General features: G+C 73.3%; 52 protein-coding genes. 25 read left to right on the top strand and 27 right to left on the bottom strand.

Going from position 1 to position 52,257, the window contains the following annotated elements; all coding sequences use genetic code 11:
• Positions 1-703: serine hydroxymethyltransferase (locus PKC53_RS11360; RefSeq protein WP_324428600.1), on the bottom strand; the 703-nt coding region annotated here is incomplete at its 3' end.
• A gap of 243 nt (positions 704-946) precedes the next feature.
• The gene (locus tag PKC53_RS11365) at positions 947-1,798 is read right to left on the bottom strand and encodes a lytic transglycosylase domain-containing protein (RefSeq protein ID WP_324428602.1); all 852 of its coding nucleotides are present in this window, start codon (positions 1,796-1,798) and stop codon (positions 947-949) included.
• 252 nt (positions 1,799-2,050) lie between these two features.
• On the opposite strand from PKC53_RS11365, the gene PKC53_RS11370 reads away from it, so the two are divergent.
• The 8 genes from PKC53_RS11370 (at position 2,051) to PKC53_RS11405 (ending at position 13,319) form a co-directional block, all read left to right on the top strand.
• Entirely contained in the window at positions 2,051-3,613 is a 1,563-nt protein-coding gene (locus PKC53_RS11370) for a UbiD family decarboxylase (protein WP_324428604.1), read from the top strand.
• A gap of 267 nt (positions 3,614-3,880) precedes the next feature.
• Positions 3,881-7,645 (top strand): DUF748 domain-containing protein, encoded by a 3,765-nt coding sequence (locus tag PKC53_RS11375; protein WP_324428606.1) that lies wholly within the window; start codon positions 3,881-3,883, stop codon positions 7,643-7,645.
• Between the two features lie 33 nt (positions 7,646-7,678).
• Entirely contained in the window at positions 7,679-8,209 is a 531-nt protein-coding gene (gene msrA / locus PKC53_RS11380; RefSeq protein ID WP_324428609.1) for a peptide-methionine (S)-S-oxide reductase MsrA, read from the top strand.
• 10 nt (positions 8,210-8,219) lie between these two features.
• A complete protein-coding gene (locus PKC53_RS11385; protein ID WP_324428611.1) occupies positions 8,220-8,864 on the top strand; it encodes an ATP-binding cassette domain-containing protein in 645 nt (214 codons plus the stop codon).
• Positions 8,865-8,922: 58 nt separating this feature from the next.
• Positions 8,923-10,128 (top strand): ABC transporter permease, encoded by a 1,206-nt coding sequence (locus PKC53_RS11390; protein ID WP_324428613.1) that lies wholly within the window; start codon positions 8,923-8,925, stop codon positions 10,126-10,128.
• A gap of 110 nt (positions 10,129-10,238) precedes the next feature.
• Entirely contained in the window at positions 10,239-10,430 is a 192-nt protein-coding gene (locus PKC53_RS11395) for a hypothetical protein (protein ID WP_324428697.1), read from the top strand.
• The gene (locus PKC53_RS11400; protein ID WP_324428615.1) at positions 10,420-10,932 is read left to right on the top strand and encodes a DUF3299 domain-containing protein; all 513 of its coding nucleotides are present in this window, start codon (positions 10,420-10,422) and stop codon (positions 10,930-10,932) included. Before PKC53_RS11395 ends, PKC53_RS11400 begins: the two co-directional genes overlap by 11 nt.
• A gap of 47 nt (positions 10,933-10,979) precedes the next feature.
• A complete protein-coding gene (locus PKC53_RS11405) occupies positions 10,980-13,319 on the top strand; it encodes a PAS domain-containing protein (RefSeq protein ID WP_324428617.1) in 2,340 nt (779 codons plus the stop codon).
• A gap of 16 nt (positions 13,320-13,335) precedes the next feature.
• Here PKC53_RS11405 and pdxH read toward each other — a convergent pair whose 3' ends face one another.
• Positions 13,336-13,974 carry a pyridoxamine 5'-phosphate oxidase gene (gene pdxH, locus PKC53_RS11410; protein WP_324428619.1) on the bottom strand — a complete coding sequence of 213 codons (639 nt, stop codon included), beginning with the start codon at positions 13,972-13,974 and terminating at the stop codon, positions 13,336-13,338.
• A gap of 150 nt (positions 13,975-14,124) precedes the next feature.
• On the opposite strand from pdxH, the gene PKC53_RS11415 reads away from it, so the two are divergent.
• Entirely contained in the window at positions 14,125-14,754 is a 630-nt protein-coding gene (locus PKC53_RS11415) for a nucleotidyltransferase family protein (protein WP_324428621.1), read from the top strand.
• A 232-nt stretch (positions 14,755-14,986) separates the two neighbouring features.
• On the opposite strand, the gene PKC53_RS11420 is transcribed toward PKC53_RS11415, so the two are convergent.
• Together PKC53_RS11420 and asd are read right to left on the bottom strand one after the other, a co-directional pair.
• The gene (locus PKC53_RS11420; RefSeq protein ID WP_324428623.1) at positions 14,987-15,589 is read right to left on the bottom strand and encodes a gamma-glutamylcyclotransferase; all 603 of its coding nucleotides are present in this window, start codon (positions 15,587-15,589) and stop codon (positions 14,987-14,989) included.
• 19 nt (positions 15,590-15,608) lie between these two features.
• A complete protein-coding gene (gene asd / locus PKC53_RS11425) occupies positions 15,609-16,457 on the bottom strand; it encodes an archaetidylserine decarboxylase (RefSeq protein ID WP_324428625.1) in 849 nt (282 codons plus the stop codon).
• Positions 16,458-16,521: 64 nt separating this feature from the next.
• Between asd and PKC53_RS11430 the strand changes: the two genes are divergently transcribed.
• The 3 genes from PKC53_RS11430 to PKC53_RS11440 are packed head-to-tail and all read left to right on the top strand — an operon-like array spanning position 16,522 to position 18,980.
• Positions 16,522-17,319: an ABC transporter permease gene (locus PKC53_RS11430; RefSeq protein WP_324428627.1), complete on the top strand. Its 798-nt coding sequence runs from the start codon at positions 16,522-16,524 to the stop codon at positions 17,317-17,319.
• A gap of 21 nt (positions 17,320-17,340) precedes the next feature.
• Positions 17,341-18,330: an MlaD family protein gene (locus PKC53_RS11435; RefSeq protein WP_324428629.1), complete on the top strand. Its 990-nt coding sequence runs from the start codon at positions 17,341-17,343 to the stop codon at positions 18,328-18,330.
• Positions 18,327-18,980: a hypothetical protein gene (locus PKC53_RS11440; RefSeq protein ID WP_324428631.1), complete on the top strand. Its 654-nt coding sequence runs from the start codon at positions 18,327-18,329 to the stop codon at positions 18,978-18,980. Before PKC53_RS11435 ends, PKC53_RS11440 begins: the two co-directional genes overlap by 4 nt.
• A 67-nt stretch (positions 18,981-19,047) precedes the next feature.
• Here the strand turns inward: PKC53_RS11440 and gloA are convergent, their stop codons facing one another.
• The 9 genes from gloA to PKC53_RS11485 all read right to left on the bottom strand — a co-directional run bounded on the left by gloA (position 19,048) and on the right by PKC53_RS11485 (position 25,737).
• The gene (gloA, locus tag PKC53_RS11445) at positions 19,048-19,446 is read right to left on the bottom strand and encodes a lactoylglutathione lyase (RefSeq protein WP_324428633.1); all 399 of its coding nucleotides are present in this window, start codon (positions 19,444-19,446) and stop codon (positions 19,048-19,050) included.
• 30 nt (positions 19,447-19,476) lie between these two features.
• On the bottom strand, positions 19,477-20,043 hold the full coding sequence (locus PKC53_RS11450; RefSeq protein ID WP_324428699.1) for a TMEM165/GDT1 family protein: 567 nt from the start codon (positions 20,041-20,043) through the stop codon (positions 19,477-19,479).
• An 11-nt stretch (positions 20,044-20,054) separates the two neighbouring features.
• Complete coding sequence (locus tag PKC53_RS11455) at positions 20,055-20,852, bottom strand: SDR family NAD(P)-dependent oxidoreductase (RefSeq protein ID WP_324428635.1); 798 nt, start codon at positions 20,850-20,852, stop codon at positions 20,055-20,057.
• Complete coding sequence (locus tag PKC53_RS11460; protein ID WP_324428637.1) at positions 20,849-21,817, bottom strand: MBL fold metallo-hydrolase; 969 nt, start codon at positions 21,815-21,817, stop codon at positions 20,849-20,851. The genes PKC53_RS11455 and PKC53_RS11460 overlap by 4 nt, the downstream gene beginning before the upstream one ends.
• A gap of 55 nt (positions 21,818-21,872) precedes the next feature.
• Entirely contained in the window at positions 21,873-23,099 is a 1,227-nt protein-coding gene (locus tag PKC53_RS11465) for a hypothetical protein (protein ID WP_324428639.1), read from the bottom strand.
• An 88-nt stretch (positions 23,100-23,187) separates the two neighbouring features.
• Entirely contained in the window at positions 23,188-23,616 is a 429-nt protein-coding gene (locus tag PKC53_RS11470) for a biopolymer transporter ExbD (protein WP_324428641.1), read from the bottom strand.
• A 25-nt stretch (positions 23,617-23,641) separates the two neighbouring features.
• Complete coding sequence (locus PKC53_RS11475; RefSeq protein ID WP_324428643.1) at positions 23,642-24,079, bottom strand: biopolymer transporter ExbD; 438 nt, start codon at positions 24,077-24,079, stop codon at positions 23,642-23,644.
• A 47-nt stretch (positions 24,080-24,126) separates the two neighbouring features.
• Complete coding sequence (locus tag PKC53_RS11480) at positions 24,127-24,963, bottom strand: MotA/TolQ/ExbB proton channel family protein (RefSeq protein WP_324428645.1); 837 nt, start codon at positions 24,961-24,963, stop codon at positions 24,127-24,129.
• 81 nt (positions 24,964-25,044) lie between these two features.
• Positions 25,045-25,737 carry an energy transducer TonB gene (locus PKC53_RS11485; protein WP_324428647.1) on the bottom strand — a complete coding sequence of 231 codons (693 nt, stop codon included), beginning with the start codon at positions 25,735-25,737 and terminating at the stop codon, positions 25,045-25,047.
• Positions 25,738-26,002: 265 nt separating this feature from the next.
• Between PKC53_RS11485 and PKC53_RS11490 the strand changes: the two genes are divergently transcribed.
• A complete protein-coding gene (locus PKC53_RS11490; protein ID WP_324428649.1) occupies positions 26,003-26,662 on the top strand; it encodes an SOS response-associated peptidase in 660 nt (219 codons plus the stop codon).
• Between the two features lie 16 nt (positions 26,663-26,678).
• On the opposite strand, the gene rsgA is transcribed toward PKC53_RS11490, so the two are convergent.
• The 3 genes from rsgA to PKC53_RS11505 are packed head-to-tail and all read right to left on the bottom strand — an operon-like array spanning position 26,679 to position 29,223.
• A complete protein-coding gene (gene rsgA, locus PKC53_RS11495) occupies positions 26,679-27,584 on the bottom strand; it encodes a ribosome small subunit-dependent GTPase A (protein ID WP_324428650.1) in 906 nt (301 codons plus the stop codon).
• A 12-nt stretch (positions 27,585-27,596) separates the two neighbouring features.
• Positions 27,597-27,923 carry a 4a-hydroxytetrahydrobiopterin dehydratase gene (locus PKC53_RS11500; protein ID WP_324428651.1) on the bottom strand — a complete coding sequence of 109 codons (327 nt, stop codon included), beginning with the start codon at positions 27,921-27,923 and terminating at the stop codon, positions 27,597-27,599.
• A 22-nt stretch (positions 27,924-27,945) separates the two neighbouring features.
• On the bottom strand, positions 27,946-29,223 hold the full coding sequence (locus PKC53_RS11505; RefSeq protein ID WP_324428653.1) for a M48 family metallopeptidase: 1,278 nt from the start codon (positions 29,221-29,223) through the stop codon (positions 27,946-27,948).
• 71 nt (positions 29,224-29,294) lie between these two features.
• On the opposite strand from PKC53_RS11505, the gene orn reads away from it, so the two are divergent.
• On the top strand, positions 29,295-29,870 hold the full coding sequence (gene orn, locus PKC53_RS11510) for an oligoribonuclease (protein WP_324428655.1): 576 nt from the start codon (positions 29,295-29,297) through the stop codon (positions 29,868-29,870).
• A 311-nt stretch (positions 29,871-30,181) separates the two neighbouring features.
• On the top strand, positions 30,182-31,675 hold the full coding sequence (locus PKC53_RS11515; RefSeq protein WP_324428657.1) for a DEAD/DEAH box helicase: 1,494 nt from the start codon (positions 30,182-30,184) through the stop codon (positions 31,673-31,675).
• A 57-nt stretch (positions 31,676-31,732) separates the two neighbouring features.
• Here the strand turns inward: PKC53_RS11515 and PKC53_RS11520 are convergent, their stop codons facing one another.
• Both PKC53_RS11520 and PKC53_RS11525 read right to left on the bottom strand, forming a co-directional pair.
• Positions 31,733-32,080 carry an FKBP-type peptidyl-prolyl cis-trans isomerase gene (locus PKC53_RS11520; protein ID WP_324428659.1) on the bottom strand — a complete coding sequence of 116 codons (348 nt, stop codon included), beginning with the start codon at positions 32,078-32,080 and terminating at the stop codon, positions 31,733-31,735.
• 31 nt (positions 32,081-32,111) lie between these two features.
• Entirely contained in the window at positions 32,112-33,101 is a 990-nt protein-coding gene (locus PKC53_RS11525) for a DUF533 domain-containing protein (protein ID WP_324428661.1), read from the bottom strand.
• 439 nt (positions 33,102-33,540) lie between these two features.
• Here PKC53_RS11525 and PKC53_RS11530 point away from each other — a divergent pair, with 439 nt between their 5' ends.
• From PKC53_RS11530 to PKC53_RS11555, 6 genes are all read left to right on the top strand, one after another.
• A complete protein-coding gene (locus PKC53_RS11530) occupies positions 33,541-35,343 on the top strand; it encodes a hypothetical protein (protein WP_324428663.1) in 1,803 nt (600 codons plus the stop codon).
• Positions 35,344-35,413: 70 nt separating this feature from the next.
• The gene (locus PKC53_RS11535) at positions 35,414-35,815 is read left to right on the top strand and encodes a hypothetical protein (RefSeq protein ID WP_324428665.1); all 402 of its coding nucleotides are present in this window, start codon (positions 35,414-35,416) and stop codon (positions 35,813-35,815) included.
• Between the two features lie 8 nt (positions 35,816-35,823).
• A complete protein-coding gene (locus PKC53_RS11540; RefSeq protein WP_324428667.1) occupies positions 35,824-36,519 on the top strand; it encodes a C39 family peptidase in 696 nt (231 codons plus the stop codon).
• Between the two features lie 16 nt (positions 36,520-36,535).
• Entirely contained in the window at positions 36,536-38,962 is a 2,427-nt protein-coding gene (locus PKC53_RS11545; protein ID WP_324428669.1) for a hypothetical protein, read from the top strand.
• Between the two features lie 405 nt (positions 38,963-39,367).
• On the top strand, positions 39,368-40,804 hold the full coding sequence (locus PKC53_RS11550; protein WP_324428671.1) for a sigma-54 dependent transcriptional regulator: 1,437 nt from the start codon (positions 39,368-39,370) through the stop codon (positions 40,802-40,804).
• A gap of 143 nt (positions 40,805-40,947) precedes the next feature.
• On the top strand, positions 40,948-42,132 hold the full coding sequence (locus PKC53_RS11555; RefSeq protein WP_324428673.1) for an autotransporter outer membrane beta-barrel domain-containing protein: 1,185 nt from the start codon (positions 40,948-40,950) through the stop codon (positions 42,130-42,132).
• A gap of 30 nt (positions 42,133-42,162) precedes the next feature.
• Here PKC53_RS11555 and PKC53_RS11560 read toward each other — a convergent pair whose 3' ends face one another.
• From PKC53_RS11560 to PKC53_RS11575, 4 genes are all read right to left on the bottom strand, one after another.
• Positions 42,163-43,434: an AI-2E family transporter gene (locus PKC53_RS11560; protein WP_324428675.1), complete on the bottom strand. Its 1,272-nt coding sequence runs from the start codon at positions 43,432-43,434 to the stop codon at positions 42,163-42,165.
• 63 nt (positions 43,435-43,497) lie between these two features.
• Positions 43,498-43,815, bottom strand: coding sequence for a BON domain-containing protein (locus PKC53_RS11565; RefSeq protein WP_324428677.1), 318 nt, complete (start codon positions 43,813-43,815; stop codon positions 43,498-43,500).
• 51 nt (positions 43,816-43,866) lie between these two features.
• Positions 43,867-44,028, bottom strand: coding sequence for a DUF1328 domain-containing protein (locus PKC53_RS11570; RefSeq protein ID WP_324428679.1), 162 nt, complete (start codon positions 44,026-44,028; stop codon positions 43,867-43,869).
• A 297-nt stretch (positions 44,029-44,325) separates the two neighbouring features.
• Positions 44,326-45,705 (bottom strand): CHASE3 domain-containing protein, encoded by a 1,380-nt coding sequence (locus PKC53_RS11575; protein ID WP_324428681.1) that lies wholly within the window; start codon positions 45,703-45,705, stop codon positions 44,326-44,328.
• A 24-nt stretch (positions 45,706-45,729) separates the two neighbouring features.
• Here PKC53_RS11575 and PKC53_RS11580 point away from each other — a divergent pair, with 24 nt between their 5' ends.
• Positions 45,730-46,359 carry a response regulator transcription factor gene (locus PKC53_RS11580; protein WP_324428683.1) on the top strand — a complete coding sequence of 210 codons (630 nt, stop codon included), beginning with the start codon at positions 45,730-45,732 and terminating at the stop codon, positions 46,357-46,359.
• Positions 46,360-46,385: 26 nt separating this feature from the next.
• Here the strand turns inward: PKC53_RS11580 and PKC53_RS11585 are convergent, their stop codons facing one another.
• From PKC53_RS11585 to PKC53_RS11595, 3 genes are all read right to left on the bottom strand, one after another.
• Positions 46,386-46,796 carry a response regulator gene (locus PKC53_RS11585; protein WP_324428685.1) on the bottom strand — a complete coding sequence of 137 codons (411 nt, stop codon included), beginning with the start codon at positions 46,794-46,796 and terminating at the stop codon, positions 46,386-46,388.
• A gap of 73 nt (positions 46,797-46,869) precedes the next feature.
• Positions 46,870-47,769: a tRNA glutamyl-Q(34) synthetase GluQRS gene (gene gluQRS, locus PKC53_RS11590; RefSeq protein ID WP_324428687.1), complete on the bottom strand. Its 900-nt coding sequence runs from the start codon at positions 47,767-47,769 to the stop codon at positions 46,870-46,872.
• Between the two features lie 70 nt (positions 47,770-47,839).
• Entirely contained in the window at positions 47,840-48,868 is a 1,029-nt protein-coding gene (locus PKC53_RS11595) for a LysR family transcriptional regulator (protein WP_324428688.1), read from the bottom strand.
• 92 nt (positions 48,869-48,960) lie between these two features.
• On the opposite strand from PKC53_RS11595, the gene PKC53_RS11600 reads away from it, so the two are divergent.
• From PKC53_RS11600 to PKC53_RS11610, 3 genes are all read left to right on the top strand, one after another.
• A complete protein-coding gene (locus tag PKC53_RS11600; RefSeq protein WP_324428690.1) occupies positions 48,961-49,662 on the top strand; it encodes a pirin family protein in 702 nt (233 codons plus the stop codon).
• A 177-nt stretch (positions 49,663-49,839) separates the two neighbouring features.
• Complete coding sequence (locus tag PKC53_RS11605) at positions 49,840-50,403, top strand: flavodoxin family protein (protein WP_324428692.1); 564 nt, start codon at positions 49,840-49,842, stop codon at positions 50,401-50,403.
• 41 nt (positions 50,404-50,444) lie between these two features.
• Positions 50,445-51,152: a DUF599 domain-containing protein gene (locus PKC53_RS11610; protein WP_324428693.1), complete on the top strand. Its 708-nt coding sequence runs from the start codon at positions 50,445-50,447 to the stop codon at positions 51,150-51,152.
• A gap of 15 nt (positions 51,153-51,167) precedes the next feature.
• On the opposite strand, the gene PKC53_RS11615 is transcribed toward PKC53_RS11610, so the two are convergent.
• The gene (locus tag PKC53_RS11615) at positions 51,168-52,109 is read right to left on the bottom strand and encodes an alpha/beta hydrolase (RefSeq protein WP_324428695.1); all 942 of its coding nucleotides are present in this window, start codon (positions 52,107-52,109) and stop codon (positions 51,168-51,170) included.
• Between the last annotated feature and the right edge of the window lie 148 nt (positions 52,110-52,257).

Genomic DNA, 52,257 nt, shown 5'->3' on the forward strand with positions numbered 1-52,257 from the left:
GGCCGCGCAGGCTCTTGTGCGTGGTGCTGGTGACCACGTCGGCGTGCGGCACCGGGTTCGGGTAGACGCCGGCGGCGATCAGCCCGGCGTAGTGCGCCATGTCGACCATGAAGTAGGCGCCGACCGCCTTGGCGACCTTCGCGAAACGCTCGAAGTCGATGCGCAGGCTGTAGGCGCTCGCGCCGGCGATGATCAGCCTGGGCCGCTGCTCGTGCGCCAGGCGCTCCATCGCGTCGTAGTCGATGGCTTCGTTCGCGTCCAGGCCGTAGCTGACCACCTTGAACCACTTGCCGCTCATGTTCAGCGGCATGCCGTGCGTCAGGTGGCCGCCCTCGGCCAGGCTCATGCCCATGATCGTGTCGCCGGGCTGCAGCAGGCCGAAGAACACGGCCTGGTTGGCCTGCGAGCCCGAGTTGGGCTGCACGTTGGCGAAGTTCGCGCCGAACAGCTCGCGGCAGCGGTCGATGGCCAGCTGCTCGACGACGTCGACGTTCTCGCAGCCGCCGTAGTAGCGGCGGCCGGGGTAGCCCTCGGCGTACTTGTTGGTCAGCTGCGAGCCCTGCGCGGCCATCACCGCCGGCGAGGTGTAGTTCTCGCTGGCGATCAGCTCGATGTGCTCTTCCTGGCGGCGGTTCTCGGCCTCGATGGCGGCCCAGACGTCGGGGTCGACGTGGGCGAGGGTGTGGCGGGTGCGGTCGAACATGGCAGACCCCTTCGTGGGCAACTCCGGTGTGAAGGGCCTTCGAACGCCGCGCGCGGCATCGGCCGTGCACGGTCGAGGGCTGCCCAGGCGAACGGCGGGTGCCGGTCGGCCGCCGCGGCGGCGTCGACGGCCCGCGCTCCCCGGTGGTCGTCCACCTCGGCCCCGGCCGTCTCGGTGGGGCCTATCGCCAGTCGCGCGGCAGCCGCGAGTGTAGCGGAGCCCCCGTCGCGGCCCCGGTCACGTTCAGTTCATCGCCACCTTCTGCACCGCCGGCGCGGCCTCGGCCTCGACCGGCGCGGCGGTGGGCACGGCCAGCGGCAGCGGGCGCATCGGTGCGTGCGGCGACAGCGCCTTGCCCTGCGAGACCAGCTTCAGCCGCTGCTGCTCGCCGAGCACCTTGCCGACGTAGCCACCGTCGCTGTCGAGGTGCGCCGCGCCCACGTACCAGCGCAGGCCCATCTCGATGCTGCCGCTGCGCGAGACGTACTCGCGCAGCACCTGCACGCCCACGCGCAGGTTGGTCACCGGGTCGAAGGCGGCGTGGCTGCCGCCGAACGGCTCGTACTTCTCGTTGTGCACGCGGGTCATCACCTGCATCAGGCCCTGCGCGCCGACCGGGCTCTGCGCGAACGGGTTGAAGCGCGACTCGATGGCGATCACCGCGAGGATCAGCGTCGGGTCCAGCCCGGCGCGCTCGCCGACCTGCCAGGCCTCCTGCACCAGCCGGCTCACCGGCTCGGGGGCGACGCGGTAGCGCCGCGAGATCCAGGTGGCCACGGCCTTCTGCTGGCGGTCGAGCTCGGCCGGGTCGGCCGCGGTCGCGCGCGCCACCGCCTGCGGCTCGGCGAACAGGCCCAGCAGGTCGCCATCGGCTTCGAGGCGCGCTTCCTGGCGCGTCTGCAGCCAGTCGAGCGCGGCCACCTCGATGCGCTGGCGCAGGTCGGCATGGCCGAACGCGAACACCGCGGCGGCGACGACGACCAGGCCCAGCAGCGCCAGGCCGTTGTGGCTGATCTCGAGCAGCCCGTTGCCGACGTCGCGCAGGAACACCGACGTCGACTCGCGGGCTGTGCGTGCGAAGTCTCGTACGCTCATCACGGTCCTTTCTCGCGGCCACCTTCGTCGCGCCGGCCGAGATGGCGGCCGGTGCCCGGTGGCGATAATGCCCGGCTGCCGCTCGGCAACCCTCTGCGGACGCCCGGCGGGCCGGTCTGCAGCTTCCATCGACCGGCGACCCAACCTGCGGCGGCGACGGGTAAACCCTGAGTTCTTCAGGCTGGGCGGATTCTAGGAACGGTGAAAATAACCAGTCAAGCATAAGAAGTGCTTCTCTAATTCCGAAATTCGATGACATACCGGGACCTGCGCGACTTCATCGGCCAGCTCGAAACCGCCGGCGAACTGCGTCGCGTGGCCGATCCGGTGTCAACGCGCCTCGAAATGACGGCTTTGTGCGACCGCGTGCTGCGCGCCGGCGGCCCGGCGCTGCTCTTCGAGCGGCCCGCGGGACACCGCATCCCGGTGCTCGGCAACCTGTTCGGCACCCCCGAACGGGTGGCGCGCGCGATGGGCGCCGGCACGCTGGGCGACCTGCGCGACGTCGGCCGGGTGCTGGCTGCGCTGAAGGAGCCCGAGCCGCCGAAGGGCCTGAAGGACGCCGGCCGGCTGCTGCAGATGGCCAAGGCGCTGTGGGACATGAAGCCGGCGCACGTGCGTTCGCCGCCTTGCCAGCAGGAGGTGCTGGCCGGCGACGCGGTCGACCTGGGGCGCCTGCCGGTGCAGTGGTGCTGGGCCGGCGACGCCGGGCCGCTGATCACCTGGGGGCTGGTGATCACGCGCGGGCCGCAGTCGGTGGCGAACCCGCGCCGGCGCCAGAACCTGGGCATCTACCGCCAGCAGGTGATCGGTCCGCGCGAGGTGATCGTGCGCTGGCTGGCGCACCGCGGCGGCGCGCTCGACTTCCGCGACTTCGCGCGCGCGAACCCGGGGCGGCCGTTCCCGATCGCGGTGGCGCTGGGCGCCGACCCGGCGACGATCCTCGGCGCGGTCACGCCGGTGCCCGACACGCTGTCGGAGTACCAGTTCGCCGGGCTGCTGCGCGGCGCACGCACCGAGGTGGCGGCGTCGTCGGTGGGCGAGGGCGCGACGATGCTCGACGTGCCCGCCAGCGCCGAGTTCGTGCTCGAAGGCCACGTGCCGCCGGCCGAGCCGGGCGCCACCGCGACCAGCGAGCACGGCGTGGCGATGAAGGAGGTCGGCGGCTACTGGCACGCGCTCGAGGGCCCGTTCGGCGACCACACCGGCTACTACAACGAGCAGGACTGGTTCCCGGTGCTGCGCGTCGAGCGCCTGACGCACCGGCGAGACCCGATCTACCACAGCACCTACACCGGCAAGCCCCCCGACGAGCCCGCCGTGCTGGGCGTCGCGCTCAACGAGGTGTTCGTGCCGATCCTGCAGAGGCAGTTTCCGGAGATCGTCGACTTCTATCTGCCGCCCGAGGGCTGCAGCTACCGGCTCGCGGTGATCAGCATCCGCAAGAGCTACCCCGGCCACGCCAAGCGCGTGATGTTCGGGCTGTGGAGCTTCCTGCGCCAGTTCATGTACACGAAGTTCATCGTCGTCACCGACGACGACGTCGACATCCGCGACTGGAAGGACGTGATCTGGGCGATCACGACGCGCATGGACCCGGTGCGCGACACCACGCTGGTCGACTCGACGCCGATCGACTACCTCGACTTCGCGTCGCCGGTGTCGGGGCTGGGCGGCAAGATCGGCCTGGACGCGACGAACAAGTGGCCCGCCGAGACGTCGCGCGAGTGGGGACGGCCGATCACGATGGCGGCCGACGTCGAGGCCAGGGTGACCGGCCTGTTCGACGCGGTGATGGATTCGGCCAAGCGCTGACGCCACGGCGATAGACACAAGTTCGCCTCGACCTTGATGCGGCGGCTTGCGGCGTGGCGGCGACGGCGTTATGGTGCGCTTGCCTGCCGAGGGCAGGTCACATGAATGGGCACAGTCTCTGTGCCCCAGGGGCCCCGGACCCCATCCCTCCGGAGCCCCGAATCGGCGACGTCAGTCGCCCGCCCCTCCAAGCTTCGGCGCGGAGGGGTTTCGTTTTTTCGGCCGTGCGCAGGGCATCATGCGCAGCGATGACCGCAGATGCATGCCATGGCTGACGCTGCGCGCTGGGGGCGCCGCGCGATCGCGGTGGGGCTGGTGCTCGGCGCGGCGTGGGCGGCGCTGGCCTGGGCGCTGCCGCCGTTGCTGAAGTCGCAGATCGAGGCACGCGGCGGCGAGTGGCTGGGGCGTCGCGTGGGCGTCGAGCGCGTGGAAGTCTCGCTGGCGGCGCTGAAACTGACGCTGCACGGGCTGCGCGTCGAGAAGGAGGTGCCCGGCGCCGAGCCGCAGCTCGCGCTGCGACGGCTGTTCGTCGACGCGGAGTGGCGGTCGCTGTGGAAGCTCGCACCGGTGCTGCGCGCGGTCGAACTCGACGCGCCACGGTTGCAGTTGCAGCGCCGAGCCGACGGCACCGACGTCGACGACGTGCTCGCGCGCCTGTCGCGTCCCGCCGACGCCGTGCCCGAACCGGACACCGTGCCGCCGCGCTTCGCGCTGTACAACCTGCGCGTCACCGACGGCGCGCTGCGCCTCGACGATCGCGCCGCCGCCGCGGTGCACGAACTCGGCGGACTGCGCGTCGGGCTGCCGTTTCTGTCGAACCTGCCGGCCGACGTCGAGGTCGAGGTCGAACCCGAACTCGCCTTCGATCTCAACGGTGCGGCGTTTGCCAGCACCGCGGTGTCGACGCCTTTCGCCGACGACCGCAAGACGCGGCTCGAACTGCGCTTCGAGGCGGTGGACGTCGCGCCGTACCAGCCGTATCTGCAATCGCTGCTCGAGGGCTTGCCGGTGCGGCTGCGCCGGGCCCGGTTGGGCGCCGATCTGGCGGTCGACTTCGAGGTCGACGCCGACAGGGTGCCCGTGGTGCGCGTCAGCGGCCGCACGACGGCGGTCGACGTCGCGATCGACGACACCGCCGGTGCTCGGCTGCTCGACGTGCCGCGCCTCGAGGCGGCGCTGACCGACGTGCAGCCACTGGCGCGCCGCGCGATGCTGCAGCGGCTGTCGATCGACGGTGCGACGCTGCACGCGCATCGCGACGCCGCCGGAAGGCTGAACCTGCTCGCGCTGGCGCGCCGCGACGCGCCCGTGTCGCCCGGCATCGCCGCCAGCGCGGCGGGCGCGGGGGGTGCAGCGAGTGCGGCCGGCGCGACCAGCGCGGCGGGCACGGCGAAGGCCGCGCCGGGCGGCTGGGCCTTCGGCCTGCAGCGCTTCGAACTCGTCGACGCGACGCTGCGCTGGCGCGACGACGCGGTGCGGCCCGCGGTCGACTGGCGTGTCGCGCCGGTGTCGGCGACGACGGGGGCGATCGCGTGGCCGGCGACCGCACCGGTGCCGGTGGCGTTCGAGGCGCAATGGGCCGCCGACACGCGCGCGCCGACCGCTGAGGCGACCCGGCTGCGGGTCGAAGGCGAGGCCGGCGTCGACGCGGCGGCGCTGCGCGCCGAGGTGCAGCGTCTGCGGCTGTCGCGGTTGGCGCCGTACCTCGCCAACGTGCTCGCGGCCCGGCTCGACGGCCGCGCCGACGTGCAGGCCGCGCTCGACTGGGCAGCTGTCCGCGGCGACGCGCCGGGCCGGCTCGTGCTGAGCGCCCCCGCCGTGCGCGTCGGTGACCTGACGCTGGGCGGCACGGGCCGCACGGCGGCCGCACGCTGGCAGCACTTGCAGGTGAGCGGCGTGAGGCTCGACGCGCCGCAGCGTCACGTCGAGGTCGGCGACGTGACGCTGCGGCGGCCCGAGGCGTCGCTGCACCGCGACGCGGCCGGGCAGTGGAACGTGGCACGGCTGTTCGCCGGGCCGAGCGACACGACGCCACCGCCGAGCAGCCCGGCGTCGCCCGGGTGGAGCGCGCGGCTCGGCCGGCTGCGGATCGACGGCGCGCGCCTGCGCTTCGTCGACGAACGGCCGACGGGTGCCGAGACCGACACGCCGGTGCGGCTCGAACTGCACGACGTCGCGCTGGACCTGCGGCAGCTCGCCTGGCCGGCACGGCGCGGCACGCCGCCGGCGTCGCTGCGCGTCGACGCGCGGCTGCGCGACCCGGGCGCTGCGCAGGACGCCGCCGACGCGACGATCGCCTGGCGCGGCCGCGTGCAACCCTGGCCGCTGCGCGCCGACGGCACGCTGGACGCGGTGCGGTTGCCGCTGCACGCCGTCGTACCGTACCTCGGCGACGCGATCGACGTCGACGTCGCGCACGCCGAAGCCGACTGGCGCGGCGCGCTGCAGGTCGAGGCCGACGGCGCGCGCTGGACGCTGCGCGCCGACGGTGACGCCGTGCTCGCCGACGTGCACGTGCACGAGCCATTGACGGCCACCGGCGGCGGCGCCGAACTGATCGGTTGGGAGCGCCTGGCGCTGCAGAAGATCGCGCTGCACGCCGCGGCCGGCGAACGGCCCGATCTGCGCATCGACGCGGTCGAGCTGTCGGACTTCTTCTCGAAGCTGGTGATCGACGAGCGCGGACGCTTCAACCTGCAGGACGTCGCCGCGCGCGACGACGCCGAGCCCGACGCCGGACCCAAGACGCGCACCGAGGCGGCCTTTGCGCCAGCGACCGAGACCCCCTGGCCGATCGATCTGGCCGTCGGCGGCGTGAGTTTCGTCAACGGCCACGTCGACTTCACCGACCGCTACATCCGCCCGAACTACAGCGCCGACCTGAGCCGGCTGCAGGGCCGCCTGGGGGCTTTCAGCAGCAGCGGCCGCGAGATGGCCGTGCTCGAGCTGAACGGGCGCGCCGCCGGCAGCGCCGAGCTGGAGATCCGCGGCGCGCTGAACCCTGCCGTGCGGCCCCCGGTGCTCGACCTGCAGGCGCGCGCCACCGGGCTCGAACTCGCGCCGCTGTCGCCGTACGCCGGCAAGTACGCCGGTTACGCGATCGAGCGCGGCAAGCTCAGCGTCGACGTGGCCTACCGCATCGACGCCGACGGCCGACTCGACGCGAAGAACCAGGTCGTCCTCGACCAGCTGACCTTTGGCGAGAAGGTCGACTCGCCTTCGGCGACCAAGCTGCCGATCCGCCTGGCGCTGGCGCTGCTGGCCGACCGCCACGGCGTGATCGACGTGAACCTGCCGATCAGCGGCAGCATCAACGACCCGAAGTTCAGCGTCTGGGGCCTGGTGTGGCGCATGATCGGCAACCTGATCGTCAAGGTGGTCACCGCGCCGTTCGCGGCGCTCGCCGGCGGCGGCGGGCCCGACTCGAGCCAGGTCGGTTTCGTCGCCGGCACGTCGGCGCTGGCGGCCGACGCCGCGGCCGGGCTCGACCGCGTCGCGCAGGCGCTGACCGACCGTCCCGCGCTGCGGCTGACGGTGACCGGCGTCGTCGACCCGGCGGCCGAACGCGACGCGATGCAGCTCGCGGCGCTGGAGGCGCGCATCGTCGCCGAACACCGCAGGCAGGCGGTGCGCGCCGGCGCGGCGGCCGACGCGCCGCTGCCTGCGCCGACGCCCGAGCAGCGCGAACGCATCGTGCAGCGGCTGTACCGCGACACGCCGCTGCCCGACCGGCCGCGCAACCTGCTCGGCCTGCTGCAGTCGCTGCCGCTGGCGCAGATGCAGGCGCGCCTGGCCGCGGCGGTGCCCGCAGGCGACGATGCGGCGCGTGAACTCGCGTTGCAGCGCGCGCTGGCGGTGCGCGACGCGCTGGTCGCACGCGGTCTGCCCGCCGAGCGGCTGTTCGTCGGCGCGCCGCGCGTGCGCGGCGCCGACGCCCCGGCCGCGGCGTCCGCCTCCGCCTCCGCGGCCGGTGCCCAGGCCGCGGCCGGCGGCTGGAGCCCGCGCGCGGAACTTTCTCTCGCACTGCGCTGACCGAGACAGTGCCCATCACGACGACCGACGACGATGAAACCCGAGACCATCACCCTGGCCGGCGGCTGCTTCTGGTGCCTGGAGGCCGTCTACGAGCACGTCGACGGCGTGCTCGGCGTCGAGTCGGGGTACAGCAACGGCCACGCCGAGCGCCCGAGTTACGAGCAGGTGTGCCGCGGCGACACCGGCCACGCCGAAGTGGTGCGCGTGCGCTTCGACGCCGCGCGCATCACGCTGCGCGAGGTGCTCGAGATCTTCTTCGCGATCCACGACCCGACCACGCGCGACCGCCAGGGCCACGACATCGGGCCGCAGTACCGCTCGGGCATCTACTGGCACGACGCGGCGCACGAGGCGGTGGCGCGCGAGGTGTGGGCCGAGGCGAACGCGGCGCACGGCGGACGCGTGGTCACCGAGCTCGAGCCCGAGCGCAACTACTGGCGCGCCGAGGACTACCACCAGCACTACTTCGCGAACCACCCGCAGCAGGGCTACTGCGCGGCGGTCGTCGCGCCGAAGGTCGAGAAGTTCCGCCGCACCTTCCGTTCGCGGTGGCGCGGCTGAACGTCGGCCGATGTTCGTGCTGCAGGGGCTGCGCCACGCGTACGCGCACGGGCCGACGCTGGCCTTCGCCGACCTCGAGGTCGCGCCGGGCACGCAGGTGCTGGTGCGCGGGCCGTCGGGCAGCGGCAAGTCGACGCTGCTGGCGATCGTCGCCGGGCTGCTGACGCCGTCGGCCGGGCGTGTCGTGGTCGACGGCGTCGACGTGACCGCGCTGGCGCCGCGCCAGCGCGACGCCTGGCGCGGCGCGCACCTGGGCTTCGTGCCGCAGCGGCTGCACCTGAGCGCGAGCCTGAGCGTCGCGCACAACCTCGCGCTGCCGTACGTGGCGGTCGGCGAGCCGGTCGACGCGGCGCGCATCGACGCGGTGACGCGCCGCCTCGGGCTGCAGGGGCTGCTGGCGAGGCACACGCACGAGCTCAGCGTCGGGCAGGCACAGCGCGTCGCGCTGGCGCGCGCGCTGCTGCGCGCACCGGCGCTGCTGCTGGCCGACGAGCCCAGCGCCAGCCTCGACGACGCGCACGCACGCGGCGCGGTGGCGCTGCTCGCCGAGGTGGCGGCCGAGCAGCGCGCGACGCTGCTCGTGGCCACGCACGACGCTCGCGTCGCCGCGGTGTTGCCGGCGGCCGTCGAGATGCGGCTCGGCGTCGCCGCGTGAGCGCCGGCGCCGTGCCCCGGTCGCGGGCTTCGCTCGGGACGAGTCGCGGAGCGCGGTCGTGAGCCTGGCCGCGCTGGCCTGGCGCTACCTGTGGGCGCGCCCGCTGGTGGCGGCGCTCAACCTGGCGCTGCTCGCGCTCGGCCTGGGGGCCATCGTGTTCGTGCGCCGGGTCGGCGAGCAGGTCGAGCACGCGGTGCAGCGCGACCTGGCCGGGATCGACCTGGTGGTCGGTGCCAAGGGCAGCCCGCTGCAGCTGATCCTCGCCGGCGTCTTTCACCTCGACGTGCCCGGCGGCAGCATTCCGCTGCAGACGCTGGCCACGCTGCGCGGGCACGCGCTGGTCGAGCGTGTCGTGCCGTTGTCGCTGGGCGACAGCGTGCGCGGTTTCCGCATCGTCGGCACCACCGCCGACTACCCGGCGCTGTACGGCGCGACCCTGGCCGGCGGGCGCTGGTGGCAGGCGGAACTCGAGGCGGTGGTCGGCGCCGACGTCGCGGCGGCCACCGGGCTGCGCGAGGGCGGGCGTTTCGTCGGCGTGCACGGGCTCGGCGCCGACGGGCACGCGCACGGCGACACGCCGTACACCGTCACCGGGCGGCTGGCGCGCTGCGGTTGCGTGCTCGACCGCCTGGTGCTCACCAGCCTGGAGTCGGTGTGGCGCGTGCACGAGGACGACGTCGCGCTCGATGACGCCGACCGCGCCGCGCTCGAGGCCGAACGCGAGGTCACGCTGCTGCTGGTGGGCTACCGCTCGCCGCTGGCGGCGGCGATGCTGCCGCGCTGGGTCAACGCGCAGGCCGGCCTGCAGGCCGCGGCGCCGGCGCTCGAGTCGGCGCGGCTGCTGCGCATCGTCGGCGCCGGCACCGAGGTGCTGCGCGGCTTCGGCGCGCTGATGATGGCCGTCGCCGCGCTGTCGGTGTTCGTCGCGCTGATGCACGCGGTGCGCGAGCGCCAGGGCGACCTCGCGATGCTGCGCATGCTCGGCGCGCCGCCGGTTCGCGTGGCCGCGCTGATGGTCGCCGAGGCGCTGTGGCTGATGCTGCTGGGCGTCGCGCTCGGCCTGGCGATCGGCCACGGCTTGACGCATTTGTTAGGCTGGTACCTGGCGGCGCAGCGCTCTCTGGCCGTCACCGGGGCGTGGTGGTCGCCGGGGGTGCTCGGCATCGCGGCGGCGGCGTTCGCGCTGGCGCTGCTGGCCGCGGCGGTGCCGGCGTGGCGCGCGCTGCGGCTCGACGTGACGGCGCTGCTGCAGTCGCCGCGCTAGCCGCGGTGGTGTCGACGTGACAGGAGATCGGGACGATGCAAGCTGGAAGATGGCTTCGGGGCCTTACGGCCTCGGTGGCGGTGGCGCTGCTGGCCCTGGTGACCGGCGCGATGGCGCAGGCCAAGCTGCCCGAGCACGCGCGCAAGGACATCGAACGCCACCGCGCGATGGCCGCGGCGCACGAGAACGCCGCGCGCTGCCTCGAGTCGGGCCGCCCCGAGCAGGAGTGCCAGGAGCGCCTGCGTACCGAGTGCAAGGGGCTGGCGATCGGCCGCTACTGCGGCATGCGCCATGAGCACTGAGCGCCTCGGCGCGCGCACGCTCGTCGCGCTGTGGCTGGCCGCCGGGGTGGCAACGTCGCCCGCGCAGCCGCTGTCGCCGCCGCTCGCCGGCCAGGGCCCCGGCTTCCACGACCCGCGCAGCACGTTCAAGCCGATCGAGGAGCGCGAGGGCGTCGTGCCGTGGCGGCTGCTGGCGATGGTGACGACGCGCGTGCGCAACAACCGCGTCGTGCCCACCTTCCCCGACCCGGTCAAGGCGCTCGACGGCCAGACGGTGCGGCTGCAGGGCTTCATGCTGCCGCTCGAGCCGGGCGAACGCCAGCGCCACTTCCTGCTGTCGGCGGTGCCGACGACCTGCGCGTTCTGCGTGCCGGCCGGGCCCGAGGGCCTGGTGGAGGTGCGCACCCGCGAGCCGGTGCGCTACAGCGTCGACGCGGTCACGCTCGAGGGGCGCATGGCGGTGCTCGCCGACGACCGCTACGGCCTGTTCTACCGCCTGAGCGACGCCACGCCGGCGCGCTGAGCGGCGCCGGCGCCTCGCTACACTGGCGCCGCACTCAGCGCCGGCTCATGCACGACGACCGCCCCCCCGCGCCGCTGCCGGACCTGCCGGCGGTGGTGCGCCGCTCGGGGCGCATCGGGGTCTACGAGCGCGACCTGCGCACCGGCGCCGGCCGCTGGGACGAAGGCATGTTCGAGCTGTGCGGGCTCGACCCGGTGGCGGGCACACCGGGCTTCGAGCAGGTGCTGGCGGTGGTGCACGAGGACGACCGCGAGCGCCTCGCCGCCTTCCACGCCGAGATGGGCGCCGGCGCGCGCGCCCACGGCGAACTGCGCTACCGGCTGCGGCGGCCCGACGGCAGCGTGCGCCACGTGCACTCGTTCGTCGACCTGCTGCGCGACGCCAGCGGCGCGCCGGCGCTGGCGCGCGGCGTGGTCATCGACGAGACCGATGCGCGCACCGAGGCGCTGGCGGCACGCGAGCGCAGCGCGCAGCTCGAGCGCTCGATCGAGCTGGCCGACATCTCGGTGTGGCGCATCGACCTGACCACGCAGCGCATCCACTTCAACCCGACGGGGTTCCGCCTGTCGGCGGTGCCGCCGGTGCCCGAGGGGCTGCCGCTGCAGGCAGTGCGCGACACGATCCACCCCGACGATGTCGGCGCGGTGGTCGCCGCCGCCGAGCAGGCGATGCGCACGCGCGCCGCGGTCGACGTCATCGCGCGTTTCGTCAACCCCGACGGCAGCCGCCGCACGCTGCTGACGCGGCGCGTCGCGGTGCGCGACGCGCACGACCGGCCCACGGAACTGCACGGCATCTCGATCGACCTGACCGAACTGATGGCCGAGCGCGAGAAGGCGCAGCGCCTGGGCGAGCTGGTGCGCCACATCACCGACGCCGCCGGCGTCGGGCTGTGGAGCCGCGACATCGACACCGGCGAGACCGAGTGGAACGCGCCGATGCTGGCGCTGTACGGACTGCCGCCGGACGCGCCGTCGCCGGCGTGGGACGAGTTCCTCGAGCGCTACGTGCACCCCGACGACCGTGCGCGCTTTCTCGCCGACGTCAAGCAGGCCGACCGCGACGGCCGCCCGGTCAAGCACATCGACTTTCGCGTGCGCACCGCCGACGGGCGCGAGCGCTGGATCTACAGCTGGGCGCGGCGCGAGGTGCGCGACGGACGCCTGGTGGCGTTCGGCATCAACGTCGACGTCACCGACCGCCACCAGGCCGAGGCCGAGCGGCGCGAGCGCGAGCGGCTCGAGCAGGCGGCGCGCGCGCAGTCGGCGCTGCTGGCGCGCGTCAGCCACGAGCTGCGCACGCCGATGAACGCGGTGCTCGGCTTCGCCGAGCTGCTCCAGGCCGACCGCGAGCACCCGCTCGACGCGCGGCAGGCCGAGCGCGTCGCGCGCATCCGCGACGCGGGACGCCACCTGCTGTCGCTGATCGACGACCTGCTCGAGCTCGCGGCGATCGACGCCGCCGACCGCCAGCCGCAGTGGCAGGCGCTGCCGCTGGACGACGTGCTGGCGCGCGTGCTGCCGTGGGTCGCGCCGATGGCCGACCAGCACGGCGTGCGCATCGAACGCGACGAGCCGCTGGCCGGCACGGTGCGCGCCGACGCACGCTGGCTGGTGCAGGTGGCGAGCAACCTGCTCACCAACGCGATCAAGTACAACCGGCGCGGCGGCTGGGTGCGCCTGGCCACGCGTCGGCGCGAACGCGGCGGCGTCGCGCAGTGGGCGCTGGTGGTGGCCGACAGCGGCCGCGGGCTCAGCGCCGAGCAGCAGCGTCGGCTGTTCGAGCCGTTCGAGCGCCTGGGCGCCGAGCACGAGGGCATCGCCGGCAGCGGCATCGGACTGACCATCGTGCGCCGCGCGGTCGAGGCCATGGACGGCGAGATCGAGGTCGACAGCGCCCCCGACGCCGGCGCCGAGTTCCGCGTGTGGTTGCCGGCGGTCGACGCCGCACTCGCCGCGGGCGACACCTCGCCTGCCACCCCACCGCCGGCGCCGGGCCGCCTGCGCGTGCTGTGCATCGAGGACAACGAGGTCAACCGCACGCTGATCGAGGGGCTGTTCCGGCTGCGCCCCGACGTCGAACTGCGCATCGCGGTCGACGGGCGCAGCGGCATCGCCGCGGCGCTGGCCGGGCCGCCCGACGTGGTCCTGCTCGACATGCAGCTGCCCGACATGCACGGCGCCGAGGTGCTGGCGCGGCTGCGCGCCGAGCCTCGGCTGGCGGGCTGCACGGTGATCGGCCTGTCGGCCAACGCGATGCCCGACGACGTCCGCGCCGCGCTCGACGCGGGCTTCGACGACTACTGGACCAAGCCGATCGACCTGCGGCGCTTCCTCGCCGGCATCGACGCGCTGATCGAGCGGCGCGCCGCGGCCGCCGCGCCCTGACCCGAGGCGCGCCGGGTCACGGCGCGAGTCGCTCGCGTGCCCAGGCGCCGCCTTCGAGCCGGTAGCGCAGCCGGTCGTGCAGCCGGCTCTTGCGCCCCTGCCAGAACTCCCAGCGGTCGGGCACCAAGCGGTAGCCGCCCCAGTGCGGCGGGCGCGGCGGGTGCAGCGCGAAGCGCGCCGCGTACTTCGCCGCGTTGGCCACCAGCACTGCGCGCGAGGCGATGACCTCGCTCTGCGGCGACGCCCAGGCGCCGATGCGCGAGTCGAGCGGGCGGCTGGCGAAGTAGGCGTCGGACTCGTCGGCGGCGGTCTTCTCGACGCGGCCCTCGATGCGCACCACGCGTTCGAGCTCGACCCAGTGGAACTGCAGCGCCGCCATCGGGTTGCCGTCGAGCTCGCGGCCCTTGCGGCTGGCGTAGTTCGAGTACCAGACGACGCCGCGTTCGTCGTAGCCCTTGACCAGCACGACGCGCGTCGACGGCCGGCCGTCGGCGCCGACGGTGGCCAGCGTCATCGCGGTGGGCTCGGGCAGCTCGCCGTCGATGGCCTGCGTCAGCCACAGGTGGAACTGCTGCAGCGGGTCGGCGGCGGCGCTGCCCTCGTCGAGTTCGGCCTTCTCGTAGCTCTTGCGCAGTTCGGCGATGCGGGGGTTCATGCGACGAGCATACCGGGACGCCGGCCGCATCCCTGCGATGGATTACGCCATTGCGCTTACGGGCAAGGCCTTAGGTACACGTCCCAGTTCCTGCCTGCCGGTGGCGCCGTCATTCTCGACCCTGACGCGCCCGTCGCCTCGGACCTTGCCATGCTGCGCCACCGCCCCTCGCTGATCGTGCTCGCCGCCGGCCGCGGCAGCCGCTTTGCCGGCGGCGTGCACAAGCTGGCGCAGCCGCTGGGCACGTCGACGGTGCTGGCGACGACGCTGGTGCACGCGATCGCGAGCGCGCTGCCGGTGCTGGTGGTGACCACCGAGGCGCTGGCGCCGATCGCGCGGCAGCACGTCGCGGCGCGCGACATCGTCGTGCTGCCCGAGGTCGGCAGCGAGCCCGGGCTGGGCATGGGCCGCTCGATCGCCACCGGCGTGGCCGCGCGCGCCGACGCGCCGGGGTGGTTGATCCTGCCGGCCGACATGCCGCTGGTGCAGCCGGCGACGATGGTCGCGGTGGCGCAGGCGCTGGAGCAGCACCCGGTGGCGTACGCGCAGTTCGAGGGCCGGCGCGGGCACCCGGTGGGTTTTGCCGCCGAGCTGTTTTCGGAGCTGGTGCGCCTCGACGGCGACGAGGGCGCGCGCCGGCTGGTGGCGCGTTACCCGTCGCTGGGCGTCGACGTCGACGACCCCGGCACGCAGGTCGACCTGGACACCGTCGACGACCTGTCGCTGCTGCGCGCCGCGGCGGGCGGCCTGTCCGAGCCGCTGGTCGTCGAGCGCGGGTGAACCGACCCACCCCCGACGCGCTTTCGGCACCTCCTTCGAGCGGGCACCGCCAGCGGACCGGCACGCCCGGATCCACTGCGGCGGCGGAATGGCTACGCGCGCGCACGCGGCGGGCGGCGCGATGCGTGGCAAAGCGCCGGACGAGGCCCCAACGTTCGCTGCGGTCGACGCGCTCCGAGAGGGCGCCTGGGACCTGCGCAACGGGTGGTCGGCGCCTTGTCGTGCCGCGCGCTCAGCACAGCCCGTGGCGGCGCGCCAGCGCGACCAGGCGTTCGATCTCGCGGTCGGCGATGCCGTGGTGGCGCAGCGCGTGCGCGGTGCGCACCAGGTAGTCGAGCGTGGTGCCGTAGCGACCGCAGGCCTGGCGCAGGACGCCCAGCAGTTCGTCGTCGTGCAGCCGGCCGGTGTAGTTCGGGCTGCGTCGGCTGAGCGTGAACGCCAGCGCGCGCACCGGCCCCTGCGGCGTGTGGCAGGCAAGCCAGCGCGGGTCGTAGACGCCGGTGGGCATCTCGCGCGCCCACAGCCGCTCGAGCTCGCCGGGCGCATCGCGCGCCGCGATGCGGTACACCAGCCCGCGGCACGCGCCGCCGCTGAGCAGCGCGAACACCAGCCCCGGGCACTCGGGCGTGCCGCGGTTGACGCGCGAGCGCATGCGCAGCGCGCGGTGATAGCCGTGCACGAATGCCGGGCGCTGCTCGGCGGCGTCGAAGTCGGGGCGCCAGATCAGCGATGCATAGCCGAACACCCACAGGTCGCCGCGCCCGCCCCACTGTGCGCGCACGTGGTGCAGCAGGTGCTGCGGGTCGCGGTGCGGCGCGGGGGTGGTCACGGCCATGGCGTGGCAAGGCAAGGCGTCAGGCGTCGTCGGCCATCGCCTCGCCGAAGCGCACCGCGCGCCCCGGCGCCCACTGCGGGTTGAAGCGCAGCGGCACCGCCGGCCACAACAGCACGACGGTCGAGCCGAGCAGGAAGCGGCCCATCTCGTCGCCCTGGCGCAGCACCGGCGCGTCGGCGCCGTCGTAGCGCCAGCTGCGCACCCGGCCCGGGCGCGGCGGGTTGACCACGCCGTGCCAGGCGGTGGCCATGCTGCCGACGATGGTCGCACCGACCAGCACCATCGCGAACGGCCCGCGCTCGCCGTCGAACAGGCAGACGACGCGCTCGTTGCGCGCGAACAGCCCCGGCAGCGCCCGCGCGGTGGCCGGGTTGACCGAGTAGAGCGCGCCGGGCACGTGCACCATCGAGGCGAGCCGGCCGGCGGCGGGCATGTGGATGCGGTGGTAGTCCTTCGGGCTGAGGTACAGCGTCGCGAAGTGGCCGCCGTCGAAACGACGCGCCAGCGCCGTGTCGCCGCCGAGCAGTTCGACCGCGCGGTAGGTGCTGCCCTTGGCCTGCAGCAGGCGGTCGCCGTCGAGTGCGCCGAACTGGCTGATCGCGCCGTCGACCGGGCACACCCACGCCGCGTCGGCCAGCGGTCGCGCGCCGGCACGCAGCGCGCGCGTGAAGAACGCGTTGAACGTGCGGTACGCGGCCGGGTCGGGTTCGGCCGCTTCGGCGAGGTCGACGCCGTAGCGGCGGGCGAACCAGCGGATCGCCGCGGTGGTCAGCGCGCCGGCCTCGGTCGACGCGAAACGCCCGGCCAGCGTGGTCAGCGCCTGCTTGGGCAGCAGGTGTTGCAGCAGCACGGCGAGGCGGTCGGACATGGGGGCGACAGTGTATCGACGCCGGCTGCGGCGGCCGGCGGCTGCGGCGGCCTATGATCGCCGCATGACCACCGACCGGTACCCTGCCGCCAGCGGCGCCTGGTCGCCGGCGCTCGACTGGCTGCGAGGCTGGTGGCACATCGTGCACCTCGGCGCGCTGCTGCTGGTGCTGGCGCTGGCGCCGTCGAGCTACGCGCGCACGCAGCGCCCGGCCCTGGCGCGCCACCTGTACCTGGCCACCGCACCGTCGCTGCCGTGGTTCACCGTGTTGTCGGCGCTGGCCGGGCTGGTGCTGATCCGCATCGTCACCGTCACCGCGATCAGCTACGGGCTGACGCAGTACGCGATCGAGATGGTGGTGCGCGTGCTGGTGCTCGAGCTGATCCCGCTGTCGGCGGCGCTGTTCGTCGCGCTGCGCTACACGCTGCCGCAGCGCGAGGCGGTGGCCGCGCTGCGCGGCACGGCGACGCCGGAACTCGGCCGCGCCGCGGGCCAGGCGGTGCTGCAGCGCGAGTTGCTGCCGCGCGTGCTGGCCGGCGTGTTCGCGGTGCTGGCGGTGGCGGCGGTGAGCTGCGTCGTGGCGCTGGTCATCGCCTATCTGCAGGTCTACGGCTTCACGCCGTGGGCCTTCGACGGCTACACGCGCACCGTCGGCCAGATCTTCAGCCCGCCGGTGGCGCTGATCTTCGCGCTGAAGACGCTGGGCTTCGGGCTGGCGGTGGCGCTGATCCCGCTGGCGTCGGCGGTGTACGACGCGCCGCGCACGCGCAGCGCGGCCAGCGCCGAGTTGCGTGCGCTGATGCGCACCTTCGCGCTGCTGCTGCTCATCGAGGCCGCGTCGCTGATGGGCAACTACTACTGACCCGCGCCGCCACCGGTCACGATGAACCAACCGCCGCGCGACCCCCGGGCCTCCGCCGACCCCCCGGCGCCGGTGGCGCACCTCGAGCTGAAGGCCGCGCTGCTGGTGCTCGCGATGCTGCTGCTGCTCGCCGGCGCCGTGCTGTACCTGCTGTACGCGCGCGGCGCGTTCGAGCGCACGCAGGAGCTGGTGCTGATCGCCGACGACTCCGAAGGCGTCAGCGTCGGCATGGACATGACCTTCTCGGGGTTCCCGATCGGCCGCGTGCGGCGCATCGAACTGGCCGCCGACGGCAGCGTGCGCATCGTCGTCGACGTGCCGGTCAAGGACGCCGGCTGGCTGCGCAGCTCGAGCGTGTTCGTGCTCTCGCGCGGCCTGGTCGGCGGCACCAGCCTGCGCGCCTACAGCGGCGTGCTCGACGACCCGCCGCTGCCCGCCGGCGCCGAGCGCCGCGTGATCGCAGGCGACGCGACCGCGGAGATCCCGCAACTGCTGGCCGGGGTGCGCGAGCTGGTCGGCCGGCTCGGCGCGCTGGTGGCCCCCGACGCCGCGCTGGCCGCCAGCCTGGGCGACGTGCGCCGGCTCACCGAGCGGCTCAACGGCCCGGGCGGCGCGCTCGGCGTGGCGCTCGGCGACGCGCAGCAGGCGCAGCGGCTGGTGGCGCGCCTCGAGGGCGCCGCGGCGCGCGCCGACGCGCTGCTCGCGCGAATCGACGGCGTCGTCGCCCGCGCCGACGAGCGCGTGCTCGGCCCCGACGGCATGCTGCGCGAGCTGCAGGGCAGCGCCGCCGAGCTGCGTGCGCTGCTCGCCGACACCCGCGCCAGCCTGGGCAAGGTCGACGCCGTGCTCGAGCAGGCGCGCGGCATCGCCGGGGACGTGCGCGGCGCGACCACCGACCTCGACGTGCTGCGCGCCGACGTCGAGGCCAGCCTGCGCCGCGTCGACCGGCTGATCGGCGAGATCAACCGCCGCTGGCCGTTCGCGCGCGACACCGAGCTGAGGCTGCCGTGAGCCGACGCGCGCTGCACCTCGCGGCGGCGGCGATCGCGTCCGTCGCCGGTTGCGCCGGCTCCCCGCCGCCGCAATGGGCGGCCGACGCGCACGCGGCAATGCAGCAGACGGTGGCGGCGGCGCTCGACGGAAGGCCCCGCGTCGAGCAGGCCGAGTTCGCGCGGGCGCGCGAGCAGCTGTCGCGCACCGGGCGCATCGACCTGCTCGCGCGCGCCGAGCTGCTGCGCTGCGCTGCGCACGCCGCGCGGCTCGACGACGCCGGCTGCCCCGGCTTCGAAGGCCATCGCGCCGACGCCGACCCTGCCGACCGCGCCTACGCCGACTACCTGACCGGGCGACTCGACGCGGCGGACCTGTCGCTGCTGCCGGCGGCGCAGCAGGCCGCCGCGCGCGGCGACGCGCAGTCGCTGGCGCGCGTCGACGACCCGCTGGCCAGGCTGGTCGCCGCGTCGACGCTGCTGCGCGCCGGCCGCGCAGGCCCCGAGGCCGTCGCGCTGGCGGTCGATGCCGCGTCGGCGCGGGGCTGGCGGGCGGCGCTGCTCGCGTGGCTGCAGGTGCAGAAGAACTTCGCGCTGCGCGACGGCGACGCCGCGCTGGCGCAGCGCGTGCAGCGGCGCATCGACGCGGCCGCGGGCGGCGCGCAGCGCTGAGCTGAGGCGGTGCCGCGGTCGACCGGCGTGCGATGCGGGTGGCAGCGGTGCGCCGGCGGTGCGCGCGTCAGCCGTCGCGCTGGATCAGCTCGATCTTGTAGCCGTCGGGGTCGGTGATGAAGGCGATCACCGTGCTGCCGCCCTTGACCGGGCCGGGTTCGCGCGTGATCGCGCCGCCGTGGCGCGAGGCCTTGTCGCGCAGCGCCGTGCAGGTGGCGGCGACGTCGGCGACGCCGATCGCGATGTGGCCGTAGGCGGTGCCGAGTTCGTAGCGGTCGACGCCGTGGTTGTAGGTCAGCTCGATCTCGGCCTGCTCGGGGTTGGCGGCGTAGCCGACGAAGGCCAGGTCGTAGTGCTGGTCGGGGCGGCGCGTGGTGCGCAGCAGCTGCATGCCGAGCACCTCGGTGTAGAACTCGATCGAACGCTGCAGGTCGCCGACGCGCAGCATGGTGTGGAGCAGTCTCATGGCGTGGGGCAGTGGCGCGGGGCCGCCACGCTACCACGACGCGCCGGCCAGCACCGCGACGCCGAGCAGCGCGAACACCGCGGCGGCGATGCGGTGCACCCAGTGCACCGGCACCCGCTTGACCACCTTGTCGCCCAGCAGCACCGCCGGCACGTTGGCGATCATCATGCCCAGCGTCGTACCGGCAGTGACGGTGACGAGGTCGTCGAAGCGCGCGGCGAGCATCACGGTGGCGATCTGCGTCTTGTCGCCCATCTCGGCGAGGAAGAACGCGACGACCGTCAGCCCGAACACGCCGAGCCGCCCGCTGCCGCGCCCCTCGACCTCGTCGGCCTCGTCGGGGATCAGCATCCACACGGCGACCGCGACGAACGACAGTGCGAGCACCCAGCGCATCCACTGGGGGTCGACGACGCGCGTGATCCAGGTGCCCAGCGCCGCCGCGGCCGCGTGGTTGAGCAGCGTGGCCACCAGGATGCCGGCGATGATCGGCACGGGCCGGCGAAAACGCGCCGCCAGCAGCAACGCGAGCAGCTGCGTCTTGTCGCCGATCTCGCCGAGCGCGACGACACCGGTCGAGACCGCGAACGCCTCGATCATCGCGGCGTTCAGACCGGCATCGTGTAGTTCAGCGTCATGCGCCCGCCGTCGACGAGCACGGTCTCTCCGGTGACGTAGCTCGCCGCGTCGCTGAGCAGGAAGGCGACCACGTCGGCGACCTCGCGCGGCTCGCCCAGGCGCTTCATCGGCGTGCGGCCCATGATGCCCGCCTTCGCCTCGTCGCTGGTGAGCACCGCGCTCTTCGCCAGCTCGGTGGCGATGGTGCCCGGCGCGACGCCGTTGACGCGGATGCCGTGGTCGACCAGGGCCAGCGCCATCACGCGCGTGAGCTGGTCGATGCCGCCCTTGCTCGCGTTGTAGCTGGCGATCGAGGCGATCGTCAGGCGCGCGTTGACCGAACTCATGTTGACGATCGCCCCGCCGCCGCCTTGCGCCACCATCTGTCGCGCCACGGCCTGTCCGACCAGGAACGAGCCCTTCAGGTTGACCGCGATCACCGCGTCCCAGTCGGCCTCGTCGATGTCGAGGAAGCCGGCGGCCCTGAAGATGCCGGCGTTGTTGACCAGCGCGTCGACGCGGCCGAACGCGGCCAGCGTCGCCGCCAGCGCGGCGTCGACCTCGGCCTTGCGCGAGACGTCACAGTGCAGGTACGCGACGCGCGCGCCCTGCGCCGTCAGCGACTGCGCGAGCGCGGTGCCCGCGGCGTCGGCGACGTCCCACAGCGCGACCGCGGCGCCCTCGTCGACCAGCCGGCGCACGCAGGCCTCGCCGATGCCCTGCGCGGCGCCGGTGACCACGGCCACGCGGCCGGCGAGCCCGAAGCGGATGCGTTGGTCGGCGCTCACGCGGCGTCCTGGCGGCGCTCGCGGTCGAGCCACACGCCGATGCCCTGCGCGTTGAGTTCGACGTCGAGCGCTAGCAGTTCGGCGATGCGTGCCTCGTCCATCGTGCAGCCGTGCGCGCGCAGGCTGTCGCGGTACAGCGCGGCGAGGTCGCTCGTCAGGCGCGCGTGGCGGTCGGCGGCGTCGCGGTGGCGACGCCCGACGGCGACCGTCTCGCGCAGCAGCGCCAGGCCCTGCGCGGCGCGCGCCGGCACCTCGTCGAGCCGCCCGTAGTGCGTCAGGTACACGCAGGCGGGGTCGGCGTCGAGCAGGCGCTGCACCGAGCGTTCGAGCAGGTCGGGCTCGAACTGCACCGGGGTCGACGTGGGCAGCACCCAGGGGCGGGCCTCGACGTCGAACTCGCGGTAGCTCAGCCCGAAGGTGTCGCCGGTGAACCAGCCGCGGGTGGCCTCGTCCCAGACGCAGTGGTGGTGGCGCGCGTGGCCGGGCGTGTCGGCGAAGCGCAGCGGCCGCCCGGCGAGCTCGACGGCGAAGCCGTCGTCGCTGCTGCGCACGCGCTCGGCCGGCACCGGCACCAGCCGGCCGTACGAGCGGTCCATCTCGGCCTGCCCGTAGACCGCCAGCGCGCCGGCGTACAGCGCCGACGGGTCGATCATGTGGCGCGCGCCGCGCGGGTGCACGACCATCGTCGCGCGCGGCAGCTCGCGCATCAGCGCGCCGGCGCCGCCGGCGTGGTCGAGGTGCACGTGGGTCGGGATCACCCAGTCGACCGCGTCGCGCGTCAGCCCCAGCGCGTCGAGCGCGCCGAGCAGGCGCGGCAGCGCGGCGTTGGTGCCGGTGTCGACGAACGCGGCGCGGCCGCGCTCGACGATCAGGTAGGCGGCGTCGAAGCGATCGCGGTGGAAGCCGGTGTCGACCGCGTGGACGCCGTGGCCCAGAGGCTCGAGGTAGGGGGGCAGCGCGCTCATGTGGCGGTCATTCTAGGCAGCGCCGCCTCGCGCGCGCCGCGTGCGCGGCGACGCCTCAGCCCTGCTGCGACGCCTGGATCGCGAACAGCCGCGCGATGTCGGCGGTGCCGTCCTTGCCCTGCACGGCGCGCAGCACCTGCTGCGCCTTCGTGCGCTGCTTGGCCGACAGCAGCATCGCCTGCCCCAGGCGCAGCCTGGCGTCGTCGGGGCGCTTGAGCCCGCCCTTGGCGATGCCCTGTTCGATCAGCTGCACGCCCTTGTCGACCTGGCCCAGCGTGGCGTAGACCGTGCCCAGTTGCACCAGCGCGTTGCCGTCCTTCGCCGCTGCGGCGTCGGCGGCCGCCTTGTCGAGTCCGGCGGCCTGCTCGGCCTCCTGCTTGAGCGCCAGGTCGAGCAGGCGCTGGTGGCGCGCCGCCTCGGGGCCGGTGCCCAGCACGCCGGCAGCCTTGCCGCGCTCGACGATGGTGCGACCCTCGGTGGGCAGGCCGGCCTGCAGCGCGAGCTGCGCCATCTCCATGTACTCGTCGGCGCTCGTCAGGTTGCCGGTGGCCAGCTTCAGGCGCATCACGTCCAGGCCCAGGCGGTCGGCGAAGCCGGGCTTGCGCATCACGCGCGCCAGGCACGCGTTCCAGTACTCCTTCTTCGGGTAGTGCGTCAGCAGCTTCTCGAACGTGCCGAGGTAGCCGGCGGTGTTGTTGCCGCGCTGCTGCGCGTCGGCCAGGCGCAGCAGGTCTTCCTCGGCGGGGCGGCGCCCGGCCTGCTCGGCCGCGGCGATCGCGGCCTGCGCGTCGCGCGCGATCGCCGCGTAGTCGCCGGTCTGCGACTGCACGTAGGCGATCAGCTGCCTGAGCTGGGCGCTGTTGCTGCCGAGCTGCTGCGCGCGGTTGGCCCACTCGGTGGTCTTGGCCCAGTTGCGCTGCTGCGAGTACGAATACGCCAGCGACTCGGCCACCTGCGCCGCCTCGGCGCCCTGCACCCTGCCGCCGGCCATCACCGCCTCGAAGGCGCGGATCGCGGTGGCGTGGTCGCCGGCGCGCTGCGCCGCGGCGCCGCGCATGCGTTCGATCATCAGCTGCTCTTGCGGGGTCTTGTTCGCTGCCTTGTCGGCGTCGGCCACCTTGGCCAAAGCATCGCGCGCCTTGCCGGCGCGCAGCAACTCGCCGGCCTGCTGCAGCGGGCGGCCGACCTCGGGGCGCAGCGCCTGCTGCGCGAGCGCGCCGCCGTGCACCGCGAGCGCGAGCAGCGCGCCGGCCAGGAGGTGGGGCAGTGGGCGCAGGGTCATGGCCGGTGGTCCTCCGGGGGTGGTTTCGCGAAATGGCACGCCGGCTTCGACCCCGGCGCGCGCCACGGGTTCGGTGCGTGGCGCCGGTTCAGTCGAGGAACTGCTCGTTGCCGACCAGCCCGATCTTGGTCACGCCCAGGCGCTGCGCGCTGGCCATCACCGCGGCGACGTGTTTGTAGGTCACCAGCTTGTTCGGCCGCACGTGCACCTCCTGCTGGTCGGCTTCGGCGGCGACCTGCGACAGCCGCGCCTCGAGCTCGTCGCGGTCGGCGACGAGCTCGCCGTTCCAGCCGATCGTGCCGTCGAAGTCGATGTCGATGCGCACCGGCAGCCGCGGCTCCTGCGGCGGCTGCTGCTGGTTCGGGATCGGCATGTTCATCTTCACCGCGTGCGTCTGGATCGGGATCGTGATGATGAACATGATCAGCAGCACCAGCATCACGTCGATCAGCGGCGTGGTGTTGATGTCGACCATCGGTTCGTCGTCGCCGCCGCCCGAGCCTACTTGCATGGCCATCGTCGTGCTCCTGTCGCGCGCCCGGTCAGCGCGTCACCGCGCCGGCGGGCGGCTCGGTGATGAATCCCACCTTGTAGATGCCCGCGCGCTGGCATGCCACCACCACGCGCCCGACGGTCTCGTAGCGGGCCTCGGAGTCGCCGCGGATGTGCACCTCGGGCTGCGGTTCCTTCACCGACTCGACCTTCAGCCGGTTGACCAGCGTCTCGACGTCGGGGATGTACTCCATGCCCCAGAAGATCTCGCCGTCCTTGTTCACCGCGATGACGATGTTCTCCGGCTTGGTCTGCGTCGGCACGTTGCGTTCCTTCGGCAGCTCGAGCGGGATCGACGCGGTGACCACCGGGATCGTGATCAGGAAGATGATCAGCAGCACTAGCATCACGTCGACCAGCGGCGTGGTGTTGATGGTGGTGTTCAGCGGATCCTCGTCGCCGTCGGCGGCACCGACCTGCATCGCCATGGTGTGGATCTCCGTTCAGCGCGGATGGATGGGTGCGCGCGCGCCGCTCAGGTCCTGCCGGCGAGCAGCACGTTGTGCAGGTCGCCGCTGAAGGAGCGCACCTTCTCCATCGACACCTTGTTGCGACGCACCAGCCAGTTGTAGCCCATCACCGCCGGCACCGCGACCGCCAGGCCGATCGCGGTCATGATCAGCGCCTCGCCCACCGGCCCGGCGACCTTGTCGATCGACGCCTGGCCCGACACGCCGATGGCCACCAGCGCGTGGTAGATGCCCCAGACCGTGCCGAACAGGCCGACGAACGGGGCCGTCGAGCCGACGGTGGCCAGGAAGGCCAGGCCGTCCTGCATGCGCATGTTCACGTTGTCGACCGCGCGCTGGATGCTCATACTGATCCAGGTGTGCAGGTCGATGTTCTCGACCAGCGTGCCCTCGTGGTGCTCGCTGGCCTTGAGACCCTGTTCTGCGATGAAGCGGAACGCGCTGCCCTCGTCGAGCGCCTTCGCGCCCTCCTTGACCGACCCGGCGCCCCAGAAGGTCTTTGCCGCCGCCTCGGCGCTCTTGAGCAGCTTGCGCTGTTCGAACACCTTCACGAAGATGATGTACCAGCTGCCCATCGACATGATCAGCAGGATGATCAGCGTGGCCTTGGCGACCATGTCGCCCTGCTCCCACAGTGCCTGCAGCCCGTAGGGGTTGTCGACGACCTCGGTGACGGTCTCCGGCAGCAGCGGCGGCGGCGGCGTCTCGGCCGCGGGCGCGGCCGCCGCGGCCGGCTCGGAGGCGGCCGGGGCCTGCGCCAGCGCCGGCAGCGCCGCGCCGAACGCGAACAGGGCGAGCAACGCCGCCGTCAGCGGGGCGCGCAGGGTTCTCATCAGGGACATGGTTCCTCCAGGGGACAAGGGGCGCGTCTTGCAGGCCGGCGCCACGCGGTGCTGCAGCGCGCGCCGGCACTTCGGGTGATCTCAGTCGACCAGCTTCCAGACGTACTCGACGGTGGCGAAGGCGCCGACGGCGTTGCCGCTCTCGTCGGTGCCCGGCTGGAACCTGCAGCCGCTCAGCGCGTCGACCGCGGTGCGGTCGAGCAGGCGGTGTTCGCGCGACGAGCCCGAGGCGCGCTCGACCTCGGCCTTCGAGACGCGGCCGCCGGCATCGACGCTGAAGCGGATGCGGCTGACGCCCTCGGCCTGCGCCCGGCGGGCGGCCACCGGGTACTCCGGCTTGGCGCAGCTGCTGAAGTCGATGCGCGCCGGCGCGGCGGCACGACGCACGGGCGGGGCCGGCGGTGCCGGCGGCGCCACCGGTGCGGCGACGACCGGCGGCGGCGCGATGGTCACCGGCGCCGGCGGCGGGGCGACGGTGGTGGTGGTGATCGTCGGTGCCGGCGTCGGCGGCGGCGCCACGACGACCTCGGGCGGCGGCACGAACGACGGCGGCGGCGGCGCGAACTTCGGCGGCGGCGGCAGGTTCTCGGGCGGCGGCGGGGGCGGCTTGACCTCCTCGACGATCTTCGTCTCGATCGGCGCGATCACCACCTCGACGACCTTGCGCGCCAGCCCGCTGACCAGCGCCCAGCCCAGCAGCACGTGCATCAGGACGACAACCCCGATGCCGATCATGTGCCGGCCGGGGTTGCGTTGCTGCTCGGCGAAGTTCACTTGCGGTTCCTCCGGGCGCCGCACCGGACGTGTCGTCGGTGCACGCTGCGAAACGTCTCGACTGGCCTCGTGGGCCATGCACAGCCTGGTCAGCTGCAAAGCCCGCGACTATAACCAACTCGGTCGGCGGCATTGCCGAGGGCTCACCCTAGTGCCGCGGCGTGCGTGGCCGCGGTAGCCGGCGCGGCGGGGCTGCGTCCTCGCGGGGCCGCTACATTGCGGGCTCGCGGCGCGCACCCCGCGCCGACTTGTTGCAGACGTATCGATGTGTGCCAACTACCAGCCCGTGACCGCGCAGGACCGGTTGCTGCGGCACTTCGGCGTGCAGCGCCCGCGCGACGACGTGCCGCCCGAGATCTATCCCGGTGGCCTGGCGCCGTTCGTCGTGCGTGCGGCCGACCGCGTCGCGCTCGAGCGCGACGCGCGCATCGGTCTGTTCGGCCTGCTGCCGACCTGGGCCAAGGACCTCGCGTTCGGGCGACGCACCTACAACGCGCGCAGCGAGACGGTGCACGACAAGCCGAGCTTCCGCGATGCGTGGCGACGCGCGCGGCGCTGCATCGTGCCGGTCGAGGCGGTGTACGAGCCGAACTGGGAGAGCGGGCGCGCGGTGCGCTGGCGCATCGCGCGCCGCGACGGGCTGCCGATGGGCGTCGCCGGGCTGTGGGGCTGGTGGCGCGGCCCCGACGGTCGCGAGTGGCTGAGCTTCACGATGCTCACCGTCAACGCCGACGGCCACGCGGTGTTCGGCCGCATGCACCGGCCGGGCGAGGAGAAGCGCATGGTCGCGATCCTCGACGAGGCCGAGTACGACCGCTGGCTCGAGGCCGATGCGGACGAGGCACGCGCGCTGCTGCGCGCCTACCCCGCCGATGGCCTGCACGCCGAGCCTGCACCGCGGCCGCCCGCGCCGACACGGCGCTGAGCCGCGCCGGCGGGCTTCACCAGCGCGGCCGCGTCAACCCGTCGAGGATCTCGAGGTAGATGCGGTAGCGCGACGGCGCGATCTCGCCGCGCTCGGCCGCCGCGCGCACGCCGCAGCCGGGTTCCTGGCGGTGCGTGCAGTTGTAGAAGCGGCACGCCGCCGCGTGCGCGCTCAGGTCGGGCATCAGCAGCGGCAGTTGCTGCGCGTCGACGTGGTGCAGACCGAACTCCTGGAACCCGGGCGAGTCGATCAGCGCGCCGCGGCGCTGCGCGTCGAGCCAGTACCACGTGGTCGCGGTCGTCGTGTGGCGGCCGCTGCCCAGCGCGGTCGAGATCTCGCCGACCTGCGCCTTCGCGTGCCGCACCAGCAGGTTGATCAGCGTGCTCTTGCCGCTGCCGCTGGGGCCGAGCACCAGCGTCGCGCCTTCGGCCAGCAGCGGCGCCAGGCGCTCGCGCGCCTCGTCGGGGTGCGCCTTCAGCGCCGCCTCGTGCACCGCGACGCCGATGCCCCGGTACGGCTGCAGCCGTTCGCGCGCGGCGTCGGCGCTGGGCAGGTCGGTCTTGTTGAGCAGCACGATCGCCGGGATGCCGGCGCTGTCGGCGGCGATCAGCGCGCGCGCCAGCTGCGACTCGCTGAACATCGGTTCGCCGGCGACGAGGACCAGGATGCGGTCGATGTTGGCGGCGAACGACTTGCTGCGCCACTCGTCCTGCCGAAACAGCAGGTTGCGCCGCGGCTCGATGTGCTCGACGACACCCTCGTCGCCGCTGGCGCGCCAGCGCACGAGGTCGCCGACCACGCATTCGCTCTTCTTGCCGCGCGGGTGGCCGATCAGCCGACGGCCCTCGGGGGTCTCGAGCACGACGTGGCGGCCGTGGCCGGCGACGACGCGCGCGATGTCGAGTTCGACGGTGGCGACCAAGCGGCGTGGGCGTCAGTCGCTGATCAGCGCATCGGCGCGCGCCGCGCAGATGAAGTCGTTGACCGAGATCCCGCCCACCGCGTGCGTGCGGTAGCGCACCGTGCACCGGTTGTAGCCGACGTCCAGGTCGGGGTGGTGGTCCTCGCGGTGCGCGATCCAGGCCAGCGCGTTGACGAAGGCCATCGTGCGGTGGTAGTCGTCGAAGCGGAACGTCTTCTGGATCGCGCCGTCGACCAGCGCCCAGCCCGGCACGCGCGCCAGGTGCGCGCTGATCTGCACCTCGTTCATCGGCGCCTGGCCCTCCATCGGCTGGCAGTGCATCGTCTTCAGCACGTTCATGTGGTCTCCTGCGGCGACGTGCTCAGCGCGCCTGCGCGGCGAGCGCGGCCAGGCGCTCCGACGCCGGCGGGTGCGAGTAGTAGAAACGCACGTACACCGGGTCGGGCGTCAGCGTCGATGCGTTGTCCTGGTGCAGCTTGAGCAGCGCGTTGGCGAGGTCGCGCCCGTCGGCCTGCGCGCACGCGTAGGCGTCGGCCTCGAACTCGTGGCGGCGCGACAGCGTGGCCACCAACGGCGCGAGCAGGAAAGTCGCCGGCGGCAGCGCCAGCGCGAACAGCAGCAGCGCGAGTGCGTCGTTCGGTGCGCCCAGGTTGGGCTCGACGCCGAGGCCGACGTAGAACCACGGCTGCGCCGCGAGCCAGCCGAGCAGTGCCAGCGCGGCCAGGCTGACGGCGAACACCAGCACCATGCGCTGCAGCACGTGGCGGCGCTTGTAGTGGCCCAGCTCGTGCGCCAGCACCGCCTCGACCTCGCCGGGCGTCAGCTTGGCCAGCAGCGTGTCGAAGAACACCACGCGCTTGGCCGCGCCGAGCCCGGTGAAGTAGGCGTTGCCGTGCGCCGAGCGGCGGCTGCCGTCCATCACGAACAGGCCCTTGGCGGCGAAGCCGCAGCGCGTCATCAGCGCCTGTACGCGCGCCTTCAGCGTCTCGTCGGCGAGCGGCTCGAAGCGGTTGAACAGCGGCGCGATCAGCGTCGGGTACAGCACCAGGACCAGCAGCTGGAACCCGACCCACACCACCCAGGCCCACAGCCACCACAGGCCGCCCGAGGCGCCCATGATCCACAGCACCAGTGCCGCCAGCGGCAGGCCGATCAGCGCCGACAGCAGCAGGCTCTTCGCGGCGTCGGCCAGGTACAGGCGCCAGGTCATGCGGTTGAAGCCGAAGCGCTGCTCGAGCACGAAGGTGTGGTACAGGTCGAACGGCAGGTCGAGCAGCGAAGCGATCAGAGTGAACGCGGCCAGCAGCGCGAGCTGGTAGCCGAGGTCGCCCCAGGCCGGCTGCAGCGCGTCGCGCACCGCGACGTTGAGCGCGTCGAGCCCGCCGAGCAGCGTCCAGCCCAGCAGCACCGCGGTGCCGAACGCGGTGCCGAGCACGCCCAGCCGCGCGCGCGCCAGCGTGTAGTCGGCCGCCTTGCGGTGCGCCGCGAGCGGGACGACGTCGGCGAACGCCGCGGGCACGGTGTCGCGGTGCTGCGCGACATGGCGCACCTGGCGCGACGCCAGCCACAGCTTGACGGCGAACGACAGCGCGACGACGGCGGCGAACAGCAGCGACAGCTGCGAGGCGGGATCGGACATGGCGCGAGTTTAGGGCTGCGACAATGCCCGCGCTGCCGCTGCGCCGCGGCCTCCCCGACGCAAGGACGACGATGACCGATGACCCGCAGGCCGGCCCCGCGCTGGCGATGAACGAGCACAACCTGGTGTGGATCGACCTCGAGATGACCGGGCTCGACACCGAGCGCGACCGCATCATCGAGGTGGCCGTCGTCGTCACCGACGCGCAGGTCACGCAGCGCGTCGAGGGGCCGGTGCTGGCGATCCACCAGAGCGACGCGGTGCTCGACGCGATGGACAACTGGAACAAGGGCACGCACGGCAAGAGCGGGCTGACCGACCGCGTCAAGGCGTCGACCGTCGACGAAGCGGCTGCCGAGGCGCAGGTGCTGGTCTGGCTCGCGCAGTACGTGCCGGCGGGCAAGAGCCCGATGTGCGGCAACTCGATCTGCCAGGACCGGCGCTTCCTCGCGCGTGCTATGCCCAGGCTCGAGGCCTTCTTCCACTACCGCAACCTCGACGTCAGCACGCTGAAGGAACTGGCGCGGCGCTGGCAGCCGGCGCTGATGGACGGGTTCAAGAAGGCGCAGTCGCACACCGCGCTGGCCGACATCCACGAGTCGATCGACGAACTGCTGTACTACCGGCAGCACTTCCTCAAGGGCTGAGCGCGCGGCGCGCCGGCACGAATCGCCGCCAGCGCCTACAATGCGGCCCGTGCCGTCGAGTCCGACGGCGTTCGTTCATCCCCACTGACCTGCGCCGGTGAACCTGCCGGCGTGCAGCGCCTGCTCCCCGTGAGCGGCACCGGTCGGCGGCGATGCCGTCGCTCGAGCCGGTGTGTTCCGGGTTGCCGCGTCCGTCCGCTCAGACGTGCGGCCGTCCTGCCTGCCTCGTTCTTCTCGCGACTCGACCCCGCGGTGCGCGCGCGCCGCCGGCGTGGCCGTGGCTGCGTCGTGACGACTCTGGAAGGCAGACCATGACGTTCGAATCCCTGGGCCTCGCGCCCGCCCTGGCCCGCGCCGTCGCCGACGCCGGCTACGAGCAACCCACCGACGTGCAGCAGCGCGCCATCCCGCCCGCGCTCGAGGGCCGTGACCTGCGCGTGTCGTCGAGCACCGGCAGCGGCAAGACGGCGAGCTTCGTGCTGCCGGCGCTGCAGCGCGTGCTCAGCGCGCGCGCCGACCCGGCGCAGCAGCCCGTCAGGGGCCGGGTCACCGGCCCGCGCGTGCTGGTGCTGGCGCCCACGCGCGAACTCGCGCAGCAGGTGGCCAAGGCCACGGCGACCTACGGCCGCCACGTGCCCGCGCTGCGCGTGGCCACGGTGCTCGGCGGCGTGCCGTACGCGGCGCAGCTCAAGGCGCTGCGCGGCCCGCTGGACGTGCTCATCGCCACGCCGGGGCGCCTGATCGACCATGTGCAAAGCGGCAAGTGCGTGCTCGACCACGTCGAGATCCTCGTGCTCGACGAGGCCGACCGCATGCTCGACATGGGCTTCATCGACGACATCCGCTTCATCGCCGAGTGCACGCCGAAGACGCGCCAGACGGTGATGTTCAGCGCCACCTTCGCCGGCCACGTCGGCCACCTGGCGGGCGAACTGCTGCGCAACCCGCTGGCCATCGAGGTGGCGTCGCACACCGACACGCACGCGAACATCGAGCAGCGCCTGCACTGGGCCGACCACGGCGTGCACAAGGACGCGCTGCTCGACCACCTGCTGGCCGATCGCGACGTCGAGCAGGCGCTGGTGTTCACCAGCACGCAGCGCGACGCCGACGAGCTCGCCGACCGGCTGGCCGACTTCGGCCACCGCGTCGCGTCGCTGCACGGCGGGATGCCGCAGGGGCGGCGCAACCGCGTGCTCGACGGCCTGCGCCGCGGGCAGCTGCGCGTGCTGGTGGCCACCGACGTGGCGGCGCGCGGCATCGACGTGCCGAGCATCAGCCACGTCATCAACTACGGCCTGCCGATGAAGGCCGAGGACTACGTGCACCGCATCGGCCGCACCGGCCGCGCCGGGCGCTCGGGGCTGGCGGTGACGCTGGCCGAGGCGCGTGACGTGGGCATGGTGCACCGCATCCAGCGTTTCACGACTCAGCCGATCCCGGTGGCGACGATCACCGGCCTCGAGCCGAAGCGCGCGATGCCGTCGCTGCGCCGGGCCCACCCCGGCCGGCGCGTCGCCCACGACGGCGCCGGTCGGCGCGACGCGGCGCGCCGTGGCCCGGGGCGCGGTGACATGCGCCTCGAGCCGGTCCGCCACGATGCGCCACGGCACGACGGATGGCACGACGCGCGACACGACGGCGCGCGGCGCCCCCACGGCGCGCCGGCGGCGCCGGGCAGGCCGGGGGGGCACGGCGCCCACGGGCGGCCCGGCGCGGGGGCGCACGCGGCGCGCGGGCCCGCCGGTCGAGGCGACCGCCGCGCGCCCGCCGGTCGCGGCGACCGCGCGCCGCGTCGCGGCTGACGACGGGCGGTCGGGGCCGCCGCGCCGACGGCGCGGCCCGCCGGCTTCGCGCCGGGCTCAGGCCGCGAGCAGCTCGACCTCGAACATCAGCGTCGCGTTCGGGGGGATCACGCCGCCGGCGCCGCGCGCGCCATAGCCGAGCTGCGGCGGGATGATCAGCACCCGCGTGCCGCCCACCCGCATGCCCTGCACGCCCTCGTCCCAACCGCCGATCACGTGGCCGGCGCCGAGCGGGAAGCTGAACGGCTCGCCGCGGTCCTTGCTGCTGTCGAACTTGCGGCCCTTCTGGCCGTCGGCATACAGCCAGCCGGTGTAGTGCACCGACACCTGCCGTCCGGCGGTGGCGGTGGCGCCGCCGCCGGCGACGGCGTCCTCGTACTGCAGGCCGGACGCGGTGGTGATCATCGAAGGTCCTCGGTCGGTGGAAAGCCGCGCATCATGCCAGCGGCTGGCGCACCAGGTTCATCACCTGCGTCGCGTCGAGCGTGCGCGCGCGCTGCTCGATCTGCGGCAGGTACTGCTGCTGCAACTGCTTGGCCGGGCCCAGCAGCTGCTGGAAGGTGTCCTTCAGCACCGCGGTGCTCATCTGGCGGCCGCCGCCGTAGTAGCGCCTGGCCAGCTGACCCAGCGCGTAGGTGGTGGCGAAGCTGAAAGCCATGCCGGTGGCCGCGCGCCCCAGTCCGCGGCCCAGCCCGCCGGCGACCTTGCCGAGCAAGCCTCCGACGAGCTTGCGCCCGAACTGCTCGAGGTACTGCGACGCCAGCCCGACGCCGGCGGTGGCGAGGAACTCCTTGACGTGCCCCTGGTCGAGCTGCACGCCGTGGCGCTGGCCGATCGTGTAGACCATGCGCACCTGCAGCGGGATGATCGCCATCGACGCCCAGCTCTGCGGCAGCAGCTCGAGCGCGCCGCAAAGGATCGCGCGGTGGAGGATCGCGCGGTCGAGCTCGGCGGCCTCGGCCTCGCCGAGCAGGGTCGTCGGCGGCGCGGCCGGCACCGGCGGCGCCTTGGCGGCGGCAGCGGGCCTCGCGACGGTCGCCGGATGGTCGATGACGTCGGCCAGCGCGTCGGCCTGGGCCTCGATCGCGGCGGCGCCGTCGCCCAGCGCGAGTGCGCGCTTGAGCGAGACCAGGAACGCCGCTTCGGCGGCGCTCTTCTCGCCGTCGGCGTCGCACACGCACACCGCCACCTCGTAGGCCAGCTGGCGCTGCTCGACGCTGGACAGGTCGGCCACGGCCTGCGCCAGCGACAGGCGCTTGAGCAGCACGTCCTGCACCAGCGTGCCGACGTGCAGCCCGGCGGCGCTCGCGCCGAGCGACTCGGCCAGGCGCCTGATCTCGTCGCGCTCGGTATCGGCCTTCGCGCCGTCGGCAAACGCGGCCATCAGCGCGATCGCGAGCAGCGCACGTTGTTCGGTCGGTGTCACGACGCAGTCCTTCCGGGGTGGGGCGATGAGGAATACCGATTGTGTCGCGGGCGCTATGGCCGTGCTGCCGACGGGTTCCGCTGGCCGGCACCGCGACACGTCAGGGGTGGTGTCACATCGTCGTGACGGCTGGGATCGCCGCTGTGCGACGAATGCCCGCGCCGACACGCGTAACCGATTGAAACACCGACGTTTGCGACCTCGTCACTGCGGATGGCAGCCCTCACGGGACGTCGGTGTCACGCGGTTGTGACGACTGGCGCGGGCATCCGGATCACGCCAAGCGGCGTTGCCGCGAGTGTCTTTGCCGTTGGGGAGAAAACCCATTTGAAAACAATAGGTTGTCCGCGTCGTTCTGGCTGGCGCCGATCTTGCTTCACAGGGTTCGGATCGGCTCGATCAACGCCTGTCCGCCTTCAATCATCAGGAGGAATCGACCATGAAGCACACGCAAGTTGCTTTGGGTATCGCCTTGGCGTTCGGCCTTCCCGCCGTCGCTCTGGCCAACCCCACGAACAACAACGACCTCAGACGTGGCGACGTCACCCAGACCGCGACGGCCACGTCGGACCAATCGGGGTCCAACGGCGCATCCGCCAACGAGTACTCGCAGGCTGCGCAGGGGTCGTTCAACCCGACCGACAACAGCAACCGCTCGAAGACGGACAACAGCGTCCGCAACTGGACCAAGTCGCAGACCGACAACTCCAACAACTCAGACAACAGCGTTCGCACGTTTAGCATCTCCGACTCCTTCAACACCAGCAAGGCCATTGCGGTGAGCAAGCTCTCCGGGCACGTGTCCGGGGTGAAGGTTTGGGGTCTGGGCAACCTGGGGGGTCATCAAAACGGTGACGCCAACGGGGCCGTCGGCGCCAACGGCGGCAAGGCGATGGCCAACGGCGAAGGTGGCCACGGTGGCAAGGGTGGCACCGGCGTCGGTGGCGACGGCGGCGCCGGCTACGGTGGCACCGGCAACGGCGGCCACGGCGGCAGCGGCGGTAACGGCGGCAACGGCGGCAACGGCGGTAGCGGCGGCGCCGGTGGCCACGGCGGTGAGGCCAGCGCCAGCAACGGCAGCGCCACTTCGGGATCCGCCGAGAACGGTAGCGCCAGCAATGGCAGCGCCAGCAACGGCAGCGCGAAGGCGGGCCACGCCGGTGACGGCGGCAACGCGGTGGGCGCGATGGGCGGCAAGGGGGGGAGCGCGAGCGCCGACGGCGCGAACTCGATGGCCAAGAACGACTCGTCCAGCGGCAGGGCGGGTGGCTACTCCGGCGCCGACGGCGGCGGCAGCATGGCCATGGACAAGGTCGAAGGCGGGGGCGCTCACGGCAAGGCCGGTGCCGACGGTGGCGCGGCGGCGTCGGGCCAGATGGCCAAGGCAGGCCCGTCGAACACCAGCAGCAGTGCATCAGGCGGTCAGGCCGGCTCGTCGAGCGACGCGAATGGCACGTCCAGGGGCCGCGACTCGGCCGGCGGCAACGCCACCGGTGGTTCGTCCGGCGCAACGGGTGGTGCAGCCTCGGGTACCAGCACCGGTGGCACGACAACGGCGAGCAACAGCGCCGGCAACACCGGTGGGGCGGCGAGCAGCACCGGCACCAACACCGGTGGTGCCGGCAGCGGCAGCGCCTCGGCGACCGGCGGTGCGGGCACCTCGGGTGCTGCGACGGCCAACAGCGGGGCGGCCACCGGCTCGTCGACCTCGACCGCGGGCAGCAACTCGGCCAACGGCGGCGCCGGCGGAACAGCGACCAACAACGCCGGCATGGGTGGATCGGGCGGCGCGGCGACCAACGGCAGCGCGACGAACGGCAGTGCCACCAACGGCGGCGCGACGACCACCGCGTCGAACGGCAGCGCGACGGGCGGCACGGCGCAGGGCGCGGCCGGCGGTGGCGGCGCAGTCGGTGCGACGGGTGGCCAGGGCGGAGCCGGTGGCGTCGGCGAGGGCGGCACGGGCGGCACCGGCAACGGCGGAACCGGTGGCACCGGCAATGGCGCGACCGGTGGCACAGGCGGCGCGGGCACGGCCACGGCGACTGCCGGCAACGGCGGCAGCGGCGGTGGTGGCGGCACGCTCACCGGCGGTTCGGCCGGCAGCTGGAGCATGGCCAACACGATCGGCGATGGCTTCTCCAATGCCGCGGGCATCACGGTGGTCAGCATGAACACCGGTGTCGCGAGCCTGGTGCAGCAAAGCGTCAACGTGCAAGCCAACCTGAGCGTCGGCAAGTGAGGCAGTAGCCGTGGTGTGCGTCGCCGGAGTGCTCCGGCGACGCACCACCCTGGCTGACACAGGAGCAGTCATGGCTATACGCGCGTTTGCGGCCACGCTCGGGTTGGTTCTCATGTCGGCGTTGTCCTGGAGCGATGGAGTTCGCGCTCAGTCGGACACGACCCCCGAAGCCGTGCCGGCGGCTACCTTGGAGGTGAAGCCGGCGCCGGATCGAGCCGGCCCGGGCAGCCTGATAAAGGGGCGTCGACTGAGCCCGCACGCGTTGTCGGTCAGCCGCGGCGGCACGTCCGTGAACGACATGAAGCTGCGCGGCGTGGTTGCCGACAACCAGGCGGTCAACGTCTCGACCGGCGGCAACCTGATCTCCGAAGGGGCGCTGAGCAATGCCGTCGGTGTCCCGATGGTGATCCAGAACACCGGGAACAACGTGCTCATCCAGAACGCAACGATCGTCAACGTGCACGTCCACTGAGTTGTTCGATGCGGTCGGTCGGACGCAGCTTCGTGCTGGCCGCCGCCTTGACGGCGGGTGCCGGCGTGCCCGTGGCGGCCGGCACGGTCGCCCTGCCGGCGGAGATCAGCGGCGCCTACGCGGTGACCGTCGACAGTCTGAAGGAGAAGCGGGCACGCACCACGGTGCTGCAGCGCTACGACTTCAGCTGCGGCTCGGCTGCCTTGTCGACGCTGCTGACCCACCACTACGGCGTTCCCGTCGGTGAGCAGGAGGTCTTCGAGCAGATGTTCGCGCAGGGTGACCGCGCGAAGATCCAGCGCGAAGGCTTCTCGCTGCTCGACATGAGGCGTTACCTTTCGAGTCGCGGTTTCGAGGCGCATGGCTTCGAGGCCCCGCTCGACGAACTCGCGAAGGCGGGCATTCCGGGCATCGTTCTGATCAACGAGCGCGGGTACAACCACTTCGTCGTCGTAAAGGGACTACGCTCCGGCCGGGTGCTGCTCGGTGATCCGGCCGGCGGCACGCGCGCGATGTCGCGTGCGGCGTTCGAGTCGATGTGGTTGAACCGCGTGCTGTTCGTCGTCACCAATCGGATGGAATCGGCGTCGTTCAACGCGCCGGCCGACTGGCGTGCGGCGCCCGAGGCACCGCTCACCGACGCGAGCCGGCGAAATGGTGCGGCGGGCTTCGACATCCCGAAGCTCGGCCCGTCGGACTTCTGATCTGCGCACCCCCGCCATGGTCCCGGCGCCGAAACAACTTGCGCTGCTGGTGTCCGCCATCGCGATCGGGTGGGCATGCCCGGATCGGGCGCAGGCGGCGCTCGCACCGGGTGATGCGGCGTCGCCACCGGGGCCAGTCGGGGGGGCGCGTCCGTCCAGCGACTGGCTGAGGCAGTTCGCCTGCGGGTCGATCGGCGGCGACGAGACCGAGGGGGCGCTCGCGGCGTACACCGCGGTGGCGCCGACGTCGACGGCGGTCGCCGATCCATCAACCGCGCCCCATCGAGACGAAGCGTTGCCGGCAGCGGGTTCGGGCGGCGCGTGTGCGTCGCCGAACGTCGACCGCGTGCATGCCGACGCGGTCGCGTCGGCGGCGGTGCCGTCGTTCGACGCGAGTGGGCAGCACGAGCCGCTGCCCCGGCAGCCGCCATCACCCTCGGAGCCGTCGCCGACGGCGATCGCCGTGCCCGCACGGCCGTCGGCGCATGCTGCAGCGGCCGGACCGACACTGTTCCTCGACGGCGGTGACCCGCAAGCCTGCGCCGACGCCGGCACTGCAGACGGATCTTCGCCCGGGGGTGCGGCGGCGCTGTCGGCGGCCGATGAGTTGACGCCGTCGGCGCCGCGCGACGGGTTCGTTCCGCCCGGGACCGGGACCGTCGAGCTGTCCGGCGCCACCCGCAGCGAGATCCTTGCGTGGGAGATGATCGTCGCCGGAGCCGCGAGCACCACCGACGATCCGGGCCAGGTCGACGCGCCCGGGCAGGCGCGCGACGTCGCGCCAGTCGACGCGGCGAGTGGGTCTGCGCGAAGCCTTCAGTCTCCACGACAGTCGGCGCCGCGCGCCGCAGCGCGGGTCGAGTCCGGTCGGTTCAACGTGGCCGCGGCACTCGTGCAGGCAGCGAATCACTCCGACTCGCCGCGCGCGATGCCGACGGTAGGCGAAGCGACCACCGTGTCGGTGGCGCCCGGGTTCCCGTCGGATCGTTTGACCTCGCGCGCTGCGCCGGTCTTGCCTGGGGTCGCGCAGGTCGCCGATGCGGGCACGCGCGACGTCGTGCCGACGCCCGCCGCTGCGACAGGGCACCGCCGGATCGTCGCGCGCTGCCACGACGGGACAGCCCTCGACGCGCTGGAGGTCTACGAACGTGCCCAGCGCAGCGTGTCGGGCGCCGCGTGCATGTCCGCTGGACTGGCACCGCCGTCGCTCGACGCCGATGCGCGCACCGCCGGGCTGCGCCCGTCGTCCGACAGGGGTGCTACCCAGGTTGTCGCGATCGAACGCGACGACTGGGCGGCATCGTCGCCGCCACCTCATGTCGCCGCAGTCGCACCGGCGAGGTCGGCGGCAGTCGATCGTGGGACGTCCGCGTCGATACCGGCTGCAACCGCAAGCGATGCGGCGGCGCGTGCCACCGCGCCCGCATCTGCCGGGCGCACAACCTCCGACATCGTCGTCGCCGACCATGCGAGCCGCGTCTTGATGAGCCTCGAGGCGCTGCTGACCTGCGACGACGACCCGCGTGAGCGCTTCGGCGCTCAGACGCGCGAGGTCGTCGTTGCCAGTCATGCCGAGAAGGTGATGCGCACGCTGCAGGACGTGTTGACGCAGGCCAAACTGCGTGCCCTGGAGCAGCGGCGCAGCGCCATGGCTGCGAGCAAGCGTCAGATGACGGAGTCGCAAGCCGCGTCGATGGGCTGCGGGTCAACGGTACCCGGGCCGTCTGCGGCAGGGCGCGCCCCGATGGCCGGGCCGGCATCGGCGAGTGCCCCCGAGGCAGGCGACCTGCGGCGAGACTGCCAAGAGGCATCGCCCGCAAGCATGTCGGCGCTTGTACCGCCGATGGGTCAGCCGATCGTTGCAGGGGCTGCCGGCGCGACACCACCCCAGTCGCTGCGGCGGCCCGGTTGCGCCGCCGACCCGACCCCGCTGCACGCGCCCACGCCCGCACAGGGCACACCGGCTTCGCCCGAGGTCGCCGTCGCCGCGGGCCGAGCGCCCGCGCCGTCCGCGGACGTGGCGACGATCGGCGGCCGGCCAGCGCTCGACGAGGGCGACCTCGATGCCGTACGCGGTGGCTTCACGACCGCCAGCGGGCTGAAGATCTCGTTCGGCATCGAGCGCGCGGTGTACGTCAACGGCAATCTCGTCGCGACGACGTCGCTGACGGTGTCCGAGCTCGGTCGCATCTCGGGAGTGCGCGCGGTGCCTGACGTCGTCGGCGCCGACGCACTGATGCTGATCCGCAACGGCGCCGGCAACGTGACCCAGCTCGGTGATGTCGGTGGCGCGGTGGGGACGATCATCCAGAACACGCTGAACAACCAGAACATCAGCAACGTCACGGTGATCGACGCGACGGTCAACAGCCTGCGGCTGTCCCGGGGCATGGACCTGCACTCGACGCTGCGCAATGCAGTGACCGACGCGCTGCGGCGCTGATCCTGCTCCGGGTCACGTCCCCGGATGCGCCGCCACGTGCACCCCAGCCGCAGTGCGTGACGCACGCGGCGCGGGCCGACGGGGCGCCTTTGCAGACCTCGGCACCGCGGCAGCCGTCGGGCTTCATGCGACCTGATCCTCGCGCCCGTCGGCGCGCGACTCGCGGGGTCTACTGGCCGCCAGTGGGTGCTTCGACGGCTCGGTGTCGGTCGCTGAGACAAATGTCACGCCTGGATGCGGCAGATCCACCGACGCACCTCGGTGCCCCCTGTTTCGGGGGTGTGCGCTCTTGGCGGCAGCGAGGACATTCTGGCGGCGGTCAGAACCGATCGTTGGGTGGGTAATCGCGTTGCGGTCGCTCAGCCGTGGGGGAGCATCAGCCATGAAGCAGTAGGGTAGGCGAACATGCGTCGCGCCCACGTGCTTTGCATCGACCTTGCCGGTCAGGCCGGCAATGCCGTGGCGGTGCTGCGCACGCAAGATGCGCAGGTCGATGTGGTCGGCGATCTGGCCGCTGCCGAGCAACGGCTGAGAAGCGCGGCACCGGAGGTGGTCCTGCTGGTGGCCACGGCGATCGGCTCTCTGGAATGCGACCAGCTGAGCGCGTTCGTGCGCCAACACCCGTCCGTGGTGTGGGTCGGTGCGTTCGACGCAGCGTCGATCGCCGCGTGCCGTGAGCTGATCGTCAACTGCCTGTTCGATCACCACACCCTGCCGTTCGATGTCGCGAGGCTGGCGTCGACGCTCGGCCACGCACGCGGACACGCGGCGCTGCGCCGCACCGTGCTGTCGGCGGTGAACGCACCCGTGGCGCGTGAGTTGCCGCTGATCATCGGCAACAGCAAGGCCAGCCGCGACCTGCTGTGGCGCATCCGGCGCGTCGCCGAAGTCGACGCTCCTGTGCTGGTAACCGGCGAGAGCGGCAGCGGCAAGGAACTGGCGGCGCAGTACATCCATCGCGCATCGTCGCGCGCTGGTCGGCCTTTCGTCGCCGTCAACTGCGGGGCGATTCCGGGGTCGCTGATCCAGTCGGAACTGTTCGGTCACGAGAAGGGCTCGTTCACCGGAGCCGACCGCGACAAGCGCGGCATTGTCGAGGCCGCCAACGGCGGGACCTTGTTTCTCGACGAGATCGGCGACCTGTCACGCGACCTGCAGGTCAACCTGCTGCGGTTCCTGCAAGAGAAGACAATCACGCGGGTCGGTTCGTCGCGCCCGATCGGCGTGGACGTGCGCGTCATTTCCGCGACGCATGTCGCGCTCGAACGCGCCGTGGCGTGCGGCGACTTCCGCGAGGACCTGTACTACCGACTGAACGTGTTGTCGGTATTCGTTCCGCCGCTGCGGGAACGCACAGACGACATCGAGGTGCTGGCACAGCACTTTTTCCGCAAGTTCGAGGCCGAAAAGAGCGCTCGGCTGACCGGTTTCAGTGACCGCGCGATCGCCGCGATGCGCGCCCACCCCTGGCCGGGCAACGTGCGCGAACTCGTCAACCGCGTGCGACGCGCGATGGTCATGGCGCCGGGCCGACTGATCACTCCCGCGGACCTCGGGCTCGCGCCGGGCGCCGCGACGGGCGCCGCGGCCGCCCTCGATGAGGCGCGCACGCATGCCGAGCAGTCCGCGATCGCCGCCAGCCTGGCGCAGGCGGGCGGCAACGTTACAGCCGCTGCCAGGCATCTGCGCGTTTCCCGCATGACGCTGTACCGGCTGATGGCCAAGCACGGCCTGACCGACTACGCGGCCACCCGCCATCGCCACGGCCTGCCGATCGAAGGCGGCGACCGCGATGCCGGCGACCGCGACACCTTGGGCCCACGATCGGAGCCGGATCGGTGACCAACACCAGCGCGTTGCGGCCACTCGGCCACTGGCGGTGCGCGGCTCGCCCGCGCTGGCCGCAGGAATCCAGATTCGGGTCGGGTCCGTGGGGCCCTGCCAAGGCTTCGTGCCTCGTGCACTGACCGTCGAAGGAGGCGTTCATGGCCGTCCACTGCAGAAACCGTCACACGTCCCTTGCGTGCCTGGCGCTTGCCGGCTGCTCGGCGACCGTTCACGCCAGCCCGCCGGCCATCGGGGCAGGGCTCGGCGAAGCGGCCCACGGGCCCGAATGGGAGGCACGCGCGGGCGCAGCCGGCGCGGCAGCAACCGACCGCGGCGCGATCGTCATCGCACAGGCGCAGCCGGTGGCGCCGGTCGGGCAGGCGCCGCAGGACAGCGAGCAGCCGGCGCAGCCGGCACCGATCTTTGAGCAGCCCGGTGTGCTCACGCCGCGCGGCAGGCTCTTGCTCGAGCCGTCGCTGCAGTACTCGCACTCGTCAAGCAACCGCGTGGCACTGGTCGGCTACACGATCATCCCGTCGATCCTCATCGGCTTGATCGACGTGCGCGAGGTCAAGCGGAACACGTTCACCGCGGCGCTCACGGCGCGCTACGGACTGACGAATCGGTTCGAGGTCGAACTCAAGGCGCCGTTCGTCCACCGCTCCGACAGCGCGGTGGGCCGCGAATTCCTGCAGGGTGCGGCCGAGTCGAGGGTGTTCGACACCAGCGGCTCCGGGCTCGGCGACGTCGAGGTCACGGGACGCTACCAGTTGAACGACGGTGGGGTCACGAATCCTTACTACGTGGCCAGCCTGCGGTTCAAGTCGCGCACCGGCAAGGATCCGTTCGAGGTCGAGACCTCGCGCAACGTCGAAGGCTTCCGCGACGGCGGCATTCAGACCGAGTTGCCCACGGGCTCCGGCTTCTATTCGCTGCAGCCCGCGCTGACCGTGCTGTTCCCGTCCGATCCAGTGGTCCTGTTCGGCACCCTCAGCTACACACACAACTTCAAGCGCACCGACGTGACCAGGGCCACCGACGCCGAGCCGGAGTTCCTGGGCACGATCGAGCCCGGAGGGATCTTCGGCTTCAACTTCGGCATGGGTCTGGCGTTGAACGAGAGGGCCTCGCTGAGCATGGGCTACGAGCACAGCTCGGTCGGAAAGACGCGGCAGAACGGCGCCCAGGCGCCCGACGCGGTGCGCGTGCAGCTGGGGTCGTTGCTGTTCGGGTTTGCCTACCGCCTGAGCGACAAGCGCAGCCTGAACCTCTCGATCGGCGCCGGACTCACGCAGGACTCGCCCGACGTCACGCTGACCTTGCGCCTGCCGGTGTCGATGTAGCCCGGCGCGCGGTGGCCGGCGCGCCCGGCCTCAGGCGGCGAGCAGACGCGCCCAGCGCCGGCTGCCGGGGTGGTGCGCGGCGCAGACCTTCGCCGCGACGATCAGCGCCGGGCCGAGGAACAGCCCCCACACGCCCCACAGCACGCCCCAGAAGACGACGCCGATGAACACCGCGGCCGGGTTCATGCGCGCCGCGCGGCCCTGCAGCCACGCGGTGACGACGGTGCCGATCAGCGTCGACAGCGCGATCACCACCCCGGCGGTGGTCAGCGCAGCGCCCACCTGGCCGTAGGTCAGGTACGCCTCGGCGGCGGCGAGCACGCTGAACACCGCCATACCCAGGTAAGGCACCACGTGCAGCAGCGCCGCGGCCAGCGCCCAGGTCAGCGCGTCGCCGATGCCGAAGGCCTCGAACCACAGCCACACGCCGGCGCCGATCGCGACGTTGGTGACCACCAGCACGCCGGCGTACAGCCGCGCCTGGCGCGCGCACTCGCGCAGCGCGGCGGCGGCGCGACGGCGCGCCCTGCACCCGGGCCAGAGCTGGACGAACCGCCCGGCCAGCGACGGCCCGCCGGCGAGCACGAAGAAGGCGACGAACAGCGCCACGGTCAGGTCGGCGGCGAGCACCAGCAGCTTGCCCGAGCCGACGACCGCGGTCTCGGTGATCACCGCGGTCGCGTTGTCCGACAGGGTCGGCGCCGACGCCGCGTCGCCTTCGACGGGTGCCTTCGCGCGCGCGGGCGGCCGCGCGCGGCGCGGCGGTGGCGGGTCGCCGTTGCGCCGCTCCATCGCCTGGTCGAGTTCCTGCAGCGCGTCGCGCGCGCGACGCAGCGTGGACTCGACCGGGCTCGGGTCGGTGGCCAGTTCGCTGGCCGCCAGGCGGATGACGTCGGGCAGGCGCTCGGTCATGCGCAGCAACTGGCCGCTGAAGCCGTGCAGCAGCACCGCGGCGGCGGCGACGCTGGCGCCGAGCACCAGCGCCGCGGCCAGCGTGCGCGACGGCAGCCAGCGCTGCACGCGGCTCACCGCCGGTTCGACGAGCATCACCAGCAGCAGCCCGGCGATCACCGGAATCAGGAAGCGCGCGCCCCACCACAGCGCCGCGACGACGGCGAGCGTCGCGAGCACCTGCAGCGCCAGCGGCGAGCGCGGCGGCGCGGGCGTCGCCGTGCCGGGGTGGGGCGCGTCGGCCGCCGCCGCGACGAGCGCCCCGGTGCCGGGCACCGCTGCGGCTGCCGGGCGGGCCGGCGGCGGGGGCGTGGGCGCGTCGGCGTCGGCGATGGCGGCGGACGGGGTCATCGGGCCAGGCGGTGGCGCGGGTGGGAACGCAGGTGCGTGCCGCTCGGCGTCGCACAGCGCCGGTCAGGGCCGCACGACGATGTCGTTCTTCACGGACTTCACGTGCGAGACGTCGCGCGCGATGGCCTCGGCCTGGGCGCGCTCGGCGGCGGTCTTCGCGAAGCCCGACAACTGCACGGTGCCGTTGAGCGTCTCGACGCCGATGGCCAGCGCGCTGACCACGGGGTCCTTGGCCAGGCGCGCCTTGACCTGCGTGGTGATCGTCGCGTCGTCGACGTACTGGCCGACGGTCGACTGGTCGCGCACGACGGCGCATCCGGTGGCGGTGAGCAGCGCGACGGCGGACACGGCCGCGGCGAGGGTGGTACGGATCGGGGTCATGGCATGGCTCCTGTCGGGTCGTGGGTGGGGGGCGGGGAACAGCAACGGGGCTCAGCGCTTGATCAGGCCGATCAGCATGCTGGCCAGCGCCATCACGAGAAAGACGACGAACAGCACCTTCGCGATGCCGGCCGCGCCCGCCGCAATGCCGCCGAAGCCGAGCAGGGCGGCGATCAGCGCGATGACAAAGAATACGACGGCGTAGTGAAGCATGAGGGTCTCCTTCCAGGGTCTCGGGCCGAGGGATTGGGGATGGCCTTCGACCGTGCCGATAGCGTAGGCGCGCGGCCTCATCGCGTCGGTCGGACCCGGCTGCGCCCGCGTGTCGGAGGCTGCTGCGTCGGCGTGTAGGACAGGCCCCACAGCGGCGGCGGTGCTCGCGGCCGTGCGTGCGCCGAGTCGGCGACGCGTGGGCGACGTGTGTGTGCGGCGCGTGTGTGCGGCGTGTGTGTGCGGCGTGTGGGCGGCGCGTGGGCGCCGTCGCGGGCGCCGTCGCGGCGCCGGGCGGGGTCAGCCCGCGGCGGCCGGGCGCGCCGGCAGCGACGCCTGGATGCGTGTGCCCCGACCGGGCGCGCTAAGCAGCGCAAAGCGCCCGCCCGCGGCCTCGACGCGGTGGCGCATGCCCAGCAGCCCGTGCGCGCCGCTGCGCACGCCGGCGCGATCGAAGCCGGCGCCGTCGTCGTGCACCTCGACCTCGGCGCGGTCCTGCGCGCCGCGGTGCAGCCGCACGCGCACCTGCGTCGCGCCGGCGTGCTTGGCGACGTTGGTCAGCGCCTCCTGCACCAGCCGGTAGACGGTGAGTTCGTCGGCCGCGTCGAGCGACACCGGCGCCAGGTCGGCGTGCACCTGCACGCCGCTGCGCTCGGCGAACTCGCGCGTGAGGATCTCCAGCGCGCTGACCAGGCCCAGGTTGGCGAGCGCCGACGGGCGCAGGTCCTCGATGATGCGGCGCTTCAGGGCGATGCCGTCGTTGAGCGCGCGCGCCAGGTGGTCGAGCCGCTCGTCGAGCTCGGGCGTGCGCTCGCGCAGGCGCGACTTCAGCCGCGCGAGGTCGAGCTTGGCGGCGGTCAGCAGCGCGCCGAGTTCGTCGTGCAGCTCGCGCGCGAGGCGGTTGCGTTCGTCCTCGCGCGCGCTCTGCAGGTGCAGCGCCAGCTCGCTGAGCTCGGCGGTGCGCTCGCGCACCTGCCGCTCGAGGCGGTCGCGCTCGTCCTCGAGCAGCTGCTGGCGCTCGTGGCGCGCGGCGTCGAGCGCGGCGGCCTGACGCAGGTAGACCGCGAAGCCGCCCAGCGTGAGCAGCGTGACGACGACGATGCCGATGCGGCCCAGCCAAAGCGAGCGCAGCACCTCGGTGCGCTGCGACTCGATGCGCGCGCGCGTGTCGTCGATCAGCCGGTCCGACGCGGCGCGGATGTCGGCCATGTGCTCGCGCCCGATGCCGGCCACCAGCAGCGCGCGCCACGACTCCTCGCGCCCCTCGGTGTACAGCTTCAGCGTGGTCTGCAGCTCGGAGAGCTTGGCGCTGATGCGGTCGAGCAGCGCGGCGAGCTGCTGCGAGCGTGCCGGCTGGTCGGCCAGGTCGGCGCGCAGCGCCTGCATCTGCTCGCCCAGGCGCTTCAGCGCCTCGGTGTACGGCTGCAGGTACTGCGGCTGGCCGGTGAGCAGGAAGCCGCGCTGGCCGGTCTCGGCGTCGACCAGCGCCAGCTGCAGCTCGAACAGGCGCAGCCGCAGCGCCTGCTGCGTGCCCAGCGCCTCGATCGAGCGCAGCGCGTCGCGGTGCGACAGCTCGCTGATCACCACCAGCGAGATCGCCAGCGCGACCGCCAGCGGCAGCGCCCAGGCGCTGCGCAGCGCGCGCTGCAGCGTGTGGGGCAGGGGGTTCGACGCGGCCATCGCGCTTCACGGTATGCTGGTCGCGTGATCCGCATCGCGATCGTCGACGACCACGCCATCGTGCGCGAGGGGCTGCGCCGCTTCTTCGCCGACGAGGTCGATCTGCGCGTGGTCGGCGACGCGGCCAACGGGCGCGAGGCGCTCGAGCTGCTGCGCAGCACCGAGGTCGACGTGATGCTGCTCGACCTGTCGATGCCCGACCAGGGCGGCGTCGACGCGCTGCGCGCGATCAAGGCGCGCGCGCCCGACCTGCCGGTGCTGATCCTCAGCGGCTTCTCGGCGCAGCATTACGCGACGGCGCTGCTGCGCCAGGGCGCGGCCGGCTACCTGAACAAGGACTGCGACCCCGAGGAGATCGCGCGCGCGATCCGCACCGTCGCGCTCGGCCGGCGCTACATCACGCCGGCGGTGGCCGAACTGCTCGCCGAGCAGCTCGACGCGCCGGCCAAGGCGCCGCACGAGCAGTTGTCCGAGCGCGAGCTGCAGGTGTTCCTGCGCCTTGCCGCCGGCGAGACGGTCGGACACATCGCCGACCGGATGTCGCTGAGCGTGAAGACGGTGAGCACCTACCGGTCGCGGGTGCTCGAGAAGATGGGCCTGGCGTCGAACAGCGACCTGACCTACTACGCGCTGAAGAACGGGCTGATCCAGTGACGCGCGCGCCTCGGCGTGGCCGGCGTTCACGCGCGCGCCTGCGTGCCGCCGTCGCGGCGTTCGTCGACCAGCCGGCGACAGTAGTCGATCAGCGCCTCGATGTCGTGCGACTTGTCGAACACGCGCTCGGCGCCCAGCGCCTCGCAGCGGCGGCGCACGTCGGGCGTGGCGTAGTTGCTGAGCACCACGCGGCGCGACGCCGGGCGCAGCCGCTGCGCGGCGTCGAGCACACCCAGCCCCGAGCCGCGCTTGAGGAAGATGTCGACGATCATCAGGTCGCAGCGCTCGTCGCAGCCGGTCATCCACGCCAGCGCCACCGCCTCTTCGTCCGCGGTGCCGACCACCCGCAGCGGCAGCAGCTCCTCGAGCGTGGCGATCAGGTTGTCGCGGATCAGCGGGTTGTCCTCGACGATGTAGGTGGCCAGCGGCGTGTCCATCGGTGTGCCGATGTTAGGGCGCGCCGGCGGCGCCGGGCGTCGGCGTGCGGCATCAAGTGCCGTAGGACGGGTCCTACACGAGCGGCCACGATGCCGCCCACGCGTCGACCGCGCGCGCCAGCCAGTCGCCCGCGCTCGCCGCATCGACCTCGACGCCGAGCACCGCGCCGGCCGCCCGCAGCGCGGCCAGCGCTTCGGCCACGTCGAGCGGCGCCGCGCCGGTCTGCTTGGACAGCTTCTCGCCGCGCGCGTCGCGCACCAGCGGCGTGTGCAGGTGGCGCGGCGTCGGCAGCCCGAGCAGGCGCTGCAGGTGGATCTGGCGCGGCGTGTTGTCGGCCAGGTCCTCGCCGCGCACGACGTCGGTGACGCCCTGCGCCGCGTCGTCGACGACCACCGCGAGCTGGTAGGCCCACGGGCCGTCGGCGCGCCGCAGCACGAAGTCGCCGACCTCGGCGGTGACGTTCTGCTGCTGCTGCCCCAGGCGCCGGTCGTGCCAGCGGATCACGACCGGTGCTTCGTCGCTGCCGACGCGCACGCGCCAGGCGCGGGGCGGGCGGCCTCGCAGGCCGCCGCGCTCGGGGCGGCAGGTGCCGGGGTAGACGCGTTCGCCGTGGCGCGGCGGCCGGCGGCCGGCGGCCGCGAGCGCGTCGTCGATCTCGCGCCGGCTGCAGCCGCAGGGATAGGCGTGGCCGGCGTCGACGAGGCGCTGCAGCGCCGCGGCATAGGCGTCGCCGCGTGCCGACTGCCACTGCGGCGGCGCGTCGGGCCGCAGCCCGAGCGCGGCGAGCTGGCGCACGATCTCGCGGTCGGCGCCGGCGACGCAGCGCAGGCGGTCGGTGTCCTCGATGCGCAGCAGCCAGCGCCCGCGGTGCGCCCGCGCGTCGAGCCAGCTCGCCAGCGCGGCGACCAGCGAGCCGGCGTGCAGCGGCCCGGTCGGCGAAGGCGCGAAGCGGCCGGTGTACGTGGGGGTCACCGCTCGGGCGGCGTCCGGTCCGGGGCCGTTGCTCGGCGTCGTGCGGCCGAAGGCGCGGCGCACGCGGGTCTCAATCCACCGGCTGCGGCAGGCCGCAGTGCCGGTCGAGCAGCGCGCGCCGCGTCGCCGGGCTGTCGAGCTGCTGCAGCCACCACTGCAGCGCCAGCCCCTGCGTAGGGCGCCGGCCCCTGGCGCCGCCCGCACCTGCCACGGCCGCGCTGCGCCAGGCGTAGCCGAGCGCGGCCGGCTGGCGCACGCGCTGCACCGGCTTGACCACCAGGTGCCCGGCGCGGATGTGCTCGCGCGCCACCGGCTCGGGCACGAAGCCGCAGCCCAGGCAGCGCAGCTGCGCCTCGACCTTGGCCTGCACGGTGGCCACCGTGAACACTTCCTGCCCGGGCAGCAGGTTGTGCGTCAGCGGCGCGAGGCGCTGCGCGCTGTCGGCGACCGCCACGGCACGGTGGTGCAGCAGCTCGGCGTCGGGGATCGGCCCCTCGTAGCGCGCCAGCGGATGGTGCGGCGCGACGGCGAACACGAACTCGACCGTGCCCAGCGGCCTCGTCTCGATGCCCGGCGTCGGCGGCGTCTCGGCCTTGATGCCGATCGCCAGGTCGGCCTGCCCCGAGGTCAGCGCCTCCCAGGTGCCGTTGAGCACCTCGGTGCGCAGGCGCAGCCGTGTGCCGGGGCCGGCCGGCGCCGCGTCGCCCTTCGCGCCGCGCGGCGTCTTCGGGCGCAGCGCGTAGAACGCCTCGCACAGCTCGAACAGCGTCAGCCGGGAGATCACGCCGTCGGCGGCGACGGTGAGCTGCGTCTCCCAGCCGGTGGCCACGCGGCGCACGCGGTTGGCCACCGCGTCGAGCTGCGCGAGCAGGCGCCTGCCCTCGGCGAGCAGTTCCTCGCCGGCAGCGGTGAGCTGCGCCTGGCCCGAGCGGCGGTCGAACAGCAGCACGTCGAGCGCGTCCTCGAGCTGGCGCACGCTGTAGGTCAGCGCCGAGGGCACCTTGCCGAGCTCGCGCGCCGCCGCGGCGAAGCTGCCGGTGCGCGCGATCGTGTCCATCATCGCCAGGGCGTCGGGGGTCAGGGCGCTGCGTGCGGGCATGCTTTCATCTTATTTGAACGGCCGCTTCAAGGCCGGGCGGCTGGCAGCGGCGGCGCGCGTTCGTACATTGGAGGCATGTACAGGAGCACCCGATGATCACGATCCGCAAGGCCGACGAGCGCGGTTACGCCGACCACGGCTGGCTGCGTTCGTACCACAGCTTCTCGTTCGCCGACTACCACGACCCGGCCCACATGGGCTTCGGCAACCTGCGCGTCATCAACGAGGACCGCATCGCGCCGGGCACTGGCTTCGGCACGCACGGGCACCGCGACATGGAGATCGTCAGCTACGTCCTCGAAGGCGCGCTGGCGCACCAGGACAGCATGGGCCACGGCGCGACGATCACGCCCGGCGAGGTGCAGCGCATGAGCGCCGGCACCGGCGTGCGCCACAGCGAATTCAACCACGCGGCCGACCGCGAGACGCACTTCCTGCAGATCTGGATCCTGCCCAGCCGCGGCGGCATCGCGCCGGGCTATGAGCAGAAGCGTTTCGACGACGCCGACAAGCGCGGGCGGCTGCGCCTGGTCGCGGCGCCCGACGGGCGCGACGGCGCGGTGACGATCCATGCCGACGCAGCGATCCACGCCGGCCTGTTCGACGGCAACGAGGCCGCGACGCTGGCGCTCGCGCCGGGGCGGCTGGGCTACGTGCACGTCGCGCGCGGCGAGGTCGAGGTCAACGGCCTGCGGCTGGGCGCCGGCGACGCGGCGCTGCTGCGCGACGAGGCGCAGGTCGCGCTGGCGCGCGGTCGAGGCGCCGAGGTGCTGGTGTTCGACCTGGCGAAGTAGGCCAGCGCCGCAGCGCCTTCGGCACCTCCCGCTCGGGCCGCGCAGGCGGGCCGTCGGTGCGCCCGGGGCGCCGCCAGCGCGCCGGCGTCGCCGGATGCGCGGCGGGCGCGATCGCGCCCAAGAGCCTCCTTCCTCTCGTCCCTCCCACTGTCTTCATCAATCGACCAGGAGTCCACCATGAGCAAGATCGTCATCGTCTACCACAGCGGCTACGGCCACACGAAGAAGGTCGCCGAAGCGGTGGCCGAAGGCAGCGGCGGCAAGCTGCTGGCCATCGACGCCGAGGGCAACCTGCCCGAAGGCGGCTGGGAGCAACTGGCGGGCGCCGACACCATCGTGTTCGGCTCGCCGACGTACATGGGCAGCGTCAGCTGGCAGTTCAAGAAGTTCGTCGACGCGTCGAGCAAGCCCTGGTACCACAAGGCCTGGCGCGACAAGCTCGCCGCCGGCTTCACCAACTCGGCGGCGATCAACGGCGACAAGGCCTCGACGATCAACTACCTGTTCACGCTGTCGCAGCAGCACGGCATGCTGTGGGTCGGCACCGGCATGCACGCGGCCAACGCCAAGCACCACACGCGCGACGACCTGAACCACCTCGGCGGCTACGCCGGGCTGATCACCGCGACGCCGTCGGACGCCTCGGTCGACGAGATGGTCACCGGCGACCTGGCCACCGCACGCGCTTTCGGCGAGCGCATCGCCGAGATCACCGTGCGCGTCGCACCGGCGTTGCGCTGACGCGCGGCGACGGCGACCCCGGCGCGGCTACAGTCGCCGCCATGGACAAGCTGCTCGCGCTGCCGGCGCTGCTGCCGTGGGTCGACTGGCTCGCGCTGTCGGTGTTCTTCGTCGCGTGGGTCGCGTACGCGACCTTCGCGCGGCGGCGCGCCAACCGCGGCGCGTCGCTGCTGGGCACGACCAACCGCATCCGCGAGCGCTGGATGCTGCAGGCCACCTGGCGCGACAACCGCGTGCTCGACGGTGTCGTCGTGCAGAACCTGTCGACGAGCCCGAGCTTCTTCGCGTCGACGACGATCCTGATCATCGGCGGCCTGCTCGCGGTGCTGTCGGCGGGCGACCGCGCGAGCACGCTGGTGCAGGAGATCCCGTTCGCGCAGCGCACGTCAGTGCTGGTGTTCGACCTGAAGATCGTGCTGCTGACGGGCGTGTTCATCTACGCCTTCTTCCGCTTCACCTGGAGCCTGCGCCAGTACGGCTTCGGTGCGCTGCTGGTCGCGGCGCTGCCCGACGCGTCGCGCATCGACGCCGAGGGCGTGTCGCGCGAGCGCTTCGCCGAGCGCGCGGGGCGCGTGATGGGGCTCGCCGCCGAGACCTTCAACGACGGGCTGCGCGCCTACTACATGGCGTTCGCGGTGGTGGCGTGGTTCTTCTCGCCGGTGGTGTTCATGGTTGCCACCGCGGCGGTCGTCGCGGTGCTGTACCGGCGCGAGTTCGGCTCCGACGTGCTCGCGCTGCTGCGCGAGTAGCCGCGCGCGGCGCGCTCAGCGCAGGCCGAGGAAGTCGAGCACCGGCCGCACGGTGCGCGCCGGATCCTCCTCGTGCGGCACGTGGCCGAGCCCGTCGAAGACGACCAGCGTGCTGTGGCCGATCTGCTCGTCGAAGCGGCGGCCCACCGCTGGCGGGATCAGCCGGTCGCGCGCGCCCCACAGGATCAGCGTCGGCTGCACGATCGTCGCGATGCGCTCGGCGTCCTCGCCGCCTTGCATCTGCCGCAGCCGCTGCACCAGCGCGCGGCGGTTGCCTTCGCGCAGCGTCAGCTCGAAGTAGCGGTCGACCAGCTCGGGCGTGATGCGCGCCGGGTCGCCGTAGACGCTGGCGACGCTGGCCGCGACCATCGACCGCGGCAGCAGGTGCTCGAGCAGCCGGTTGGCCAGCGGCACGCGCGCGATGATCCAGCCCACCGGCACGCTCTGCGGCTCGAACGCCGGCCCCGACGCGTCGACCAGGATCAGCCGCTCGACGCGCCCGGGCGCCAGCGTCGCGACGCGCCAGGCCACCTCGCCGCCGAGCGAGTTGCCGCCGATCACGAAGCGCTCGACCTGCAGCCGGTCGAGCAGTGTCAGCGTGAAGCGCGCCAGCGTGTCGCCGCGGTAGTCGCCGGCGACGCTCGGCCCGGTCAGGCCGAAACCCGGCAGGTCGAAGCGGATCACGCGGCGCTGGCCGCGCAGCGCCGCGGTCCAGCCGTCCCAGGTGTGCAGGCTCGCCGACGTGCCGTGCACCAGCACCAGCGGCAGCGGGTCGCCGCGCGGGCCTTCGTCGCGAAGGTGCACCAGCTGACCGTCGAGCTCGATGAACTGCGACGGCGGCGGCGCCCAGCGCGCGACCAGCGTCTGCACCGGCCGGTCGGGGGCGCGCGACAGCGTCAGCGCGATGGCGCTGGCGACGAGCAGCAGGCCGAACAGCTTGAGCGCGAGGGCTTTCACCGCGTGCAGTATCGCCGCGCGCCCGGAGTCGCCCGATGGATCGCGCGCCCCCCAAGGGGCGCGCGAAGCGCGCAGGCGGTGGTGGTCTACATGCGGCAGCCGCGCCCCGGGTCGGCGAGCGCCTTGACGGCCACGCCGGTGACCACGT

It is taken from the genome of Azohydromonas sp., from assembly GCF_035325925.1.
Classification (GTDB): Bacteria; Pseudomonadota; Gammaproteobacteria; order Burkholderiales; family Burkholderiaceae_C; genus Calidifontimicrobium.

What these genes read in the sequence shown, in the direction of transcription:
- PKC53_RS11365 (WP_324428602.1), bottom strand. Translation starts at nt 1,798, where the DNA reads ATGAGCGTACGAGACTTCGCACGCACAGCCCGCGAGTCGACGTCGGTG.
- PKC53_RS11370 (WP_324428604.1), top strand. Translation starts at nt 2,051, where the DNA reads ATGACATACCGGGACCTGCGCGACTTCATCGGCCAGCTCGAAACCGCC.
- PKC53_RS11375 (WP_324428606.1), top strand. Translation starts at nt 3,881, where the DNA reads ATGGCTGACGCTGCGCGCTGGGGGCGCCGCGCGATCGCGGTGGGGCTG.
- msrA (WP_324428609.1), top strand. Translation starts at nt 7,679, where the DNA reads ATGAAACCCGAGACCATCACCCTGGCCGGCGGCTGCTTCTGGTGCCTG.
- PKC53_RS11385 (WP_324428611.1), top strand. Translation starts at nt 8,220, where the DNA reads ATGTTCGTGCTGCAGGGGCTGCGCCACGCGTACGCGCACGGGCCGACG.
- PKC53_RS11395 (WP_324428697.1), top strand. Translation starts at nt 10,239, where the DNA reads ATGGCGCAGGCCAAGCTGCCCGAGCACGCGCGCAAGGACATCGAACGC.
- PKC53_RS11400 (WP_324428615.1), top strand. Translation starts at nt 10,420, where the DNA reads ATGAGCACTGAGCGCCTCGGCGCGCGCACGCTCGTCGCGCTGTGGCTG.
- PKC53_RS11405 (WP_324428617.1), top strand. Translation starts at nt 10,980, where the DNA reads ATGCACGACGACCGCCCCCCCGCGCCGCTGCCGGACCTGCCGGCGGTG.
- pdxH (WP_324428619.1), bottom strand. Translation starts at nt 13,974, where the DNA reads ATGAACCCCCGCATCGCCGAACTGCGCAAGAGCTACGAGAAGGCCGAA.
- PKC53_RS11415 (WP_324428621.1), top strand. Translation starts at nt 14,125, where the DNA reads ATGCTGCGCCACCGCCCCTCGCTGATCGTGCTCGCCGCCGGCCGCGGC.
- PKC53_RS11420 (WP_324428623.1), bottom strand. Translation starts at nt 15,589, where the DNA reads ATGGCCGTGACCACCCCCGCGCCGCACCGCGACCCGCAGCACCTGCTG.
- asd (WP_324428625.1), bottom strand. Translation starts at nt 16,457, where the DNA reads ATGTCCGACCGCCTCGCCGTGCTGCTGCAACACCTGCTGCCCAAGCAG.
- PKC53_RS11430 (WP_324428627.1), top strand. Translation starts at nt 16,522, where the DNA reads ATGACCACCGACCGGTACCCTGCCGCCAGCGGCGCCTGGTCGCCGGCG.
- PKC53_RS11435 (WP_324428629.1), top strand. Translation starts at nt 17,341, where the DNA reads ATGAACCAACCGCCGCGCGACCCCCGGGCCTCCGCCGACCCCCCGGCG.
- gloA (WP_324428633.1), bottom strand. Translation starts at nt 19,446, where the DNA reads ATGAGACTGCTCCACACCATGCTGCGCGTCGGCGACCTGCAGCGTTCG.
- PKC53_RS11460 (WP_324428637.1), bottom strand. Translation starts at nt 21,817, where the DNA reads ATGAGCGCGCTGCCCCCCTACCTCGAGCCTCTGGGCCACGGCGTCCAC.
- PKC53_RS11465 (WP_324428639.1), bottom strand. Translation starts at nt 23,099, where the DNA reads ATGACCCTGCGCCCACTGCCCCACCTCCTGGCCGGCGCGCTGCTCGCG.
- PKC53_RS11470 (WP_324428641.1), bottom strand. Translation starts at nt 23,616, where the DNA reads ATGGCCATGCAAGTAGGCTCGGGCGGCGGCGACGACGAACCGATGGTC.
- PKC53_RS11475 (WP_324428643.1), bottom strand. Translation starts at nt 24,079, where the DNA reads ATGGCGATGCAGGTCGGTGCCGCCGACGGCGACGAGGATCCGCTGAAC.
- PKC53_RS11480 (WP_324428645.1), bottom strand. Translation starts at nt 24,963, where the DNA reads ATGTCCCTGATGAGAACCCTGCGCGCCCCGCTGACGGCGGCGTTGCTC.
- PKC53_RS11490 (WP_324428649.1), top strand. Translation starts at nt 26,003, where the DNA reads ATGTGTGCCAACTACCAGCCCGTGACCGCGCAGGACCGGTTGCTGCGG.
- PKC53_RS11500 (WP_324428651.1), bottom strand. Translation starts at nt 27,923, where the DNA reads ATGAACGTGCTGAAGACGATGCACTGCCAGCCGATGGAGGGCCAGGCG.
- PKC53_RS11505 (WP_324428653.1), bottom strand. Translation starts at nt 29,223, where the DNA reads ATGTCCGATCCCGCCTCGCAGCTGTCGCTGCTGTTCGCCGCCGTCGTC.
- orn (WP_324428655.1), top strand. Translation starts at nt 29,295, where the DNA reads ATGACCGATGACCCGCAGGCCGGCCCCGCGCTGGCGATGAACGAGCAC.
- PKC53_RS11515 (WP_324428657.1), top strand. Translation starts at nt 30,182, where the DNA reads ATGACGTTCGAATCCCTGGGCCTCGCGCCCGCCCTGGCCCGCGCCGTC.
- PKC53_RS11520 (WP_324428659.1), bottom strand. Translation starts at nt 32,080, where the DNA reads ATGATCACCACCGCGTCCGGCCTGCAGTACGAGGACGCCGTCGCCGGC.
- PKC53_RS11530 (WP_324428663.1), top strand. Translation starts at nt 33,541, where the DNA reads ATGAAGCACACGCAAGTTGCTTTGGGTATCGCCTTGGCGTTCGGCCTT.
- PKC53_RS11535 (WP_324428665.1), top strand. Translation starts at nt 35,414, where the DNA reads ATGGCTATACGCGCGTTTGCGGCCACGCTCGGGTTGGTTCTCATGTCG.
- PKC53_RS11540 (WP_324428667.1), top strand. Translation starts at nt 35,824, where the DNA reads ATGCGGTCGGTCGGACGCAGCTTCGTGCTGGCCGCCGCCTTGACGGCG.
- PKC53_RS11545 (WP_324428669.1), top strand. Translation starts at nt 36,536, where the DNA reads ATGGTCCCGGCGCCGAAACAACTTGCGCTGCTGGTGTCCGCCATCGCG.
- PKC53_RS11550 (WP_324428671.1), top strand. Translation starts at nt 39,368, where the DNA reads ATGCGTCGCGCCCACGTGCTTTGCATCGACCTTGCCGGTCAGGCCGGC.
- PKC53_RS11555 (WP_324428673.1), top strand. Translation starts at nt 40,948, where the DNA reads ATGGCCGTCCACTGCAGAAACCGTCACACGTCCCTTGCGTGCCTGGCG.
- PKC53_RS11560 (WP_324428675.1), bottom strand. Translation starts at nt 43,434, where the DNA reads ATGACCCCGTCCGCCGCCATCGCCGACGCCGACGCGCCCACGCCCCCG.
- PKC53_RS11565 (WP_324428677.1), bottom strand. Translation starts at nt 43,815, where the DNA reads ATGACCCCGATCCGTACCACCCTCGCCGCGGCCGTGTCCGCCGTCGCG.
- PKC53_RS11570 (WP_324428679.1), bottom strand. Translation starts at nt 44,028, where the DNA reads ATGCTTCACTACGCCGTCGTATTCTTTGTCATCGCGCTGATCGCCGCC.
- PKC53_RS11575 (WP_324428681.1), bottom strand. Translation starts at nt 45,705, where the DNA reads ATGGCCGCGTCGAACCCCCTGCCCCACACGCTGCAGCGCGCGCTGCGC.
- PKC53_RS11585 (WP_324428685.1), bottom strand. Translation starts at nt 46,796, where the DNA reads ATGGACACGCCGCTGGCCACCTACATCGTCGAGGACAACCCGCTGATC.
- PKC53_RS11595 (WP_324428688.1), bottom strand. Translation starts at nt 48,868, where the DNA reads ATGCCCGCACGCAGCGCCCTGACCCCCGACGCCCTGGCGATGATGGAC.
- PKC53_RS11600 (WP_324428690.1), top strand. Translation starts at nt 48,961, where the DNA reads ATGATCACGATCCGCAAGGCCGACGAGCGCGGTTACGCCGACCACGGC.
- PKC53_RS11605 (WP_324428692.1), top strand. Translation starts at nt 49,840, where the DNA reads ATGAGCAAGATCGTCATCGTCTACCACAGCGGCTACGGCCACACGAAG.
- PKC53_RS11610 (WP_324428693.1), top strand. Translation starts at nt 50,445, where the DNA reads ATGGACAAGCTGCTCGCGCTGCCGGCGCTGCTGCCGTGGGTCGACTGG.